This is a genomic window from Legionella norrlandica, assembly GCF_000770585.1.
In the GTDB taxonomy this organism is placed as follows: Bacteria; Pseudomonadota; Gammaproteobacteria; order Legionellales; family Legionellaceae; genus Legionella; species Legionella norrlandica.
On sequence record NZ_JNCF01000004.1, the window covers coordinates 1 to 57,671 of the forward strand.

Genomic DNA, 57,671 nt, shown 5'->3' on the forward strand with positions numbered 1-57,671 from the left:
AAAAAAGACCCCTTATGCGCTGCTCGGGTCTCTTAACCTATTAATTAATTTAAAATAACCCAGTTCGATATAAGCAAAGCCTCCGATTGTGTTTATGTCGAACGTTAATTAAGTAATAATTTTTCACAGATTGAAAAATACAGAGTTTCAAGTATGTCTAAATCTTTTAGCGAAACGCATTCATTCACTTGATGAATCGTGGCATTTACAGGTCCTAATTCTATGACTTCAACGCCGTAAGGTGCTATGAAGCGGCCATCAGAAGTACCTCCACTAGTTGAGAGCTCTGGATATTTCCCAGTATGCTCGAGCACCGCTTGTTTACAACTTTCCAATAAAGCTCCTTTATTAGTTAAGAAAGGTTCTCCATTTAATCGCCATTCTATGATTGGCGCTAGATTATGGTGTTTGAAAATATTGATCACCCTATTTTTTAATAGCTCTTCAGTCTGTTCAGTTGAATATCTAAAGTTTAAATGCAAGTTTAGTTCACCAGGAATAATATTGCCGGCATGACCACCAGAATGGATATATGTGATTTGCATTGAGGTGGGAGGAAAATAAACATTCCCTTTATCCCATTGAGTCGATGTTAATTCAGCTAAAATAGGGCTAATTTTATGAATGGGATTTTCCGCTAAATGAGGGTAGGCAACATGCCCTTGTCTCCCGTTTAAACTTATTCTGGCGCTTAGGGACCCACGTCTTCCGATTTTTATGACATCTCCAACCATTAGATTACTGGAAGGCTCACCTACCACACAATAATCAATGTGAATCCCTCGTTGCTCCAGTTTTTCCATCACATAGGGAGTGCCTAAATCAAACTCATCACCTTCTTCACCACTGGTGATAAGAAACCCTAGCCTACCTAAAAAAGAAGGGTAAGTTTTAATAAATCGTTCAGCCATATGCAACATACAAGCTAAGCTGCCTTTCATATCAGCAGTTCCGCGCCCATAGAGCATTCCATTCTTTTCTTCAAGAGTATAAGGATTAGTATCCCATTTTGTTAATTCTCCAACTGGGACCACATCCGTATGTCCGGCAAATACTAATAAAGGGCCAATTTTTCCGTAACTGGCAAAGAAATTGGATACTGGGCCATTATTCATTTTCCGACAAGTAAATCCTATTTGCTCCAAAAATTGAATCATATATTGCTGACACCCGGCATCTTCTGGACTAGTCGAAGGAAAACTAATGAGATCAGTTAAGATTTTTTTAATATTGGTCATATTAATTAGCTCTTAGTAATTCATTAATGCTTACTTTTTCACGAGTTTTCTCATCGACCTGCTTCACAATAACGGCACAATACAAACTATGGCTTCCATCATGGCTTGGCAAGCTGCCAGAGACCACAACTGAACCCGCCGGGACTCTTCCATAACTGGTTTCTCCAGTGAGGCGGTTATAGATTTTTGTACTTTGGCCAAGAAAAACCCCCATGGATATTACAGAGTTCTTTTCTACAATAACTCCTTCTACTATTTCAGAACGAGCGCCAATAAAACAATTATCCTCTATAATAGTTGGGTTTGCCTGAAGAGGTTCCAAAACGCCGCCGATGCCTGCTCCGCCAGACAAATGGACATTTTTACCTATTTGAGCACAAGATCCAACTGTTGCCCAGGTATCAACCATTACTCCGTCATCAATATAAGCTCCGATATTGACATAGGAAGGCATTAATATGGTATTTTTTGCAATATAGGCCCCACGACGGACAATAGCGTGAGGAACTATCCTTACTCCAGCTTGTTGGAATTGCTCATCATTGTAATTAGTATATTTTAGTGGGACCTTATCATAAAATTGGCAAAATCCTGAATTTATGATCTGATTAGGAAATAGTTTAAAAGATAACAACACCGCTTTTTTAATCCATTGGTGAACCACCCACTCGCCGTTTATTTTTTCAGCTACTCGGTATTGGCCATTATCGAGACCGGATAAAATCTCATTAACAGCAGTAATTAATTCGGTCGACGCAGTATTGATAGAGAGTGTTTGACGGTTTTCAAAAGCTTGTTCGATTAATATCTGAAGTGAATTCATTTTTTTATTCCTGTAAAGAAGCGATTAAATTATCTTTTACAGACCATTGTTCATTTAACCATTCTTTGAAAGCATTTTGTGCCTGAAGATCATGAGTAAAATTGGTCGATGTGAATTGTTGGGGGATAGGTAATTGTCGAATAATAATTTTTACTTTTTTAACTCGCTTACAAAGAAAATCCCAAAGAGAATGATTTTTTTCTCCATAAACAATAGTCACATCAATTAGGCTTTTGATTTGTTGTCCCATAGAATTAATGATAAAACTAATTCCCCCCGCTTTAGGTTTCAGTAAATAATTATAGGGGGATTGCTGCTTTTCTTTTTTTAACGTAGTAAAACGAGTTCCCTCTACAAAATTCATAATAGAGGCAGGAGTTCTTTTAAAAATTTCTACCGCTTTACGGGTTGATGCGAGATCTTTTCCTTGTTTATGTGGTTTTTTAGCTAAATATTCTTTACTGTAACGTTTCATAAAAGGACAGCCCATCGCCCACCAAGAAAAACCGAGCAAAGGAATCCATTTTAGTTGATCTTTAATAAAGAATTTTAAAACAGGAATTTTTCTATTAAATATACGTTGCAGAATAACAATATCCAACCAGCTTTGATGATTAGCAATAACAAGATACCAATCTTTTGGAGTTAAATTGCTTAACCCAGTGATTTCCCAATGTATTTTTTGTGCTTTATCAACATAGAAATTATTTATTCCACACCAAAATATGACAACCTTATCAATCATACGAGTGCAAAGAGACTGCCAATATTTATTGGGGAATAATTTTAATAATCCAATAAATAAGATAGGGATAAAACAAAGAGTAGTGGATAATATTAGAGCAAGAATAGCCACAATGCCATGAAGTTGCCCTCTTTTTTCTTTATTAATTTGCATGGAATACTTCTCCTATATACCTCTAGTGTCTGGGCAATTACCCATTTATTTTTGCATACACCTTGTGATTTGCCCGCAGGGCCTAGTTTGTTCCACATCACTGGATTCCGCGGACAGGCCGCGAGAAATAGATGAGTAGCGACTATCCCCTAACTTAATGCATACTCCAAATCAGCGCGCAAATCGTCAATGTACTCAATACCAACAGACAACCGTATAAACCCGTCTTCTATACCTAACGCTTTGCGTTGGTCAGCTGGTATGGAGGCATGAGTCATAATAGCAGGATGTTCAACTAAGCTTTCTACGCCGCCCAGACTCTCTGCCAAAGTAAATAATTCACAACGGGCTAAAAATCGCTTTGCCTCTTCTAGACCGCCTTTGAGAACCATTGATATCATACCACCAAAATCGTGCATTTGTTCTTTTGCTAGCAAATACTGAGGATGATTTGCTAATCCTGGGTAAATTACTTTCTGAATTTTAGGATGAGCGCTAAGCCAACTAGCCAAATGATTTGCATTTTCACAATGTCTTTCCATACGTAAAGAAAGCGTTTTTAAACTTCTTAGCACCAAGAAGCTGTCAAATGGGCCGGCAACAGCTCCACATGAGTTTTGCAAAAAGGCTATTTTGTCTGAAAGTATTGGGTTATCTCCTACCACAACGACACCACTGATAACGTCAGAATGTCCATTTAAATACTTGGTTGCTGAATGAATCACTATATCAAATCCTAGCTCAAGAGGGCGTTGAATCCATGGAGTTGCAAAGGTATTATCTGCCACACTAATTAGATTGTGTTTTTTGGCAATAGTCGCTATTTCTCTTAAATTGGCCAGTTTTAACATAGGATTAGAGGGGGTTTCTAGCCATATTAATTTGGTTTTAGGAGTGATGGCTGCTTCTAGATTCGCTAAATTCGACATATCCACAAAAGAAAATGATAAATTGGAGGTGCGCCTCTTTACCTTATCAAATAGACGGAACGTTCCTCCGTAGAGATCATCCATTGCAACCACATGATCCCCAGCATCTAATAAATCAATAATGGTATTAATAGCTGCCATACCTGAAGCAAATGCAAATCCTTTTTGGCCAGATTCAAGACTTGCAATGCATTCCTCATAAGCCTTTCTAGTTGGGTTTTGGGTTCTGGAATATTCATAGCCAAGGTGTTCCCCCGGGGCAATTTGTCTATAAGTGGAAGTAGCGTAAATGGGGGTCATAACCGCACCAGTGCTTTTACATGGTTCTTGACCTGCGTGAATTGCTCGTGTGTCGAAATGAGTTTTATGCATTTTTTATTCCTATAAAAAATATTTAAATTCAATAAGATACTAATATAAACCTGGAAAAATAGATCATAAATTATGCACATAGAACTTTTTTGCTAAAGTTCATAGTATAAGCGCCGATATTTTTAATAGGTCATTCTAGAGAGGGATGCATGCGTAGGCAAGAAATCAATTATGAAAAAGTTGCCAAGGCCGCAGAAAAAATAAAAAAAAGAGGCATAGAGCCGTCTGTAAATGAAATCCGTGATGAACTTGGGTTAGTAGGAAATCATCCTCAATTATCAATTTTGCTGGAGGAATGGTATCACAATCAACCTGAATTTAAACGTAAAAAGAATACTCCGTTGACTCAAAATATTAATTTAAACACGGATGAAATCCTTGAAAAAAATATAGAACTTGAAAAATCAATTTCTCTTCTTCGGGCAACACTGGAATCCACTGTGGATGGGATTATGATGGTTAATGGTCATGGAGCAGTAGTGGATTGGAATCAAAAATTTGTGGAAATGTGGCGAATTCCTTCTTATATGATGGAGTCAGGCAAAGAGAGTATCAGCTTCGAATACATACTCGAACAATTAGTAGATCCACAGTCCTTAATTGCCGATGTTCAATATCTTTATCAAAATCCTGAATGGCAAGGGGAGTTGCCTGAGCTTCATTTTAAGGATGGCCGGATATACGAACGATTTACTCAACCACAACGAGTTGGGTCACAAATTGTAGGGAGAGTATATAGCTTTCGCGATGTTACTCAAAAACGGATGGCTCTGGATGAGTTAAGGATACGTGAGCGAGCAATTGAAGCCAGTACGCATGGTGTAGTGATAATTGATGTAACCAAAAATGAGAATAAAGTAATTTATGTGAATAAAGCTTTTGAACTGATCACTGGCTATTTGGAACAACATGCTTTAGGTAAAAGCTTGATGACTTTGTTAGGCTCAAATTTAGAAGAGGTCAATAATAAGCGAATTGAACTTGCTATCCGAGAAAGTAAAGAAGAAACAATAGAGATGGAAAGTGTGAAACGCAATGGAGAGATGTTTTGGTGTGAAATAAGCGTTGCACCTGTTAAGGATTCTTTTGGCTATGTGAAGCATTACATCTGCATTTTGAATGACATCACGCAACGGCGTGATATGGAAAATCAATTATTGTTACAGGCAACCTATGATTCTCTAACCAACTTACCCAATCGTGTCCTATTAATAGATAGGGTTGAACAAGCTATCCTGCAAGCCAAAAAAAACAAGGCCATTTTAGCTTTTTTATTTTTAGATTTGGATCGATTTAAACTGACTAATGATACGTTAGGTCATAGCATGGGTGATAAACTATTGCAGGCGATTGCCAATCGATTATTAATTGTTACAGAAGATTTTGATACCGTTGCCAGGTTAGGGGGAGATGAATTTGTTATATTGCTGACTGATATAAACAGTATGCTGGAGGCAGAAACCATAGCACAAAATATTTTGAAAGCTATAGAAAAACCTATTCAAATCGATCAACATAGTTTAAAAATTACTGGTAGTTTGGGTATCAGCTTTTATCCTCGAGATGGCGATGATTATGAGTCGTTGATGAAGAGTGCGGATTTATCTATGTACCATGCAAAAGATACGGGAAGAAATGCTTACCGAGTTTATGAACCTGAGATGAACAGACGAGTTATTAGCCATATGCAACTAGATAATGCATTACGCGATGCCATAAAAAATGATGAATTATTTTTGGTGTATCAACCATTAATTGATTTAAAGCGTTCCGAAGTAGTGGGGTTTGAAGCTCTTATGCGGTGGCACAGCAAGATATTAGGGTTAGTCAGCCCTGCGGATTTTATCCCTATGGCTGAAGAAAATGGCATGATTCTAGAAATGGGTGAGTGGGTGATGAAGGAAGCGTGTTCACAGTTGAAACAGTGGCATAAAGCCGGTTTTAAAAACCTAAGTATGGCAGTGAATATTTCTGGAAGACAATTTAGACAAAATAACTTGCCTGAGGTTGTTGAGCGAGTATTAAAAACTACAGGTTTGCCCTCTCAGTATTTGGAACTTGAATTAACCGAAAGCTTGTTGATCGAGGACATTGAACATGTTGTGGATACTATGTATGCCTTAAAGGATATGGGGACAAGGCTTGTTATCGATGATTTTGGTACAGGATACTCCAGTTTGTCATATCTAAAACAATTTCCTGTAGATAAGCTCAAGATTGACCGCTCATTTATTAGCGAAATGGCATCCAATCAGAATGATGCCGCCATTACGAAAGCTATTATTAATTTGGGACATAGCTTAAATCTTCAGGTTCTTGCTGAGGGAGTTGAAAATGAACTCCAAAGAGATTTTATTATTTCTCATGGATGCGACTACGCCCAAGGATATTTTTATAAAGCCCCAGATACCGCGGAAAATATATTAGAATTTTTAAAAAATTCATCTGAATCAAAAATAAAATAATAGACTTCTTTCGAAACTCGTTGCCATGAGGGAATTGCATTTGTCAATGCGGTGCTCGAAACTCACGTATGGTGTATACCGTGGTTTGTACTCCGTTTCTACTCACACTCCCCTCAGATCAGCGAGTTTTGAAAGAAGTCTCATTAAATTATTCTAGTTTTGTTCAAAATAGGTACGATTTTTGCAGTGATTTTGCATTAGGCACTCAATAAAACGAGTAATTTTTATTCGGCATAATTTTTTTCATGCTGTTTTCGTGAAAGACAATTAATTGGGCAATATAAAAATTAAACGTAGGTCCAAAAATAAATAGTTGTATTCGTTTGATTTATAAAGGAGTAATCGATTGATAAAGCAGAGATTTTGCATAAATTGTAGATTTTGAATTAATGCAAGGAGTAAATGTTTTGAGGAGCAGAGTTTATATGAAGTAAATGAGCACAGGAGAAATGCTTGCAACAAAGCATACAAAACCTACAGGCTATGTAAGATCTTTAGCGCAGAAGAGAATGGGTTGGGAGGGTACATGAAACAGATTACCATAATTGGAGCTGGGCTAGCTGGAACTTTATGCGCATTGTATCTGGCTAGGCGAGGCTACAAAGTCGAATTGTTTGAATCAAGGCCAGACATTCGCAATAGCCCGATTGATTATGGTCGTTCCATTAATCTGGCTTTATCATGCAGAGGAATTACAGGCTTAAAAGCTATGGACCTAATGGACGAAGTTAATAAAATTATGGTCCCAATGAGAGCAAGAGCTATTCACGAGGCGAATGGTGAAGTGCATTATCAACCCTTTGGTCGACACAAGAATGAATACATTAACGCAATTTCTCGTGCTGACTTGAATTCTTTGCTGTTAAATAAAGCAGAATCATCGCCAAACATTAAATTATATTTTGATATGAAGTTAATCCACCTCGATATCCATAACAAAAGGATTAAATTTGAAACAAAAAATGGTGATTTAGTTGATATTTCCTATCATAGACTCATTGGGGCTGATGGAGCTCCTTCGCAGGTAAGAGATACATTGAAAAAAGAAGGGATTGTACAGGCAAGTAGAGATTTTTTATCACACAGCTATAAGGAGCTTTCAATTAGTAAAAAACATACAGTTGGTATGGCTAGGGAACATTTGCATTTATGGCCACGTGATTCATTTATGTTATTAGGCAATCCCAATCCTGATGACTCGATTACAGGCTCTTTATTTTTGGCCAATGAAGGCGAAGACAGTTTTGCGGAATTGAATAATGAAGATAAGTTACTTTCATTTTTTAAAAAGCAATTCTCAGATGCATATAAAGCTATGCCTAATTTGGTACAAGAATTTTTTGGTAATCCTATAGGGCATTTGAGCACTATAAAATGCTCCCCTTGGTACTATAAGGATGAATGTTTATTAATTGGTGATGCAGCTCATGGGATAATCCCTTTCTTTGGTCAAGGAATGAACAGTGCATTTGAAGATTGCCGTATTCTTTATGAATTATTAGATGAGTACGATGACGACTGGTCCAAGGTTATGTCTGTTTTCTACAGTCAAAGAAAGGTGAATACTGATGCCATAGCAGAAATGTCTATGGACAATTATCATGAAATTCACTCAGACATCCGAGATCCTAAATTTAACTTGCGAAAGCAGGTTGAGAGGGAGCTTATGTTGCGGTATCCGGAACATTATGTTTCCAAGCATGTTCTGGTGATGTTCACTAATACTCCCTATTCCCAGGCAATGGCTATAGGAGAATTGCAATCTAAGCTTTTAGAACAAATTTGTTTACCTATAACTGACATTAAGGAGTTAAATTGGCAAGAAGTAAAAAGACTATTACATGATTATGACAAAAAATTGGCGAAAATTGTTTGATTCAATATAGGCCATTAATTTTAAAAGGAATTAATTGTCAAAATTTTGTCGTTTTGTATGGATTCAGGGACTATTTTTTGTCGCTATCTGAGAATTTAGGGCGCAAATAACAAAAAATCCATGCAAAATTGGAACAAATAATATTCTTTTTGATTAAAAAATTGGCATAAGTCCTGCAAGTATAAATTTGTCAAAACAAAATTATATGGAGCCAGTTATGAAAACTATTCAAGCCTATATCGATTCAAAACAAAGTGAGTTTATGAATCATCCTTTCTTCAGCATATTAGAAGAACTAAATAGCATGGAAGAAATCAGTTATTTTGTTCCAGAATTAACCTTTTGGGCAATGACTTTTCAAGATATATTAAGAATTAATGAAGAAAAAGTAACAGATCCTTATTTAAAGAAGGTGGCACGGCATCATAGGTTAGAAGATGCAGGACATGATAAATGGTTTTTAAGTGATAAAAAATATATGGGTGAAAAATGCAATAATAAAGCATGTGGTCGCGATGACGTTGCCTGGCTATACAGCAAAGACTCTCAATTAGTACGTGATGCGGCCTATTCCATTATGTCGGAAATCTATAAGATAGATGATGAAAACTTAAATATTGTCTTACTCTTAACCTTAGAGTCATCAGGGCATGTATTTTTTGAGAAAGTCGTAAAACAAGTAAAAAAGACAGGTGAAGATAAAAATCTTCAATACTTCTCAAGTTCTCATCTGGAAGTCGAATTAGCCCATGCCTTATTCGAAGAAGAGATGGAAAGAAAAATTTATGCACGAAGATTGCCAATCAACACTCGTAGAGAAGCACTAAGAATGGTAGATCGTTGCTATGATGCGTTTAGCAAAATGTTCGATGGATTAATTCTTGCTTGTACTAAACGATTAGAATCTGCAAAAGAAAGGACTCAACATGACACTAAATCAGTGGGACTCAAAGAAAATCAAGCAGCATAAAAAGGAAACAGGACAAGCGTTGCTCAGTGATGAGCAATCGCTTGTTTTATTTAGTCAAGACTTTGGTAAACTAATTCACTCTCAACCTGCCGCAGTATTTATTCCACAAAGTATAAATTCTTTACAATCATTAATTACTTTCGCAAAGGAAAAACAATTGCCAATTACTATTCGTGGTAATGGTTTGAGCCAGGGCGGTCAATCACTACCTGTTCCTGGTGGTTTAACAATTTGTATGCATTCTTTCAATAACATTTTGGATATGAATGACAATGTTATTTGGGTTGAGGCAAATGCCAGTTGGAAAAGCCTGCTTGAGAAATCTTTATTACAAAATAAAGCACCCTTTGTTCTACCGTATAATTGTAATTTGTCAATTGGAGGTGTTCTGTCTGCAGGAGGAATAGGGGCTTCTTCTTTTAAATACGGAGTGATCAATACTTATGTTTTTGCTTTGGAAGTGATCGATGGGTTGGGTAATAAACAAATTGTTGAACAAAATTCACCGCTATTTCAAGCTTGTCTTTCCGGGCAAGGTCGATATGGAGTGATTACTAAGGCAGCGATCCAACTACGACCAGTAAAACCTAGGGTTAAAACTTTTTTATTAGTTTATATTGATCAAAATCAATGGTTTGAGGATATTTATAAGATACAAAGCAAAGTAGATTACATGGAACTGTTTTGCTCCCCAGCAATGCAAGGAACCAAACTGAAAGATGGGAAACGCATTCCTGTTGCGTATTGGTTGTATGGATTACACCTTTCAGTAGAATATGATAAGAAAGCAGAAAATGTCTTGGAGCGAATAAAGCCATGGAAAGTCATAAATACACAGGAAGAAAGCATTTTATCTTATTTTTTAAGACATGATTCTCGTTTCGAGATGATGAAACTAATGGGGCAGTGGGATTTGTTGCATCCTTGGTATGAATGTTTTGTCTCGACTTCATTTTTAAAAGGAATACTATCTGATTTATTAGAAGAGCTGCCACTTCACTATGCTAGTCTGGTTCATATCGTTCCAATCGCCAAGCGAAAAGCGGGATTTATGATGTTGCCGGATAGTGATTCAATTTGTGAGTTTATGATTTTAAACCCGGGAGTACCCTATTCTTTGAAAGAGAGTTGTTTAAATGCAATTGTAAGGCTTGATCAGCATTTAATACAAAATGGAGGCAAGCGGTATTTATCAGGGTTCATGGGCAAAGAGATACCGGAAGATTATTGGGTAAAACATTTTGGCGAAAAATATAATTCCTGGGTGAGTTTAAAAAAACAATATGATCCTGTGGGTATTTTTTCATCTATGCTACATCCGTTATAAGTAATGATAACTCAGAATTGTTTTGTAGGGGATGGCCTCGAATTGATGTATGATAAACAAAATCATAAAGAATAATTGTTATCCCCATGAAGGGGCGGATCTGCTTTAGATACTCTATTGCCATTTTGTGAATGGCTCCCGCTTTCATGAGAAAGACAAATTTGTTTACATTAATCCAGGGTCTTACCTGTTTTGTGGTAGTATGATAGATATCCTACTCAAAGCCAAAGAATAGGCTTTGTATGAAGTCAATAAATTGCCTGGATAAACTAAATGGGATTTAGAATTTATGAAACTTGATATTCATTTTTTATTTTCAGCTCACTATGCGAAATGGATTATCATTGGTCTAATATCTCTTTTGAGCATTTTAATTATTTTTGAATGGGCAACACTGTTTTATCCAATAACTTCTGCTCCACTTACGCAAACCTTAGATTCAAAGCCTGTAGCCTCAATAAAACAAGGGCATGTTAATTATATTTTAAACGCTTCTTTGTTTGGTGTTTATGTTCCTGCTGATTTGAATGAGGATAATGTAAAAGAATCTCTGTTGAATGTTACTTTGGTAGGTATTCTTTTTGCAGATAAAATGGAAGAATCCCAAGTTATTATTCGTTCTGCCAGTGGGGAAGAAAAAACCTATAATATTGGAGATAAGATTCCGGGGGGCGCAATAATTAAACGTATCATGCCAAGTGGAGTATTAGTTGAAAGAAACGGTACCTTGGAGAGTTTAAGTCTTCCCAAAAATGATTTAACCTTTGAACCTATAGCTAAGCCTTTGAAAGAGGAATAAATGGCATGCGAAGCATTTTGAAGTATCCTAGGTATAATTTATTAATTCTAATAATTTTTATTCCTATGATGGCTGGGTGTGTTACTAATACTTTGAATTTACGTCAAGGCATCCAATGTTTTAAGGCCGAGGATTATAGAAGTGCGTTTATTCGCTTGAAACCAGAAGCCGAAAAAGGAAATCCTGATGCCCAATATGCCGTGGGTTTTATGTATTACTATGGTAAGGGGGTAGTAGAAGACAGAAAAAAAGCTCGTTTCTGGATACGATGTGCTGCCAAGGCAGGTCAACCGGATGCGATAGTGGCCTTACAAATTCTTGAGCGTCTTGATAGAGAAGACAGAAGATTGTTCCAAAGCAGGAATTTACAAAATTTCCCTGTCGACAACAATGGTTTATAGTTTGATAGCACATGAGAAGATAATAGACAAAAACGGTTATGGTGAACCGTGCGTCTTGATAATCAATGAGACCAGATAGGAAAAATAGACAAGCAGGAGGACTCCCCCCAGCCATGATGAGCTCTTTTTTTGGTAATGGCTTAAAAATAATAGAAAGGTAATAAGAATCATGGCTGGCATATCCCGCCATAACACCACGCTACTAATTTTGGTCGGGTTAAGCAAGCCCGGGAAAGCTAAAATTAGCAATAGATTATAAATATTGGAACCCAATATCGTACCAATCGCTAGCGTTTCTTCACCTTTAATGGCCGCAACAAGCGCTGTAGAGAGCTCCGGTAAAGAAGTGCCTATTGCAATAATAGTTAAACCAATAGTCAGTTCACTGAGACCAGCCCATAGGGCGATTTCTGATGCATTGTATACTATGTATTTTGAACTAATGGGAATAATCAATAAACCTAGTCCAATACTAAACAAGTTTGCTGGGGTAGACCGGTAAGACAGTACAGCAGATCTAAACTGATTAACTAACAAATCCTTTTTGTGGGATTGATTCACCAAATAAATTAAATAACAGATTACTGCAATGCATCCTAACAAAAAAAAACAGCCGTCAATTTTACCTAAATAGCCATCGAGTATTAGACTGTAAACAAATAGCATAATAATTACTAATATAGGATAGGCTTCTTTTAGTTTATTGTGAGCAAGGGATGTTGGTTTTATAAAAATTGTGATTCCCAAAATTAAACCAATATTGGCTATGCTTGACCCAATGGCATTTCCAACGGCAAGATCAGTTTTATCTTTCAATGCCGAGATAATGGAAACAAATAACTCGGGGGCACTAGTACCCATTGCAACAATAGTTATGCCAATAATAAGTGGTGATAATTGTAAACGAAGTGCAAGCCTTGAGGCTCCAGTAACCAAATGATTCGCAGCCCAAAGAAGAGCAATAAAACTGATAATCAAATTCAGTATAAAATTCATCCCAACGTATCCAGTGTTTTTAAGTGATGATAATACGAGAAACGATTAGAGGATATATTTTTATCCTAGAAAAAGCAGTTAAAACCTAGTGTGAAAGCTAATGACACTGAATCCACTGGACTTTTTTCTAGGTTTATTGATATTGAGTGGTCCAGTTATATAACTTAGAAAGTATTAATGTCGTCGGTTTGGCAAGGCCTAATGAAGATAATTTTTCTTTCCTAAACCATGTTCCCTGGGCTTCCGAAACGATATTAGATTTCTTATCAAATTCTATGGTGGTAGGATGCTTCGTTGATGCGCTGCCCGAATCTTCATGTGACTTCCTATACACAGTGGATCCGAACTCTTTTTTTTCTGGTACTTCGTTCACCACAGTAAGTTTAGAAGAGAGGCTATTAGTATTTGTTTTTCGTATTTTTATACTTAAAGCCGTGATTTCCAAATGAAAATGACTAAAGCTATGCTTGAATTTAGTAATTAATTCAGGCTTTTCTCCTTTTAGCTTATAATGAAGCTCAATGTATTGAGAGGGACAAGCTTCACTATCTAGTGCAGGGAAACACCATAAGCCACCCCATAATCCTGTTGGTGGTCTTTTTTCTAGGTAAATTTGACCTTCTTCATTATGTAATACTAATAATTGTTGTGAGAATATCGGGCGTTGTTTTTTTATTTTTTTAGTCGGATATAAAAGCTGCTCATTTTTTTGAAAGGCAAGACAATGCTTTTGGAGTGGACAATGCAAACAATCTGGATTTTTGTTTGTGCAGCGAGTAGCGCCTAAATCCATAATGGCTTGAGTATAATCAGCACATCGTTCTTCAGGCATACAAGAGTAAGCAAGATCCCACAATTTCTTTTTTACTTGAGCTTGCTCAGGCCAACCGTCGACTAAAAAATAGCGAGATAAAACCCTCTTAACATTTCCATCCAAAATAGCAGTTGGTTTGTTAAAGGCTTGCGAGAGTATCGCTGCTGCAGTTGATGCGCCTATGCCAGGAAGTTGAACCAATGCGTCTAGATCTTCTGGAAATAGCCCATGGTATTGTTCATTAATTATTTGGGCGGTTTTATGAAGGTTTCTTGCTCGACTGTAATAACCCAAACCTGACCATAGGGAAAGCACCTCATCTTCTTCTGCTCTTGCAACCAAAGCGATTTCGGGGAAATGTTCTATAAAGCGGTTAAAGTAAGGAATAACTGTCTGAACTTGTGTTTGTTGTAACATGATTTCTGAAACCCAAACTCGATAAGGAGTTCTGGGAGACTGCCAAGGTAAGTCTTTGCGTCCATGCAAATCATACCAATCAAGTAATAATTGACTAAATTGGTGATTTAAAGGAGAACTACTCAAGGCATCAACTCATTAATTGGTTTTTCAATAATTTTTAAAGGTTTCGTCAATGCTGATTTGATAGCTAACGAATTTAATAGCGAACTGGCTTTAAAATCTGGTAAAACCAAAGGTTGATCTATTGTTCCCGAGATTATAAATGGGAAATATCCTCCTAAAGCTTGTTGAATTGTTTGAAGGGTATTATCAGTGTTGTTATCGTTTAATGTGGCTTTGATATTGGAGTTCAACTGCTGATTTAATATATTAATCCGTCCTTCTCCATTGGCCTGGAGTTTATCAGTTTGAAGAAGAAATCCATCACTGCTGATTATGCCATTTTGTAGTTGATATTTAAAATTTGCCAATTTAAAAGCGGTATTACCTTGCGTGGTTTTATCTTGTTCCCAGTCTGATTGCACAAGTTTTTTTAAATTAGTTGGAGCTGTACTGACAAGTGAATTGAATTTTATTTTTAGATTATTAATTAATTGATCCAGGTTAATATTGTATACTTCGCCATTTTTAAGCGTGATCGTTCCTTTGCTAGCGATATGTTCTATGTTTGGCGTTTTTAAAGGTATTGAGGCATGGATTGAATAATCTAAATTTCCGCTAATGGCTTGATGTCCTAATAAGGCAAGAATTAATTGTTTTCCATCTAAATTAGTTGCGGTTTGATTAAGTAATAATTGTTGAGAAGGGACTACATATTCCATATCACCTATAGATTCTCCATTATAGAGTGATAAGGTAAGAGGTTTAAATGAGATGTTTCCTTTATGAGTTTTAAGAGTACTATTAATTTTTTTGATAGCAAATCGGTTTAATAAAATATTCTGTATCTGTAGTTGACCCTCTATAAATGATTTATTGATCCCATTATTTAGCTCATTAATAAAAGCAGGGGAGAGACTAAGTCTACCTTTAAAGTTAATATTTCCTTTTGCTATAGATAAGGGAGCTGCATCAGTTAACTTTGCCTTAATTTGTACTGCAAATGGTGTATTTTTTAAATTAAATTGTTCTGCTCCAATCTGAACATTTTTGAAGACTGTAGAATGCCCATGATGATTAAAAGAAATCTGTCCATGACTTAATAATAATTTTTGGATAGCAAATGGCTCATGGGTATCTCCTTCAGAGCCCTGTTGATTTGTTTTTTTATTAAAGTATTTTGATTTTTCAAGATTTTCTTGATTGATTTGCAGTTTTAAACCATCAATATTAATTTCGCTAAATACAAAATTTCCCCTTAATAGCGGAGTGATTTTTAAATTTAACAATAAAGTGTCTATAGTTAGGGAGTAGTTGTCATTTAGTTTTTCATCGCCTATATATATTTTGTTGAACTTGAGTCCAGGCCTTGGAAATAATTGCCAGGAAATAGAGCCGTCGATATGGCTTTGTTTATGGGTAATTGCTGTTATTTTGTTGCTGACTAATTGCTTGATGGTTTCGGGTTTAATATTTTTTGCCAAAACCCATAAGGTAATTGATGTGAAGATCATTAAGGCTACAAAAACCAGTAGAATTTTTCCTAGCAATTTCATGGGATAGAACCAATATTTAAAAGCAAAAGCATATAGATAAAGGAGCTTCTGTCAAGAAAAGATTTCAGCCTAGAAAATCAGTTAAAACCTCCTGCGTACTTAATGATGCTAGAGATTTGTTATTTCGCATTGTCTTTATGCTTATTAAAATGGTGGGTTCCGGTCCTTAAAAACCTGGCATGGGCACGTATTAGTTCAGTGCTTTTTCGTCCTGTATGAAGAAAAATTTTATTTAGCTCTTGAAACTATTGTATAGTCTAATTAGACTGAGGAAATTGAGGTTTTTTTTGAACTTTTTAAATTAACAATTACCAGCTTTTGTTGCTGTATTTAATCTTGGTGATTAATTTAAAAGTCAGAGATACTTTGCGGTCTTTAAGTTAAAACGAACTTCATGCTGGTTTGCAAAGATCCTCTGATTTAGTCAAAAATGATAATCTAAGCTTTTTAGTTAAGATGTGACGTGGATTTAATTAGATCTCTTTGGCTGTAAGGTTTTGAAAGAGGTCCATTCGAGATGTACTCAGGACGAGTTAATTAATCAAGGAGAACGTCATGCATCAAAGACAGTCCGAGATAGTAGTATTAAAGCCAACTAATCTATTCCTAGCTTTTCTAGCATCGCAATTACCAGAAGCGAATTTACCTAGCTTAAAAATCTTGCATACTGATAATACGGCTTATGTTATCCCTAAGCAAAGCTCTGATGAGGCTACTCTTGATGAAATCGAGAAGCATTTCCCCGCAATGTTTAGACATGAAATTTGTCGTTGGTTGGGGAGTTCTGCTTATAACAAAATGGAAACGAGTTTTCTCGATTTTCTCTGCTGTTTTAAATTTGAGCTGCATTCTCATATTATTTTGATGGAGCCTTCTATGAAAGAGGGACATCAAATGCTAAATATTAAACCTCGAGCTGCTCTTTTAGAATGGATGAGATCTGCTGTGGAAGATCAAGAAGAGTTATCCGATGTTATGAGCCGAGTGAGCTTATCTCAAATAACAGAAAATTCTACGGTTATAGTCAAAAATTTTTTAACTTTAAAGGAAATAAAACCTTTTGTAAAACAATATTATAAATCAATATTTGAAACTGCCATGAGTCGGATGAGTGGCCAATCAACACAATGGCCCCAAGTGAATTCATTTCAGTTATTTAACCAGTATTTTGCCGTTGAAATACACACTCAACTAATACATTTGCACTATTAAGGAGTTGACTATGGAACCAGTAGCTATAGCCCTCATTTGTGCGGCGGCATTTGGAGCAGTAGTGGCCCTATCTGCGTTTATCAGACAATTATTATTAAGCAGGGATAAAAATCTAAATGATGAGGCACAAAGAAGAGCAATAACTCAGGAGGCTGGAGAACTAGAAAAAATGAGAGAACAAATGCAAAGCAATAAGCGATTTGATTCTCATTATAAAGTACTTGGAGCTAACAAAGATGCCATTATCTATTTAGATAGTAAAATTGAAGATATTCTGCGCAAGAAAGCACAATTAGTGGAGCGTTATGCACAAGTTTCTTTAAAAGAATCGGGAGCTATAGTAGAGGGTGGTATTTCAGCGGATCGCAAAGAAACATGTGACAAACTGAAGAAAGAGATCGATGAAGAAATAAAATTTTATGACAGTGAATTACTTCATCTTCAACAAAGGCGAACTTCTTTATGGGATACCCATACCGATTTACAAGAGTACTTATTAGGTCAGGAGAAGTCTCGCAATGAGAGCCTGGATAATATCTACAAACAGCATACTGCGCTTTTAGAAAAAATATATATTCGCCATACTGATGATAGTGAAAATATCGCCAAACAAAGTATTGATGCTGGAACCGCTTCATTTAAGGCGATTATCCTGGCACCCATTCAATTTTTGATGCAATATTTTAACATTTCATCAGGTATCAATTTAGATCAGTCTAAAACAGAAAATGATGCAAGAGATGATGTTGATAAAACTGAAAGTGAAATTAACGATTCTGAAAATAGTGATGATGAGATTTATAGTGATACTGAATCTAATTCGGATGATGAATCTAATCGTTCAGAGAATGAAGATTCAGAAGGAACTGATTCAGAAAATGATTCAAGATTAATGTTTGCATAAAAATTATTCTTTTGAGTTAATTGATGACATTTATGAAAATATATATTACAATATGGTTGCCTGCGAAAAGGTATTATCGCGGGTAATCGTTAAATCTTTATTTATAAATTTATAACTTGGGTTCACAATTTAAGGATAAGCTGGTGGTCTATATAAAACGTGATAAGGATGGTCTAATTTGTGCTGTATACAACCAAAAATCTTCAGACGTAACAGAACAAATTGACATTAATGATGCAGAATTTGTAGAGTTTTTGCAGCGTTGTGAAGACGACAAAAGCTTAAAATTTCTACAATCTGATCTGAAATTGATTCGTGTTCTTGAAGATTTGATTGAGATTTTGATAGAGAAAAATATCATTACTATTACAGATTTTCCACAATCAGTAATTGATAAGTTATTAGCACGACAAGCATTTCGTAAAAAATTTGCGAACCGTGCAGGTATGGAGTTAGATGGAGATGATGAAGCAACGTAGTTATTGTTTATTCCCTTAATTTTGTGTTTTTTTTTCACAAAACCCGTTTTTAGCTTAAATTTGGATGCACTTCTTCCTGATGAGCGAAATACAGTAGAAGTTTTTCAAAAAGCCTCACCCAAAGTAGTTTATGTTCATAGATTAGCAACTGCTACCATTCAAAAACGTTATTCTTTACAGAAAGCTCACATCCCGAATGGTGCCGGTTCTGGTATTATATGGGATAACAAAGGCCATGTCGTAACCAACTTTCATGTCATTAATGGAGCTGATGATTTAGCAATAACATTAGGTAATATGACTGTACCAGCTAAGGTAATTGGTTCAGAGCCTCGTAAAGACATTGCTGTCCTTGAAATAAAGTCTCCTAAAGCTTTGGAGTATTTAAAATCATTCCAACCATTTGAAATTGTTCATCTTAGCAATCTGATCGTTGGCCAAAAAGCAATTGCAATCGGAAATCCTTTCGGGTTAGATCATAGTTTATCAAAAGGAGTTATTTCTGCTTTGGGAAGGCAAGTGCCTGGCGTTGGGGGGGTTACGATCCATGATATGATTCAAACGGATACTCCTATTAATCCAGGAAACTCGGGTGGTCCTCTATTAAATAGCGCAGGCCAATTGATAGGCATGAATACCATGATTTATTCTCGTTCTGGATCTTCTGCTGGTATTGGTTTTGCTGTTCCTGCGGAGGATATTGAGAAAATAGCCTCTCAAATCATTAAGCATGGACGAGTTGTTTTATCAGGTATAGGGATTCAACGTGTTGAACCTAATCTTGCTCAAAGGCTTGGGGTTAAAAAGGGAATTTTAATAGCAGATGTGCTACCTGGAACTCCAGCGGAAAGATTAAAATTACGTGGTACACATAGAGATCAGTGGGGTCGCATTAGACTGGGGGATGTTATCGTAGCTTTAAATGCACACCCGGTTCCTAATTATGATGCTTTATATAATTTACTCACTGAAATTAAAGTCGGAGAGGAGATTACTCTTTCAGTAAAAAGAGGTAATAAGTTGATGGATGTCAAAATGAAAACTATTGATATCGCCGCACTTTAATGACCTCTACTCTATTCTAGCCTTTGCCTGGATTAGGACCTCACTTAATCCGGGCTGCAGTCCAGAGTAGGTTGGAGCACTTATGACTCAGCTTACTCTAATAATCAATATAAATAAAGAAGTTCCATTTAGTTTACAAGCTTAATACTATATCATGTAACACAATAACAATAATGAGGCCATAAGGATGTTACTGAATAGAACTAATTCCCTTTTAGTATTGGTAGATGTGCAAGAAAAACTAATTCCTGCAATATTTAATCGAGAAGCCTTTATAGCTCGCTGTGAATGGTTGTTGAAATTAGCTCAAAGGCTGGAAGTTCCTGTCTTAGCTAGTGAGCAATATCCTAAAGGCTTAGGATCAACTGTTTCTCCTTTATGCACCTATATTAGTAAAGAAAAATGTGTCGAAAAAGTACATTTTTCATGTATGCAAGAGTCTAAATACATTAATCTTCTGAAGGAATATAATAAAAATCAACTAGTCCTCATAGGAATTGAAGCCCATGTATGCGTGCTTCAAACTGCTTTAGAAATGACAGATCGTGGTTTTGATGTTTACGTGGTGGTTGATGCAGTCAGTAGTCGATCAGAACTGGATTTAAAATACGGCTTAAAACGAATGAAGCAAGATGGAGTTCATTTGATAACTGCTGAAATGGTATTATTCGAGTGGTTACGGCAAGCAGGTACTCCAGAATTTAAAGCCATCAGCAAAGAATTCTTACAATAGACTTATTAACTGTTCTTGCTAATACATATCATAAAAATTTTTTGGAGATAAAATGAATTTCGATAATCAAATAGCATTAATAACAGGCGGTGCCTCAGGGATGGGTAAAGCCTGTGTTCAGTATCTGCAGCAACACGGGATGAAAGTTGTAGTTTGGGATAAGCAAGAGGACACAACAAGTGAGGCTGAATTATCTCTCAAATGTGATGTAACCAGCGATAAATCCGTTGAAGAGGCGATGAAGCAAACGATTTCTCAATTAGGAATACCAAGAGTTTGTGTCAATTGCGCAGGAATTGCACCCGCTAAACGAATAGTTGGTAAAGAAGGACCAATGCCTCTGGACGCATTTAGACAAGTAATAGACGTCAATTTAATAGGTACCTTCAATGTCATGCGAATAGCAGCGCATGCAATGTCCAATCTAGAATTGGAAAGCAAATCACAAGAACGTGGTGTCATAATAAATACTGCTTCCATTGCAGCCTTCGAGGGACAAATAGGACAAGCAGCTTATAGTGCTTCCAAAGGCGGTATAGTATCTATGACGTTACCGGCCGCTCGTGAATTAGCTCAACTTGCAATTCGGGTAAATACTATAGCCCCAGGATTAATAGGAACCCCATTACTTTTAAACATGCCCCAAGAAGTTCAAGACAGTTTAATTGCAACAGTGACTTTTCCCAAGCGCTTAGGAAAACCAGAGGAATTTGCTGCATTAGTAGGTCATATTATTGAAAATGGGATGATTAATGGGGAGGTTATTCGTCTAGACGCCGCTCTCCGTATGCGCTGATCGTCCTCATTTGGTGCGCATTAATAGAAAAACAATCATATACTCACCTATACATTCCTGATGGCGAATTACTTCGTTGATGCGGTGCTTGAATCCCCAGGTACTAACGTGTACAGTACAGTTCTGTGCCCCGTTTCTCCTCGCACTCCTCTTATGGAGAGCGAGTTCCATGAAGTCTAATTATTTGAGATCATACCCATAAAAAGCTTTCTCGAAATATTAAACTACTTTTTTGCCCAAAGATTTAAGCCATTTCTACCTGATTTAACATTTTATAAGCTATCTTGTCGCTATGAATTTGATAATGGCCTGATGCGATTTCAGCTTTAAAGTATAGAATGCGTGCTTCATTAATTTCAGACAAACTCTGAAGAGATGCTTTTAGAGCTTCCAGCTGTTTGGAAGTACTGCTTAAAGTGGCGTTATCGAACGCAGCAATAAGATTTTTAGCTTCTCTTTGTTCGGTATTTAGGTGACAATCGGAGTTCGTGTTTCTTACACTGATTGAATTATTAATTCGGCTAACCATAAGGGTTTCCTCAATCGCATTTATCATACTTATCGGCTCCTTTTGCAAATTCTTTAGCAATTATCGGTTAATTTTTAACCTTATATGAAATAAACTTGACATTTCAAATGCCCTAACTAAAAACTTTGCTTTTTTCCATACTTTAGAAAATAAGCTGGTGCTTGCAAAAAATAAGAAAAAGCTTAGTATGCTCTTTTTCACCACATGAACTTCCTGTATTTATTGGTGTTTCGGTACTAGTCACTTTGACTAACTAGGAAATCATGACTAAGACCGGTTTTGTTTTTGAAATGCGTGATAGATGCATACCTTAAGCAAATATTACGCCAACTCTTAGGAGTAAGCCATGAGAGCTAGTTTTAGTATTTATATATTGATTTTGTTCGCATTGATTGCTCCAGTATATTCTGGAAGCCATCATCCACAAGAATTTCTAAAATCTATTGTTGGCACTAAAGAGGAAGGAGAAAAAATTTATGATCATTTTTGTAGTAATTGCCACGCATTAAAACCCTTAATTTCTTTAGGGGCCCCAAAAATTGGAAGTGAAATGGATTGGGAACCAAGATTGAAACAAGGATTAGATATTCTTTTTAATCACACCGACGAGGTTTTAATGCAATGCCTCCCAGAGGGGGATGTTTTGAGTGCACTGATAGGCAACTGATTTTGGCCATCCTTGCTATGGTTCCCAAACAGGCGCAGAAGAGCTTATTAAACAACCTAAAAGACAATAAAAAATACAATTAGTAAAAAAAATCAATAAAAAGATCTAAACTTATTCAAAATACTCCCGATATAGTTAAAAAATAAAGAGGGAGATAGAAAGTGAAAAAGCAAATACTGTTAGTTCCAGTTTGTGCCTTGGCTGCCTCTTGTGCATCCATGGATAGATCAACAGCCATCGTGGATGATGCCGGATATACTCATTACACTATGAGTATGGAATCTGATAGGAAAGGCCAAAATTATTTTCCCGAGAAAAGGCAGGCAACAGGGAAAAAAGTTTTTATTTTCGATCCTAAAGCAACAGCATGGGCAGCTTATGATGCGCAAGGTAATAGGGTAAAGACAGGGAGCGCCTCGGGAGGAAAGGATTTTTGCGAGGATGTCGGCAGACCTTGTCGTACTGTGACCGGTTCCTTTAGAGTTTACTCCAAAAAAGGTGAAGAGTGTACCTCTAGTATCTATCCAATAGAAACTGGCGGCGGAGCAAAAATGCCTTACTGTATGCATTTCCATGGTGGCTACTCGATACATGCTGCTTATGAAGTACCAAATTACAATGCAAGCCACGGTTGTATTCGAGTTTTGCCGAGTGCTGCGAAATGGTTGAATCAAAATTTTATTGACGTAGGGACCTCTGTAATTGTTAAACCTTACTAATATGTAAGATAAATTTCTCCACAACTTACCCGCTAATAGTTAATAGCGGGTTTTTTTTAAAGTTCTTGACCTTGAGAAGCAAAGATTAGATCATAATTAATTATGCTTTCCTACTTTTCTTACGGTTTTTATCCTTTTAAAATCAAATGCTTGTTTATCCAAAATGAGAGGATTTATCATTGCGGACACATTCATGTATTTAATCCCAGGAAAAGTCGTACATCGTATTACTTTGCATTACTTGTGCTTTCATTAACTGATATGCCATGATTAATTGAACTAATCAATAAATACATCCAAAATGTATATATCAGTAAAGACAAAATTCTTGCTTTGTCTAATTGTTGCCACAGCCTGGCTAATAGTTTGCTTTTATTTGTCAATACCTTGGTTAAAAGACTTGGCGGTATATATTACAATTATACCAGCAGGCGTCATTGTGTTCTCAATAGCGCTTATACCGGGTTTTATGTATATGTTTCTGGTGGTAAGTTACATAATAGACGCCCGACGAATAAAACCCATCACTACAAACTACCCGGATGTTACCATTTTAATTGCAGCTTACAACGAAGAACAATCAATCCTTTTCACTTTGAATTCATTAAAAAATCAAACTTATCCTGGAAAAATTGATATCATATTGATTGATGACGGTTCCAAAGATAAAACAGTTGAAAGAGCAAGATCATTGGGACTAACAAATTTAACCATTATTAATGCTAATCATGGAGGGAAGGCAGCTGCACTCAATATAGGCCTAGAAAAGACTAAAACAGACTATGTCATTACTATTGATGCGGATACCTATCTGGTTCCTACTGCAGTAAAGGAATTGGTTATCAAACTGCTGTCTGGACCAAAAGGAACAATCGCATGTGCAGGATCTGTGTACGTCAAAAATTCACGACAAACATTAATGACCAAAATTCAAGAATGGGATTATTTCCATGCTATTGCTGCAATTAAAAGGTCACAAAGTCTTTTTCAGGGTACTTTGGTAGCTCAAGGGGCTTTTTCGATTTATGAAAAAAAAGCGTTGCAAGAAGTTAACGGTTGGCCAGAAGTCGTAGGGGAGGATATCGTAGTAACTTGGGCTTTACTTAATAAAGGCTACCGAATAGATTTTGCTGAAAGAGCGATTGCCTTTACTAATGTACCAGCTACCTATACCCAGTTCTTTTTTCAGCGAAGTCGCTGGGCAAGTGGATTATTTGAAGCTTTTTGGCATTACCCAGGTATTTTATTAAGACCCCAATTATCCACCTTTTATGTCTATTGGAATTTATGTTTCATTGTATTTGATACCATTTTTTTCTTTGTATTTATGCCTGGTCTTATTGCGGCGTTATTTGGCTACTACTTTATTGCAGGTCCTATGACTCTTGCGGTTATCCCTTTGGGTCTTATTAACAATATGATCTTTTATTTTGGTCAAAGAGAACAATTTAAGATATGTAGTTTAAAAGTAAGGAAGAACGTTGTCGGTCTTATTCTTTATATATTATTTTACCAATTCATAATGAACCCTGCTGTTATCCATGGTTATTTATCAGGATTATTCCGTACCAAAAAGACCTGGGGTACTAAATAATAATTACAATAAGAGATTCAGACTAATCTCCCCATACTGGTAGGAATAATCCGGTGAATTAATAAATGCTGATGCCTGATGTATATTGGCATAATAGGCAGTGAAAAACAAACACTTGGTTATAGGTCCATTAATTCCTAATCCCCATTGATAAGTTGGACTGGATGTAGTTGTGGAATCAGGATCAGGAGTAATATATTGGCGTCCTACCCCCCCATCCAAATAATAGTGCCATGTAGCTCCTAATCTTCTTCCCAATTTTAACAGGATTTTCTTTTCCATGTATTCATGCGGACTAAAATAATTGGGTGATCTGAATTTATTGGAAAATTCTCTCAAAGCGCCCACTACTGTTACCCCCAAATCGGGAATAATTAATATCGAAGAGGATAAGAAATAACCATCTCTGGAATTGGTATCACTCATATTGAGTTTCGAGTAGGCTCCATTAAATTTTACGTAAGGCAGAGGGTTTAGATTGAGGGATGCACTGTATAAATTATCAGTAATTTGATGGTTAAATGCAGGGAAAGTTTCAATGACTTCTTTTTGGGTAAGTAACTGTACTGAGACATAATCGTTTGGGGTATATGTCCCATCCAATCCCCATAAAAAGGGGTTCCAATGATTACGTTGTGAGGGAGTCATATTAATATACTCAATAGGTTCCATGCGTCCTTTAAAAATTAAGTGACGGGTTGGGCGCAAAATTTGGCCTATATAAAAACCCTTTGCATCCAGTTTAAAAGACTCATGTTGCTTATATCTTATATAATCAGGACCTAAAAACGTTTGAGCTTGTTGACTCCAATAATGAGTATACTCCAGTGTAGTTCTTCTTTTGTTGAAAGTCTCAGAATCCTCAGATACAAAGACAGATGGCATTACAACGTTTGGCCAGGTTGCCAAATTGGTTTGCCATCTTAAATCTAGCAAGTCTTTTCCAAGCCCTGAATTTAAATTTATCTTTGATGTAATAGGGTAATATTTTTCTAATATATCTTTTGTTACATCTGCCCAATTTGCCCATAAAGTAGCTTGAGATGCAGCAATTACGGCTTGAGGAGTAGTAAAATTAAATCCATTTGGAATCATTTGATAGGCGAGTCGTGGGCGGTCATAATAAGCTAGGCTTTTTACTAAACCAGCCAGAGCCAATTCATAATCTGTAGGAGACAATTTATATTGTAGTAACAATCGATATGATTTTTGTGCCCGCACATACCATGCCAACCAGAATTGCATTTTAGCGATACCAAATAATGCCTTTACCTGTTCCGATGCGTTACTGGCTACTGAAAATGCTTGTTTGTAAAAATATAGCGCCCTATCTGGCTTATTCAAAATAGTCATGCTTTCTGCTGCAATCATATCAACCTGGTAATTATCGCCTGAGCCAATATACCCCTTGATCAAACTATAAGCACTTGCTCCATCATTTGTACTGATAAATTGTCTTGCTTGTTGAAGTAGTTGCTCGAATTTAAGCTGAGCAATTTGACTTGTTAATTTTATTTTAATGTCTTCTAATTGTTTTTTCTCACTTTGATTTAAAGAAAATTTCTTTAAACTGAACAACGTTTGATTTGCAGATTTTATATCATTTAACCACACTTGCATTTTTACCATTCCTAACAAAGCCGCTCTTTTGTCAGAATTCTTATCACTAAAGGCAAGCGCCTGCTTAAAATATTCAAGCGATTTTTTGGGATTTTCCATAATAGCCATACTTTGAGCGGCAAGAATATAGAGATGAGGATTTTTCTCTTTATTTAAATGACGCTTAATCGATTCAAGCGCACTTTTACCATTATTCTTATTAATGTAATCCCGAGCTTTTTGCATAGCATCGCTTAATTCAAAATGATAGATTGTATTTAAACCCGTCTCTGCAATGGCCTTATCTTCATTCGATAATTGCATATTAAGTAAAGTCCGATAATTATCGGTAGCTTCAGGATATTTTTTCAGCCATATATTGGTGCGGGCAATTCTGAATAATGCTATCCGTTCAATAACTACATTATTTTCTTTTTTTGCATTTTCATAAGCTATCTTGTAGTGAGTCAATGCTTCAGACGGGTTTTCCTGAGTGGATGCTGTATCTCCTAAAGCAATTTCACTGTTGCTATTATCTTCTGCAGGTTGCAAATTTTTCAGTGCTGTTTTCAACCCGGCATTTGCAATAGCTCTGTCCTCTTCTGACAATTGCATGGCAAGCAAGTGTTGATAAGAATTGACAGCTTCCTGGTATCTTTTTAGCCACATATTAGTCCGAGCAATTTTAAATAATGCTACTCGTTCGATAACCATATTATTTTCTTTTTTTGCATTTTCATAAGCTGCGTTGTAGTGAGTGAATGCTTCAGATGGATTTTCTTGAGCAGCAGCGGCATCACCTAGTGCAATTTCAGTGTTGTCCTTCCCTTCTTCTGTTGGTAAATTTCCTTGTGCTGTTTTTAATCCAGCGTTTGCAATAGCTCTATCCTCTTCTGATAATTGTATAGAAAGCAAGCGTTGATAAGAATTGGCAGCTTCCTGGTATCTTTTTAGCCACATATTAGTCCGGGCAATTTTAAATAATGCTACTCGTTCGATAACCACATTATTTTCATTTTTTGCATTCCTATATGCCATTTCATAATAATTTAACGCTTTAGAAGGATTCTCTAATTCTGAATAAGCATCTCCTAAAGAAATCTCCACATTGTAGTTATCATCAATTTGATTCAGCTTTTCTAGGATAGGTATTGCTTCCATCAGCCTATTTTGTTCAATTAACACCTTAGCTTTAGAGAATTCCTGCCAATAATTACTTTCCGCTCCTGAGTAAGCTAAGTTTATCCATATCTCAAGAAGAGAAATTATTAACCAATTTCTTTTCACGGTATTCTCAAATCCTTTTATCACAAAACTATAAATTATAGTGTCACGTCCCACAGGATTCAATCGGCATTTCCTTGTTATTCGCGTCGAAAATAAATTAAAAAAAGATTAAAAATTATACATATAGGATCAAATTTCGAGATGAATACTAACGTTGCATAGCCCGTTTATTGGCAAGAATAGAAGAGCTCAAAGCTCTCATCCAAGTGAAGGATTAAGCAAGTTACTACGCACCAACCCCTTTGCTTTGATTGTTCTTCTAAAACTTAGTTATCTTGAGTATAATCCCTATCGTACTTTTTATGAGTGGATCTGAATAATGATTCTGTGTATAGATGTAGGAAATTCTCACATATATGGTGGAGTATTTGATGGCGATGAGATTAAACTTAGATTTCGTCATACTTCACAAGTCAGTACCTCAGATGAGTTAGGTATCTTTTTAAAAAGCGTTTTGCGAGAAAATAATTGTTCTCCGGAAACAATTAGGAAAATTGCTATTTGTTCCGTAGTCCCACAGCTAGATTATTCCTTACGGTCAGCCTGTGTGAAATACTTTTCCACAGATCCTTTCTTATTGCAGGCAGGAGTTAAAACTGGTTTGAATATCAAATACAGGAATCCTATTGAAGTTGGGGCCGATCGAATTGCTAATGCTATAGCGGCTATTCATAGCTATCCTAATCAAAATATTATTGTGATTGATTTCGGGACTGCTACTACATTTTGTGCTATTTCCAAACAGAGAGCGTATTTAGGGGGAGCAATATTGCCTGGTGTGAGGCTATCTGTCGATGCCTTATCAAGAAATACTGCAAAATTACCCGCTGTAGAAATTGTGAGAACTGATAATGTGGTCGGTCGTTCTACTATAGAAAGTATTCAATCTGGAGTTTACTATGGTGTTCTCGGGGCTTGCAGAGAATTAATTCAAAGAATACGCAATGAAGTTTTTGAGGGGGATGAAACATTAATTTTAGCAACAGGTGGATTTGCATCTTTATTTGATAAACAAGATCTCTATGATTATCTTGTACCCGATTTGGTTCTACAAGGTATCCGCTTGGCCGCTTTAATGAATAGCTGAAACCTTCCTATTTTGCTAAAGCGTAATTATCATAAATTTTCTAATATCTCCTATCGATCCTGCCTTTAATTTAAAAGCCTGTGGCGTTGGTAAAGCCAAAGTTTTTTGTTCATATTATTTCCTTATAGAGTTCTTTTAAATCATCTTTAAGTTTTCCCCAAGTAACTTATAAAAAAATTATCAAAAAAGTACGTTTTCAGCTTGACGCATGTAGAAATGTGTTCCTATAGTGTAGAAAAGTGGGGTAAAATAATAAAAAAGTGGAGAATTGTGGAGAATGATTCTCCTTTATTTGGGAAAAACCATGTTTCGTGGAATTAATGCCATCACCATAGACACTAAAGGACGCTTAGCTATCCCAACGCGTTACAGAAGTGCTTTGGGTGCAGAAGAGAAAATTCCTTTAGTGGTAACTATTGATACTGAAGAAACATGCTTACTCCTCTATACAGCAGCACAATGGCAAATTATTGAAGACAATTTGCAGAAACTACCTAGTTTCAATGCTGCAGCAAGAAGAATCCAACGTCTGTTAATTGGCCATGCAACTGATGTAGAAATGGATGCTAATGGGCGGGTACTTTTGCCGACAGTGTTAAGAAATTATGCAAAGTTAGAAAAAGATGTCGTGATGATAGGACAAGGAAATAAATTTGAGGTTTGGAATAAAGAATTATGGGAATCCAAGCGCGAGCAATGGCTGACCGAAGAGTCTACCGGGACTGATGGATTACCTGAAGAAATGAAGACGTTCTCTTTATAGCGGAATAAGAAATGGCAAAGCATCAATCAGTCTTATTACATGAATCAATTAAAGGACTGGCTATAAAGCCGGATGGCACTTATTTTGATGGCACTTTTGGTCGTGGCGGTCATAGCCGAGAAATATTAAAGCATTTAAATGATAAAGGTCGGTTGTTTGCAATAGATAAAGATCTCGACGCTGTTCAGTATGCAAAAGATCATTTTGGTCTGGATAAACGATTTCATATATTTCATGGCTCATTTGCAAAAATCAAAGAATTTGCGTCACAAGCAGGTGTACTTGGTTTAGTAGATGGAATTTTACTTGATCTTGGGGTGTCTTCGCCTCAGCTAGATAACCCTGAAAGAGGATTCAGTTTTATGCTACAAGGGCCTCTCGATATGAGAATGGACTTAACCCAATCAATAAACGCTGCCAATTTTATAAATAAAGCGGAGACTAATGAGTTGGCTTATGTGTTTAGAACCTATGGTGAGGAACGTTTTGCAGGCAGGATAGCTAAGGCAATCGTGGATGCTAGAAAGATAAAGCCAATAACAACAACTTTTCAATTAGCAGAAATTATTAAAGAAGCAAATCCTAAATGGGAGAAGCATAAACACCCAGCAACAAGAGTATTTCAGGCAATTCGAATCCATGTAAACCAAGAGCTAACTGATCTAAGTAATTGTTTAGATCAGTGTTTGGATGTATTAGGACCGGGAGGACGTTTGGCTGTTATAAGCTTTCATTCTCTTGAAGATCGGATAGTCAAACAATTTATGCGCGATAAGGAACAAGGGAATAGGCCTCCTGTTGAAGTGCCAATCAGGCATGAAGCCATGAAGACCAATTTTAGGAAAGTAGGTAAAGCAATAAAACCGCAGAGTGAAGAAGTGGAGCAAAATGTTAGATCTCGAAGTGCTGTACTTAGGATAGGGGAGAAATTAGCATGAACGCTGCAGCGAAAGTCATTAACCAAAGTAATATATTTAATGGTCAATTGGCAGATATGCAAATGTCAAAATCACTATATATGTTGGTAGTACTATTAGTAGCTGTACTAGTGAGCGCTTTTATGGTTATTTATAGCACTAACTCCTATAGATTAACTCTAAGTCAGATGCAACAAGAGGAGCAGCAAACTCATTTCTTGCAATTGCAATGGGGACAATTATTATTAGAACAAACGAGTTTAGCTACTCCTGCTCGAGTCGAGGAGTTAGCCATAGAAAAATTAGGAATGACTTTGCCTACTACTAAAAATACTTATTTATTACATCCTCGATAAACAAGTATTTTTAGAACTTTGAAAGAAGCCAAGTATTTTTTCATGCGTAGGCCTTGGAGGTAGGAGAAAATCGTCTCGAAAAGTATTAAGGCTTCATGTACACTTATGACTCATTAATTTTCTCAAATCTATTATGCTGTGCTTAGAAAAACTTTTATGAGTAGTCCTATATGAAAAAAACATACAACCATTTTGCCAGATTGGTCACTGTAGCCGTTTTTTTCTCTTTGATTTTAGCCATTTTAATATGGAGAATGGTTGATCTTACCGTTCTCCATAGACAATTTTTACAAGGTCAAGGTGATGCTCGAAGCATACGCGTTATAGATATACCTGCTTATCGAGGTATGATAACTGATAGAAATGGCACCCCCCTTGCTGTTAGTACGCCAGTCGAATCCGTTTGGGTTAACCCCAAGGAGTTTGCTCCAGATAAGGAGCAATTTATGCGTCTTGCTAAATACTTGAATCTGACCCCTAAAGAATTAAGCAGGAAAATTGTTTATGCCGAAAATCGGGAATTTGTTTATCTACAGAGACAAATACCACCAACATTATCTAAAAAGATAGAAGCTTTAAAAATTCCCGGTATCAATTTTCAAAAAGAATTCAAGCGCTACTACCCGGACTCTGATAGCATTTCTCAATTAATAGGGTTTACCAATGTTGATGATCAAGGTATTGAAGGCATTGAGCTCGCTTATCAAGACTGGCTCATGGGGGTTGTTGGCAAAAAGAGGGTAATTAAAGATCGATTAGGTAGAGTGGTGGATGATCTGGGGATTTTGAAAGAACCGCGTCCAGGACATGAATTAACTTTAAGTATCGATAGAAGATTACAATATTTGGCTTATAGTGAATTAGGTAAGACGGTTGAGGAATTTTCTGCCAAGTCAGGTTCCGTTGTTGTAGTTGATGCGGAAAATGGTGAAATTTTAGCTGTAGCCAATGTGCCTTCCTACAATCCTAATTCTCGTGGTCACTATGATAAAGAAACCTACCGGAATAGGGCGCTTACAGATACTTTTGAACCTGGCTCTGTAATCAAATCATTCAGTATTGCTAGTGCCTTGGAAACTGGTTTGTTTACTCCAGATACAATTATTGATACTAATCCGGGTTGGATGACAGTTCATGGTCGTACCGTAAGAGATATTCACAATTATGGCGTATTAGACGTTACCGGAATTTTGCAGCATTCCAGTAACGTAGGAGTTACAAAGATGGTGTTATCAAGTCCTCCTGAACAATTAATAGGCTTTTTACAAAAATGCGGTTTTGGGCAACGCTCTGACCTGGGGTATCCTGGAGAAAGTGAGGGTGGAATAGTAAAAGCTAAGGACGCTAATCCTTTTGTTTTAGCTACATTAGGGTTTGGCTATGGTTTGTCGGTTACGGCATTGCAGTTAGCAAAGGCCAATTTAATTTTTGCAAATAAAGGGCGCTTAATACCGGTTACTTTGATTCATAATGACACCCCAACCCCAGGGATTCAGGTTATACAACCTAAAACTGCCGAACAAGTATTATTGATGATGGAATCCGTGATGAATAAAGGTACTGGTAAAGCTGCAAGAATCCCAGGTTATAGAGTAGCTGGTAAAACTGGGACTGCACGCGTAGCTGGAAAAAATGGGTATAAAGATAGAAAATACACGGCCAGTTTTATTGGCATAGCACCGGTTTCCAAGCCCAAATTTGTTGTTGCCGTGATTATTCATGAACCTTCGCGTAAAGGGTATTATGCCGCTTCGGTTGCAGCACCTTTATTCGCAAAAGTGATGTCTGGTTCTTTACGATTATTCAATATTCCTACAGATGAACCAGTTGGTTAAAAAGACAGATTGGTCTTTAGCCCAACCAATCTGCGACACATCTTCAGGTTGGGCTAAAGACTAACGTACAGTTGATGAAGCTTTTGGTGAGAGGAAAGAAAATAGGAGTCTTATTCGGTGGAACTAACTCAATTATTAAAACCTTGGCTTAAACAAGACATTGTTAAGTGTGTTGTGAGTGATATAAAAAATGATAGTCGCTTAGTGAAAGAAGGGGATTTATTCATTGCTTACCCTGGTGCTGCTTCTGATGGTCGATTGTTTATAGAGAAAGCTGTTGCTGCAGGTGCTATAGCAGTAGTTTATGAGCCTGATGACTTTCCTTCCTCCTGCACTTTACCTTTGATACTCCCATGTATACCTATTCCGCAATTAGCAGAAAAACTAGGTGAAATAGCCCAGCGTTTCTTCAATAATCCCTCTGAATCTATGGGTTTAACTGGAGTGACAGGTACTAATGGGAAGACTACTATTGCTTATCAGTTGGCACAAGCCCATGATCGGTTAGGGCAGCGTTCTGCTTATATAGGGACTATAGGGCAAGGTGAAATTCATTCTTTAAAACCTTTAGATAATACCACTCCAGATGCTCTTTGTTTGCAAAGATTGATGCATGTGTATAAAGAGCAGGGTATTAAACAGGTTTGTATGGAGGTCTCTTCTCATGCTTTAAGTCAGCACAGGGTTGATTCTTTAAGATTTAATCAAGCTATATTTACTAATCTCACATTAGATCATTTGGACTATCATCACACTATGGAAGCCTATGGTGCTGCTAAGGCTAGATTATTTGAACGAGAAGAACTTGAATGGGCTATTATTAATCAGGATGATAATTTTCATGGCCATATTAGCCGTGTTTTAAAGTTAAACGTAAAAAAAATTACTTATGGCTTACAGCAGAACTGCGATGTTAAAGCAGTGAGATGGAATATGGATATCAAGGGTACAGAAATTGAAGTACAATCCCCATGGGGGAACCATCAGTTAGAGATCAAAGCTTTGGGTGCGTTCAATATCTATAATAGCTTGGCTGTGTATAGCAGTTTGCTTGCTAAGGGGTATTTGCCTGAAAAAGTAGCGAGTATTATGACTCAATTAAGAGCTGCTCCGGGACGTATGGAAATCGTAGCTCAATCTCCTTATGTTCTTGTTGATTATGCCCATACTCCAGATGCTTTAGAAAATGTTCTTACCACATTAAATCAATTAAAAAAAGGACGTTTGTGGGTGGTTTTTGGTTGTGGTGGTGATAGAGACAAAACCAAACGGCCAATTATGGGAAAAGCAGCCAGTTTATACGCCGATCATATTGTCATTACCAGCGATAATCCACGCAGCGAGGATCCTGAAATTATTGTTGAGGAAATTGCGCACGGTATTCCTTCCTCTGTTTTTGTCTCTAAATTGATAAATCGGGAGGAGGCAATTGCTTATGCTTTAAGCAATGCTGAGCGCGACGATATTATATTAATTGCAGGTAAAGGACATGAAGCTTATCAGCAGATAGGAAATGTAAAACATGTTTTTTCTGATCAAGAGGTGGTGAGACGTTTAATAAATAACTAAGCTATGAGAAATGTTTTTGTTACCGGCATTCTCATTGCCCCAAATATCCTAATAATGGATACTTCTTTATAAACTCTGTTTCAAAATAAGTTGCGAAATCGTGACGTTGTTTATGATTTTTACGAAGAGTCAAGAAAGTAGATCGAATATTTTCTGCTTGTTTCAGTTGTAGTGTTTCATTGATGGGGTTATAAATTGATAAAACTAATTCTTTCCAATCTTTGTGGTTATGTTGTATAGGTGGCTTTTCTGGGGTTGCGAATTGAGGGGATGGCAATCCAAGCACCCTGTGTAATTGGTCACTTACAATAGCCACTGCTGCAAATTTCGCCTCTAAGCTATGTCCAGCTATATGTGGTGTACATAGGGTTGCTTTTGAGACAACCCGCTTATCAATGTTTGGCTCATGATTGTAAACATCGGTGCAATAAACTATGGAAGAATTAATGTGCAGAAGTGCTTCTTCATTTACAATACCACCTCTTGAGGCATTAATGATGACGCAGCCTGGTTTTAATTTCTTTAGGAATTCCTCACTAATTAGATTAGTGCTAGGGTAAGGATGATTATTATGTAATTCTGCATGGATGCATAAAAGATCACAATCATAAAGATCTTCAAGAGAACAGCTTTGGAAAGCAGTATTTCTGCTGGCTTTAGGCGGGTCATAGAGACTCAACTGAAATTCGTTTGTTTTTAACCGTTCATACACTTTGGTTCCTACTTGCCCCAAGCCAATGATCCCAGCCATCTTGCCTTTTATAAGCTGCCGCTCTTCTAAATAGGCAATACAGGCCACGACATAATCAGCAACGGAAGTGGCATTGCAACCCTTAGCATCGATAATCTCTATGTTTTGTGATTTCAAAAAATCAAAGTCAAGATGATCGGTTCCACTCGTTGCAGTTGCTATGAATTTTATAGAGTGTTTTTTTAATAAAGTACTATTAACTTTTACAGTCGAACGGCAAAGAATAATATCCTTATTTGCAAGTAACTCAGGAATTTCATCAGGATTATGATACAGAGTCAATGTGAATGGCTTTGGGAAGGCGGCATCTAATCCTGGCAATAAAGCGTCGGCAAGGATATTCATAAATTAAAAATCACACTTAAAATAGATAGGGAACCATAGATGAGGGGAGTAAGAACGTATCCTAGTACATTGGTGAAAATTAAGATAATCAATATTAAGAAACCAAAAGGTTCTATTTTCGAATAAGCAATAGCCTGTCTTGCTGGCAAAAGATTCATTACAACTCTGCTTCCGTCGAGTGGTGGAAGAGGGATTAAGTTTAAAAAGGCAAGAATGAGATTAATCATCATTCCTGCTCGAGCTGTGACAAGCAAGAATAGAGCAGCCATTGAGCTGTGAGGATTCAAGGAAAGTGCTATTTTAAAGCATCCAGCCCATAAAAAGGCCATAATGAGGTTGGCTAATGGCCCTGCCAAAGTCACTAATATCATATCCCGACGCGGTTTACGGAGTTGACTTTGGTTAACTGGAACTGGTTTCGCATAACCAATGACAAAATTAAAATTGGTTATGGCACCAATTAAAAGAGGTAGTACAATTGTTCCAATTGGGTCAATATGCTTTATGGGATTTATTGTTAATCGACCAAACATTTTTGCAGTATTGTCACCACAACGATAAGCAACATAACCATGGGCCAGTTCGTGAAAAGTAATGGCAAACAATACTGGTAAAGCCCAAATACATATTTGTTGGATTAATGTAAATTCTGGCATTAATAATTTTATCGTATTTCAAATAGTTCCTGATTGTAACGAATTATTCTTACTAATAACAAGATTTGATAAATAAATAACATATTTAAGGGTATATTGATAAGTCATCTCTACTCGCTGCATATCGTGGACGAGCCATAGTATACAATTTTAATGAGATTAATGTGCGTCAAAAGCATTTGGTCTTGGCTAAATCAGCAGCATCTTATATGATTCAAACCAATGTAAAAAAGCTCGATGGATCTTAAAAATGACACAATTTGAAGAAACCTCTAATGTAATGAAAAAAATTTGGGTAATAATCGCTTATATTATCCTTATTATGCTTTCATATTATTTTGTGGACAGAACCTTAGCTATTTATTTTCATAGTTTGAATCTTAGAACGAACGTTGCTGTGCTAAATTATTTAACAGCGTTAGGGCAATGGAAATTTTATGTTGCACTATTTTTTATCTTGGCATTATATTTTCATTACCTTCAACGAAATGAAAAATACGCAGTGAGATTTTGGTATTTGTTTGGCTGTGTTCTCATTTCTAATTTATTTGCTTCTGTATTAAAAATAGGACTGGGTCGAGCTCGACCGAATTATTGTTCGACAGCAATAGTTATGGATTTTACTGGTTTCAATTGAAGGATAATTATTGGTCATTCCCCTCAGGCCATTCCATTACGGTTAGTGCTCTGGCTTCGGCTTTAGGGTTTATCTTTCCAAGGTATTTCTTCCTATTTATTGGGCTAGCATTGCTTGTCGTTATCACTAGAGTTATTTTATACCATCACTATCTAAGTGATGTTATGGCAGGATTCTACATTAGCCTGTTGATAGTTGGTTTATTGACACAATACTTAAAAACAAAGCATTATGTAGATAAAATACATTAAACTGAAATTCGGTTCGAAGAAAATAGACTGACTTTGGACTTATAATTTAGGACTCTGGATTCATTCATAAGTCAAATTTATTAAGGGAGTAATTATGGCTATAGAAACGGAATTAAAGAATTTTGTGAAGCTATATGCTGAATTTGATGTAACCAGTGATTGCTATAAATCTCAATTGGATGATCCTACCTTACTAAGGTTGGAAAGAGATTTTACAAGATTTATCAATCAGCAATTATTGTTAGATGGACCAGAGAAAGAGAAAATTATTAAAAACTATAGAAGAATATCCATTCTTTTTCATACCGATCGCATCACCCAATTTTTACCTGAAGTGACTTGGTTAGAAAGGAGTTTATCTCGAGGTAACAATGATGGTGCTTGTTTTAAAATATTAAGTGACTGCTATGAAAAATTAATTTCGCCTGAGAACTTTAAAGATACGGGTTTAGAAGATATAAAAAATAAGGACGAACTTAAGAAGTGGTTGGAAAATTTAAAGTCTAAGGCAAGTACTTTTTCAAGTCAAAGTTTTTTCGATAGTTTAATTAATTTATTGGAGCAATCCAGTGGTTTCTTTGATGAAGTTGGGCACATAAAGCCAAAAGGGCTTAGAGTGTTACTGCGGTTTATTCCAATGGTTTTTGCCAGTTACGGAACTTTTATTTTTGCGGAAGAATTATTAGCTATCTATGCACTCTATTTTATTTTATTAAAAGGCGGACAGTATCTCGAGGGTACCAGTTCAAGTCAATTAAAAAAGGTTGGCTCCACATTACAAGAAATTAGTATAATTACTGCCACTGCATCAACTACATTGCTGGTTCGGTTGTTGGAAATGACTTTTTGGGCATCCCGCCAATTTCTTGATGTGAGTCTGCAACTTGGTTCTACCATTTTCAAACCAATCTTGCCGGTCTCCGTGACTGGAGCAAAGTCAGAATCTGAAACTATAGCTAATTTATGTAAAGAATTAATTTTGGCTAGTCAAAACACCAGCACAGGAATTCAATTTAAAACACCTGAGCTAAAAGTGCTTTCTGCTCCTCTTGAATCTTATCTTGCTCTAAATGTACAGCAGTTTTTGGGTGATTGGAGATTAGGTAGACCGAAACGTTTAAAAGTAGAAGCCTTTTTATTCAATATGAGAGTATTAGATTCTCTTCCCAATTCTCTGGAAGAAAAATTGATAGAGGCTCAAAAAGAGCTAGATAAAATAAAAGAAGACACCAAGATTTGCACGAGTAAAACTGCAGAAGCAGTAGCACAAACTCAGCAAATCCTCTCTATGCTGCAAGAGCCGGATTCTATGCCATTGGTTGTTTACGAAGGACCATATTAATTTTTTCCCCCCAGAAAATCCCTGGATTTTATGAAGGTTTTTCTGGGATAATGGTTTAATTAAAAACAACCCCTTGAATTTGTACCCGTATCTCTGGCAAGATGCAGACTGATTTGATATTCCAGTGAGGAACCATGAAAATACTCGTGGCTGTAAAACGTGTGATAGACCCCTATGTTAAAATCCGGGTGAAATCGGATAATTCAGGGGTTGAAACTCAGAACATCAAAATGGCAATGAATCCTTTTGATGAAATAGCTATTGAAGAAGCGTTACGTTTGCGCGAAAAAAATTGGGCAACAGAAGTAGTTGCTGTGAGCATAGGTCCTGATAGTTCGCAAGAAACACTCAGGCATGCTTTAGCTTTAGGTGCAGATAGAGCTATTTTAGTACGAACAGAAAAAACGTTCGAAAGCCTTAATATAGCAAAGATTTTAAATAAAATAGTAGAGAAGGAAAAACCCAATTTGATTTTGATGGGCAAACAGTCGATTGATGGTGATAACAATCAGACTCCACAAATGTTAGCTGCTCTTTTAAATTGGCCTCAAGCTACTTACGCTTCAAAAATAATTGTTAATCAAGAGCAACTTGAAGTAGTCAGGGAAATTGATGGCGGCTTGGAAACCATCAAGGTACAGTTACCAGCAGTAATTAGTACAGATCTTCGTTTAAACGAACCCAGATATGCCAGTTTGCCCAATATCATGAAAGCGAAACGCAAACCCCTTGACATCCTTGAGTTGGATTCGCTTGGACTGCCTCTGAAACCACATATTGAAATAGTAAAGGTTAATGCACCAGCAACAAGAAGCGGGGGGGTAATACTTGATTCTGTGGCTGCATTGTTGGACAAATTACAACATGAAGCCAAAGTGCTTTAAAGGAGAAGAGATGAGCACTTTAGTTTTGGTTGAACATAATAATCAGGAGTTGCATAGCGCAACACGTAATATTTTATCCGCCGCTTTAGAACTAGGCAATAAAATTACTTTACTTGTTGTAGGTTACCAATGTCGAGTAGTAGCAGAAGAAGCCGCAAAGATGGAAGGAGTACATGCCGTTTTGCATGTTGATAATCCTTGTTATGAACATCAATTGGCAGAATCCGTTAGTGATTTGATTGTGTCTTTTGCAAATTCATTTAGTGCTATTCTAGCGGCCTCCAGTACCTTGGGGAAAAATATACTGCCGCGTGTTGCTGCGCAATTGGATGTAGCTCAGCTTTCTGATGTGACTAAGATAATTGATTCTAATACGTTTGAACATCCCATTTATGCGGGGAATGCGATAGAAACAGTGCGTCTTTTAGACCCAATAAAAGTGATGACCATCAGAACAACGGCATTTGACCCCATAACATCAGTTCAGGAAGCTTGTTGTATAGAAAATGTTAATAAGGAGTTTCAAGCCAAAGGAAGCCAATTTATACGCCATGAATTGAGTAAATCAGAGAGGCCTGATTTAAGCACTGCTAAAATTGTTGTTTCTGGAGGCAGAGGGCTGCAAAGCGCAGAAAAATTCAAATTAATCGAAGAGTTGGCTGATGCTTTGGGTGCTGCGGTAGGTGCATCCAGAGCTGCTGTAGACGCAGGTTTTGTGCCTAATGACTACCAGGTTGGCCAAACTGGTAAAGTGGTTGCTCCCGCGCTTTATATAGCAGTTGGTATTTCTGGAGCTGTCCAGCATTTGGCTGGCATGAAAGATTCTAAAGTGATTGTAGCAATTAATAAGGATGCGGATGCACCCATTTTTCAAATCGTGAATTATGGTTTAGTAGGTGATTTGTTTGAATTAGTTCCACAATTAATAGAGCAATTAAAGAGTAGATCTCTTGTATAATTTGAGTATTTTGTTTTAATGTCGCATAAATGTGTGAGGAACTAAAAATTTACAAGAAGCAAATACGCACTGCAGCAATAAAATGAAAGAGGCAGGTTATACAAGAAATTTAATAAATAAGAGGTAGAAAAATGCTAGTAGGGGTACCAAAAGAGATAAAATCACAAGAAAACAGAGTTGGACTTGTTCCTTCAAGTGTTAGAGAAATTGTGAGGGCAGGAAGCTCTGTTTTAGTAGAAAAAGGAGCAGGACTGGGCATTGGTATCTCGGATGATGACTATAGAAACGCAGGTGCTGAAATTGTTGATACAGCTGATGAAGTATTTGCTCAGGCCGAGCTAATAGTCAAGGTGAAAGAACCTCAGCCTATTGAATGCAAACGTTTGCGTGAAGGCCAAACTTTGTTTACTTATTTGCATTTAGCACCTGATCCTCAGCAAACCCGCTTGCTTAAAGAGTCTGGTGTAACCGCAATAGCTTATGAAACAGTGACTCAGGATGGAGGCGGTTTACCTTTGCTTACTCCTATGTCTCAGGTGGCTGGTCGTATGTCCATTCAAGCTGGGGCTCATTGTTTAGAGATGGCCCAAGGGGGTAGTGGTATATTATTAGGTGGTGTTCCAGGTGTAGCAGCTGCCACAGTTGTAGTGATTGGTGGGGGAGTAGTCGGTACAAACGCTGTTCGCATGGCTATGGGTATGGAAGCACGTGTTATTGTACTTGATCGCTCCTTGCAGCGTTTAAATGAACTGGATTTTCAATTTGGTTCAAAATTGAATACGGTATATTCCACCGCGGATGCTATAGAGAGATATGTTTCTTGTGCTGATTTGGTTATTGGTGCTGTATTAGTGCCTGGTGCCGCATCGCCTAAATTAGTTACCCGATCCATGTTAAGTTCGATGCGTCCTGGTTCTGTTTTAGTCGACGTTGCTATTGATCAGGGTGGATGTTTTGAAACAAGCCGTGCTACAACTCATCAAGAGCCTACTTATGTAGTGGATAATGTGGTGCATTATTGTGTAGCAAACATGCCTGGTGCTGTGCCCAGAACATCCACATTTGCTTTAAACAATGCGACATTACCTTTCGTTTTAGATATTGTAACTAAGGGAGTTAAACTAGCCTTATTAAATGATCCGCACCTATTGAATGGTTTAAATGTTCATCAGGGCAAGATCACTTATGAAGCTGTGGCACGAGATTTAGGATACGAATATACCTCAGCAACAGCCGCTTTATCAGGTAAATAATTCTTCATACTACTCTCCATATTAGACAGCATAATATGGGGAGTTTTTTCGTAATTTCACGCTTTGTATCGCAGGAATGACAGATTTTTACCCGGGTTGAATATAATAGCTCCAAGACGGTTGCTATTACAATTTAATCATGTGCATAACAGTGACCTTATGCGGTTGAACGAAAAACTGGCTGATAAATGCTCATATACTGATGAACGCTGCGATTCCTCATTCAGTTTTTCATTCAACCTGGGTACAAATCTGGCATTCCACCAAGATTCAAGTTATACAACCTAAGCAGTGATGTTTTTTTATATCCGATCATGCTATATCGTCAGATTTTTTAAAATAAGCTTTCTTCAACAGGTGCAAGCTGCTCTTCCTGTTGATTATTATTTGCATTATATACTGGACTTTGATCCTCTTCTGCAGGAACTTCATTTTCCCGGAAATATTCAATAATACCATTTTCCTGATTCGGTTTAGCCAGAAGCCCACTGACCGGATCTATACGTACGGCTACAACATTAGCAGGTTGTTTTAAATCAACCTCAGGTTTATTTTTTAATGCTACCTTCATAAAATCTATCCATAGGGGAAGAGCAAGATTGGCAGCGTATTCATGTAATGATTTGGGATTATCAAAACCAATCCATGTAGTTACTACAAGCTCAGAGTTAAAGCCCGCAAACCATGCATCGACCTGGTCATTCGTAGTTCCTGTTTTACCTGCAATATCTTGACGGTTTAATACACGCGCAGCACGCCCGGTGCCATGCTGTATTACATCTCGCAATGCAGTGTTCATTAAAAAGGCAATATCTTCTGAAATCACTCTTGGCGCCAGAGTTGATGCATCAACTTTGTCTTTATCGCATGGGTCGCATACTACGGTTGGTTTTGCTTGTAATAGAATTTTACCCTCCGCATCGGTTATATGATCAATAAGGTAAGGTTCTACTTTATAGCCACCATTAGCGAAGACTGCATAAGCAGTTGTCAGATCCATAGGACTTATTGATAGGCTTCCTAAAGCTAGCGATAAAGCTTTAGGTAATGATTTTTTATTAAAACCGAAACGAGTTAGGAAATCAATTGTATAATCAATGCCTATATCATCAAGAATTCTGATAGATACCAAATTTTTTGATTGGACTAATGCTTGTTTTAAGCGCGTAGGACCATTGAATTTAAGATTAACATTATGTGGGCGCCATAAATTAGGTTGGCTGGGGTCGTCCACAACAATAGGAGCGTCATTAATTAATGTCGCTAGATTATAACCGTTGTTTAAAGCAGCAGCATAAACGAAAGGTTTAAAGCTGGAACCTGGTTGCCTGCTGGATTGGGTAGCCCGGTTGAATTTGCTTTTTGAGAAGTTAAAGCCCCCAATTAATACTTCAATTCCTCCGTTTTGAGGATTCATGGCGACCATAGCCGATTCCACTTCAGGAATTTGGGCAAGTTGCCAATGTTTTTCTGCTGAGTGAACATAAATGATGTCACCTACTGCCACCACTTGCTGTGCTTTAGTTGGTGATTTTCCTACCCATCCTTTTTTAAGGGCCGGTCTAGCCCAGGATAAGCCTTCCCAGGGAATGAGAATGATTTGGTCATTTTGTAGAGCAGCTGTTGCTTCTTTTTCCCCTACTTCAGTAACAACCGCAGGAACAAGACTGCTAAGCTCTGGATATTGTCGCAGATATTGTTGCCTAATCTTTGGAGATTGACTGTCTTTTTCACCTATATTCGCTATTGGCCCTCTGTAACCATGACGATGATCGTACGCGATCAGATTTTTCTCTACGACCTCATTAGCAGTATTTTGTAGTTTCCCATCAATCGTAGTATATACCTTATATCCTTTGGTATAAGCTTCAGGACCAAAGTTATCATATAGAGACTGGCGAATCATTTCCGCAACATAGGGCGCTTTGACCTCAATGTTGGTTCCATGATATTTGGCAGTAATAGGTTGATTTATTGCATTTTGATATTGTTCTTCGTTTATATAATGCTCTTCCAGCAAGCGCTCTAATACGTGATCGCGGCGTTTTTTTGCTGCCAGAGGGTTAGCAATAGGATTTTGGGTGGATGGTGCTTGTGGAAGCCCTGCTATCATAGCTAGCTCAGCCAGATTGAGTTCTTTCAGTGGCTTTCCAAAATAAACCATGGCTGCCGCACCAACTCCGTAAGCCCGATTACCCAGATAAACTCTATTTAAATAAAGCTCCAGGATCTTTTCCTTACTCAATTCTCTGTCAATTTTGATGGCGAGCATAATTTCGTTGAATTTCCGTAAAAAGGTTTTTTTACGGCTTAAGAAAAAATTACGAGCTACTTGCATAGTGATAGTACTGCCGCCTTGGGATTTAGTTCCGGTTTTAAGCATACTGACAGCTGCTCGTCCTAATCCCATGATATCTACGCCAGGGTGTTCAAAAAAACGTTGATCTTCTGTTGCTATTAGCGCATGAATCAGAGTAGGCGGAATTTCATCATAAGTGACTGGAATACGCTTTTTTTCACCATATTCTTGAATCAGTAAACCTTCTTTACTAAAAATTTGTAGGGGTACTTGCAATTGCACCGTTTTTAATGAGTCGACATTAGGTAGTTGGCTTTCGAGGTAAAGATAAAGAAGGCTGCCAGCAACCAGTAAAAGAAAAAACAGGCTCATCAGCGCCCAAAGACCTTTACGCCAGAAGTATGCCATTTTTTTCATAGAATTTCGTTTTCGTTAAATGGGAATAGTGCGACATTATACAGTGAATCTATACAACATTGCGAGTTTTGTAGGACAAAAAGTGCAGAGCAAAAAGCCGGGTTTTAGATAGGACTGTTAACATTTTTATACTTTGGCCGAAAGTCTTGATTTTCTAGCCCCAGTTCTCCTGCTCAAAAATCAAGATTTTTCGACTCAAGATAGTCAAATATCAACAGACACTGTTACTTTGCGCCTCGGGAGGCTTCACTAGAGTAGTGAAATAGTTTACAGGTATACATCATGCATCTATATGAAGGCGCGAAGTGATGTTATTCAACACTACTATTACTCATAGAAGGAGATTTATTAGATTCATTCGTCAATGAATCATCGCTAATATCCAAAGTTAGCTTTTGTGGAGCATTTAGCTTTGAATGAAATAGACCATATGCTAAAGAAAAACCCGGGTTAAAAACTGGGTGCGGGCGGATTGGCTCTTTTACTTTCTGATCAAGTTCTTTGATTTGTCTGTCCTGATCTTCAATCTTCGCTTGTAGTTCCAGGATTTTTTTATTAGTGTCTTGTAATTGTTCAGATTTAGTATCAACTACTTTTTGTTGTTGTTGGTTAATTTGGATTAACCTTTGGTTGGCTTCTAAAAATTCTGGAACTACAAGAGAGTTTTGATGTTCCATGCACAAAGAGGAGGCAATTTCTTTAATTTCTTCATCAGAGGAACATTCCTCAGGCACTTTGGAATTGATATGGATATTTAAAGCCTCTAAAACTTCTTCTTTGATCAGATTTCCAGAATTACAAAATTCACCACCTACGTATCCATCATTTTTCAAACCGGAAAGCGAAATAATGGTTTCGTAGTCTTCTGATGCTTTCGTATAGGTTACTCCATGAGTTTTACTTTTTGGGGTAATCATGAGAAGTTTGAGATCGATTAAAAGCTGGGCTATTTGTTTTTTGTATTCTTCCAGTTGGGATGGCTCGAATGATTTTTTTCTATCCTGCATTGATTTTAGAAAGCTAATTTCATGTAAAATGAAATGCAAAAATGGACTCCTGTCAGAGTATCCTTTGGTGCATTTTTTTATTAAATCTTCAAGACGTGCTTTGAATTCAACATCTTGATCCTGAATAATTTCCTTAGAAAGAATGATCGCTTTTCTTCTTAGGGAAATAGGATTGTTTTCCGTGATTAATTTGTTTAATACTTTAGGTTGGCTGTCATGATAGCGAATGATTACAGAGGCCAACGTATAAAGTAATTCTTCTAACTTAGTCATAAATAAAGCTCCTTTTAAAGCTAAAATCTAAATGTGGAAATCCCTTACAACTTGGTATTTCACTATATTGAATGTTTTGCTGGAGTGCAAGTGCTTATTAACTAGAGCATTATTTTGAAAAATAATACAAGTAGAAAGCTTGTTTAACAGTTTATTCCATTTAAGTCTTTTTACACCAGTAAAATGATTCCAATTTATAATAGCTTACGCTAACATTAATTATTAGATCTCTTGAATCTTTCTCGTGATACGTGAGGGTTACAAAGAGATACAGGGAGGCCATACAAGTGCTCAAATTGCTTAAACCTAAGCATCATTCAATTCTTGGTATCGACATTAGTTCATCGGCTGTGAAAATATTGGAAATTTCAGAGTCCGGAGAGCAACTTTGTGTTGTTGGATATGGCCGTGAGGAGTTGCCGTCCACAGCTCTTGAAGGGAATATAATCAAAGACGTTGATGTAGTCGCAAATTGTATCAAAAAATTGATTGACCGATCGAAATTTACTTCTAAAAAAGTAGCATTAGCTGTACCTGATTCCGCTGTAATTAGCAAAGTCGTCCAAATTAATGAAGGTCTGACGGAACAGGAAATGGAAGAGCTTGTTGTTATTGAAGCTGATAAATATATACCTTACCCAATAGATGAAATAAATCTTGATTTTGAGGTACTGGGACATTCTGCCAAGAATTCCGCTTTGCTTGATGTTTTAATAATTGCTTCACGGGCAGAAAATGTGAATAGTCGTGTTGAGGCCGCTCATAAAGCAGGGTTGGAGCCTATGATTATTGACGTAGAATCGTATGCGGTTGAACGTTCAGCCCAACTACTGGCAGGCGAGCTGCCTGCAGGCGGACAAGATAAAATTGTAGCTATAATAGATATAGGTGCTAATTATACCCATTTATTTGTATTGCATGGAATGCGTTTAATATTTTCAAGGGAAGAAAAATTTGGAAGTATGCAGCTGATTGAAGCTATTGCAGAGCACTATAAAATGAACAGAGAGGAGGCTATCGTTGCTAAAAATGAGGGCAAATTACCTGAGGATTATGAAATTGCTGTATTAGAGCCTTTTAAGGAAATGATTCTTTTGCAGATCAAACGTACATTGCAATTTTTTTATTCTACCAGTCAACATGGTTTTGTAGACCATATTTTATTAGCAGGTGGAATGGCTAAACAAGCCGGATTGGCTGCCCTGATTCAAGAACAATTAGGTGTCACTACTACCGTGGCAAATCCTTTGTCTCATATGTCCTTTGGTAAACTAGTTAATTTGGATGCAATTAATAGAGACGCCCCTACTTTGATGGTGGCTTGTGGATTGGCTCTAAGACATATAAATTAAAAAATGACTGAAATTAATTTACTACCATGGCGTGAACAAAAACGCGAGCAAGAAAAGAAGTTGTTTACAACCCTGTTATTGATAGGGATTGCTGCTTCTGCAGCCATCGTATTTTTAATTAATTCTTACGCATCTCATCTAATCAGCAATCAAACGGAACGCAACCAATCTTTACAGAAAGAAATCACTTCTTTGGATGAGCAAATTAAAGAGATCCGGGCATTAAAGCAAATTAGAGAAGGTTTAGTTTCGAGAATGTCTATTGTGCGGAATCTGCAGTCAACAAGAACATTAATGGTTCATTTGTTTGACGAACTTATTAAAATCACCCCCCCCGGGATTTATATTACAAAATTACAAAGAGAGCATGATGTAGTGACCTTATGGGGATATTCCGAATCTAATACAAGTATTTCGATCTTGATGAGAAATATAGAAGCTAATGTATGGATTCAGAACCCAGTTCTGACTGAAATAAAGACAAATGTTGAAAAGAAACAGCCTCCAAATAACGAATTTAAATTAAGTTTTGTACTTAAACCAAAATATTAGGCCGATAAATTATGGATAAAGTCAATTTAAGTGAATTAACTTTAGAGAATGTTGGGCAATGGCCATTGCCGGTGAAAGTTGGATTTATTGTCGGCATAAGCGTATTAATAATAGGATTGGGTTATTGGCTTATTGTTAAACCAAATTTAGAGCAATATGATACGTTACAAGCTCAAGAAGTGACATTGAAAATGGAATTTGAAACAAAACAGCGCCAAGCTGCCAACCTTCAAGCATATCGTAATCAATTACAATTGATGAATGAGCGTTTTGGTACGATGCTAAAACAGCTCCCTGCAAAAAATGAAATGCCCGGCCTTTTGGAAGAAATATCAAAGACAGGGATTGCTTCAGGCTTGAGATTCGAATTATTTGCTCCTCAGCCTGAAGTAGTGCATGATTTTTATATTGAATTACCCATAAAAATTACAGTAGTGGGATCTTACATGCAATTAGCAAGATTCTTAAGTCGTGTGGCTGAAATGAACAGAATAGTCACTTTGCATGAGTTTAGTGTTGAGGGGGTATCCTCTGAGAATGGAAAAACAATCTCTCAGGATGAATTGGTAATGAATATCATAGCTAAAATATATAGATACCGGGCGCAATGACAATTAAAAATAAAGCTATTCTATTGACTGGGCTGTTGCCTCTATTGCTGAGTGCTTGCTCTGGGGATAATAGCGATCTTGTTAAGTACATCAACGATGTGAAATCAAGGCCTGGAAGGCCTATTGAGCCTATTCCTAAGTTTGCCCCCCTACCTATCTTTAGGTTTCCAGAAAATGATAATAGACGTAATCCATTTAAACCTATTGATCAAAAAAAGAGGAGTGATCTGTATGCTCCGGATAAAACAAGACCTAAACAGCCTTTGGAGGCTTTTCCTTTAGATGCTTTAAAATTTGTAGGTACTTTAGAGAAAGATAATGAGATTTGGGCCCTGATAAAACAGCCTGATGGACAGATTACTCGAGTGAAGGTTGGGGACTACATGGGGCAAAATTATGGCCGTATTATTTTAATTAAAAATGAACTGATTAAACTGGAAGAGACTGTGCAAAATTCAGGAGTGTGGGAAAAACAGATTACCACAATTAATTTGGATACTGGCAAAAAGCAGGAGTGATGTGTGCGAAAAATTATCGCTATTTTGATATTGATTAGTGTCAGTTTTAGTGTGGCCTATTCTAAAAGTAATTCTTTGATTTCAGTAAAAATACTGCCTTTGCCTGAAAATAGGGTAAGAATTGATTTTCAATTTGCTAAACCTTTAAAGCAGCTTCCTGCAAGTTTTATTACCCAGAAGCCCCCTCGTCTAGTATTAGATTTTATTAGTACAGACATGCAACTTCCTCATGAACAGAAAACAAAGACCATTGAGTTGGGTTCATTACGTAGTTATAACATTGTTGCAGTAGGGGACAGAGTAAGAGCCATATTGGAATTGGATCGCTCAGTATCTTATTCAGGCAGTACGGCGGGTTCGGTTTATAGTCTTGTCCTGACTGGTAAAAGTAATGATTTATTCGAAAATACCAAAGAAGTATTTATAACTAATCAAGTTGTGAACGCGAAACACGAAATTAAAAGAATTGATTTTCGCGGTATAGAGAAACAAGGGGGTAGGGTTTTAATCGATGTTTCTGATACAGGTATTCCAATTGATGTAACACAAGTTGGTAAGGAAATAATAGTTAATTTTATAAATACAAGAATTCCACTGAACTTGATGAAGCGTTATGACGTTTCCGATTTTCATAGTCCAGTACAAATCATCACTATGCAACAGGAAGGCACAAAGGTTCGAATGACCATCCTTAGCAAAGGCGATTATGGGCATTTTGTTTATCAGGTCAATAAACAATTTATGGTCGATGTATTCCCTTTAACTGCCGAAGAAATTCGCCAGGCGAAATTGAAAAAACAGGTATTTACTGGTAAACGAATTTCTTTAAATTTCCAGAATATTAGTATTCGAGCAGTACTTCAATTACTGGCGGATTTTACTGGAATTAATATGGTAGTTAGCGATAAGGTACAAGGAGATATAACCCTTAGATTAAATGATATACCCTGGGACCAAGCGCTGGATATTATTTTAACGACCCAAGGCCTGGATAAGCGTAGAAAGGGTAATGTCATGCTGATAGACACCAAAGCTTCTATGGATAAAATGGAGGAAGAGCAACTCAAAAGTCAACAGACAATAGAAAAGTTGGAACCGATACGCTCTGATTTGATTCAAATTAATTATGCAAAAGCAGTTGATATTGCTGTTTTGGTTAAGGATAAACAAAACTCCTTGCTATCCGAGAGAGGTAAGATAAGTGTAGATGCAAGAACCAATACGATTTGGATTCAAGACACAGGTACCAAAATTGAGGAAGTGAGGGAGCTGATAAAGCAATTGGATGTGCCTGTTAAACAAGTTCTTATCGAGGCGCGTATTGTTGAAGTGACGAAGGATTTTGCTCAGGAACTTGGGATAAGATGGGGTATATCTAAACCAACTCATTTAAGTGGTACTTTGGAAGGTGCTAACCAGTTAGCCCAAGGAACACTACCCGCTAATGTAACTCCGTTGAGTGATCGATTAAACTTGGATTTGGCGGCTGCAGTTTCTCCTCTAACAGGCGCTCCGCCAGCTTCGGTGGGTATTGCGTTAGCTAAGCTTGGTGATAATATTTTATTGGATCTGGAATTATCGGCATTGGAAAGCGAAGGGCGTGCTGAATTAATTTCCAGTCCAAGACTAATCACAACGAATCAACAAGCAGCAGTTATTGAGTCAGGTGAGGAGATTCCATACCAGGAGGCTACTTCAAGTGGTGCTACAGCGGTCGTATTTAAAAAAGCGGTATTGAGTTTGAAAGTGACACCACAAATTACACCTGATGGCAAAATTTTAATGGATTTACAGATAAATCAGGATACACCTTCTCCCCGAGAATTTCTTGGAGTCCCTGCGATAATTACAAAAGAGATCCAAACGAATGTATTAGTTAATAATGGTCAAACCATAGTTCTTGGAGGTATTTATAAGCAAGATAAGAGAAAAACAATCAACAGAATACCTTTTTTTGGCGAATTACCTGTAGTTGGAGCTGCATTTAGAAATAGTGAAATTACTTTGAGAAATGAAGAGTTGCTTATTTTTATTACTCCAAGAATAATAACCAATGCTCTATCGATTACTACTATTGAAGGCCGTGAAAAAGAAGTTTATAAATAAATGAGATATAACTATCATGTTATCTGATGATATATAACGAATTTTTAGTAGGTTGGTGCTGCGTAAATAGCGAGGTCCAACATGCTAATCTCTTGGTTTTTTCCAAATCAGGTTAATGCGTGTCAAACTGTATTTATATTAAAACTATTAACTAATGGTTGTGCTTGTGATACGGTGAGTGTGTTATAATAAATAAGTTAGGTTGCTATATTTTAAAAAGCCTTTAACCTTAATAAGCCATGGAATGTGCAAAGACGCAAGTTCAATGGGCAGCAAGAAATTGCGATAAGTAATTATTTTGTATGTAATTAATTATCATCCGTTGTAGAATATCGGAAGTTTTTAGATTGTAGTTGGATGTATTCCTAATTTATGTTATTTACTTTAAACCTTAGAGCTGTAGGTAATGCTTTATCTCGTAGCGGATTGTAAATATCATGAAATCATCTAAGACGTGTATCTAATTTGTTGTTATAATGGGCATGGTTAATTATGACAATTCAGTAGAAGAGGTATATAAGAAAAAATGAGCATAGTTAAAGTACGAAATATTTTTCTCATTGGTCCCATGGGTGCTGGAAAGAGTACTATAGGACGTGCTTTGGCAAAGGAGCTCAAACTGGAATTCTATGACTCAGATGAAGTAATTGAAGAGCGCGCTGGCGCTGATATATCATGGATTTTTGATATAGAAGGGGAGGAAGGATTTAGGCGTCGAGAACAAAAAGTTATCGATGAATTGACTCAAAAGAATAATATAGTATTGGCAACTGGTGGTGGTGTGGTCATTACTCCTGAGAATAGAAATGCTCTTGCAGCTCGTGGAACAGTAATTTATCTCAAGACATCTTTACAACAGCAATTTGAAAGAACAAAACGTGATACGAAACGACCTTTATTACAAACTGATGATCTTGAAGGACGACTGGAACTGCTAAGAGACGAGCGAGAACCTTTTTATGATGAATTAGCAGATGTCAGCTTTGAGACTGATAAATTAACCGTAAAAGCTGTAGCCAATAACATAATAAAATATTTGTATGGCGAAGTTTGAACTTTATGCCAAGGTTGATATTTCTCTATCAGGATATCAATATCCAATAATTATATGCCAAAATGGATTAATGGATTCTGATTTCATCAATCGCCTCGTCACTTCAGAACAAGTGTTTGTCGTTACCAACAGGACAATTGCGCCTTTGTATTTGAATTTGTTGCAATCTATTTTATCTACAAAGCAATGTGATGTCGTTGTATTAGAGGATGGTGAGAAGCATAAGAATCAACAAAGTTTGTTTAGCATTTACGATTCTTTAATTCAAAACCAACATCATCGAGATACTTGCATAGTAGCTTTAGGTGGAGGAGTGGTTGGTGATATTGCTGGATTTGCGGCTTCTACCTACCAACGAGGCGTGTCATTTATTCAAATACCTACGACGCTTTTGGCTCAAGTCGATGCTTCAGTAGGGGGTAAAACTGCTATCAATCATCCTTTAGGAAAAAATATGATTGGCAGTTTTTATCAGCCTATGGCTGTTATAATTGACTTAAGTACCTTACAAACATTGCCTGAACGAGAATTTCGCTCAGGTATTGCTGAGATGATAAAATACGCCTTGTTGGTGGGTGGGGCTTTTTTTAAGCAAATTCAACAGGTGCTTCAGCAAGGATTAACAGTAGATAGCCCAGAATTACCACAATTAATAGCAGAATGTTGTCAAATTAAAGCAAAAATTGTAGAACAGGATGAAAAAGAATTAGGACAACGCGCCTTACTTAATCTTGGGCATACTTTTGCCCATGCACTAGAAACATATACTAATTATCAAAGATGGTTACATGGTGAAGCGGTAGCTATAGGGCTTTATTGCGCTTCGCTATTATCGAAAAAAATGGGTCTACTTGATAAAATGATTGTGGATGAAGTAGAGCAGATGCTGATTGATGCAGGATTACCTTATAAAATTCCAAAATCAATAGATTTAAGTCAATTAAGAGACTTAATGAATTTGGATAAAAAAGTAAAAAACAATTGTTTGCGTTTTGTGGTGATGAAAAAACCAGGTGTTTGTTATCTTGATGACTCGGTTACAGAAGATTGTTTATATGACACGCTGATTAATGCTGTAGAAGGAGAATAAAAATGGCAGATGATAAGACTCATCCTGAGGAAGGAACTGTAAATCAACCCAGGACTTTACTAAAACCTAGATCTTGGTTTGCAAAAATTGATTTCATTAATCATTTGATTCTTTCTAACAATCTACTAATAACTGTTTTGTCAGAAAAAGAGGGTGGGAAAACTTGTTTTAGTTCTCTATTACAAAATAATCTGGATCAACAGATTACATCAGTATTAATTAAGGTGAAACCACCGCTGGATAGCCAAAATATTATCAACCAGCTTACTACTCAGTTACATCTTAACCATAGTAAAGACATTGATATTCATTCCATCGTAACCCAAATCAATGAACGAAAAACTCATGTTCTTTTGATCATTGATGATGCGCAATATTTGCCTGAACACTTCATCAAAGAAATCATGATCATGATAAAAAATCAGGGAAATTTGGGATTTTTTCATGTTTGTCTTATTTCTAATTATTCAATTATTGCTACACTACATGGTTTTGTGACGGACCAATTTAGTAATCTTATACACACCATAGAATTAGGAAAATTGACTGAAGGTGAAACCAGAACTTATGTTTTGCAACGAGTAATGAACTCTCATTTAATTAACAAACCACTTACTGACGTGCAATTCAAGCAATTTTATCAGTTGAGTAAAGGAAATTTGGCGAAAATCAATGCAAATTTGGGATCATTTATCTCCAATTGCTCAACTAAAAATGGAAACAATAAGTATGCTATTTTAAAAAGAACTGGTTTGGCAGCAAGTGTTGCTATTGCAGCAAGTCTATCCTACTTCTATTTTGATAGGGTATACGATGCCAATAAACTACCTGACTTGGCTGCTGTGACAACTCCACCTCCGATAAAAGACATTGTTAAAGAAATTGAGACTCCATCTATGAAGCAATTAGCGAGTTATATTGCTTCATGGGAAGATTCTTCTACAAGACAATTGGTTCATTATGGGTTACCTAAAAAACAAATTTTAGATGATTTCTTGGATGAAGAGGAAAATATTAATACAGTTGCCCTTGTGGATAAAGTAGTTGTTATTCCGAAGGTAAAACCTAATAATCAGTCTATGCAAGCATTATCTCAGAAATCACCAGTAGTGATTAGTGAGTCTAAATTGCCCTCGGTCCCAATTTTGGCACAGAAGAAACCAACTCATCAGAGAACTGTAGTTAAAAAAAATATAAATAATCATTTATATACCATACAGTTGGCTGCAAGCCATAAAATGGAAGATATCAACAAATTTAAGAAAAATAACAAACTGCTTGCGCAAAGCGTGATAAGACATTTTACAAATGCAAAGGGCAGTTGGTACATATTAACTTTTGGAGAATATGAGAGTAAGGTCCAGGCTCAGAGGAATATAAAAAAATTGCCAGCTGAGCTTGTCAAATTAAATCCTTGGATACGAACTGTGGAAGGTCTTTCCAGCATAGGTTAGGTCACAAATTGAAGGGCAAAAATTGTCTTTGCTCCCCCTAATTCTGGGAAAACAGGCTCAAATCTGCTAATCTTAACTTAGCCATCAGAATTTTAAGGAGAAAATGATGTATAAAAGGGTATTATTTGCTACGGACTTTGATGAGGTGGGTCTACGAGCAGCTGAGAAGGCAAAAAAAATAGCTGATGAAAATAATGCTGATTTAATCTTGGTGCATGTAGTTGAACCGATCCCAGCTTATGCTTACCCTGGTTTTGCAGGATTTGCTGAAGTAGAGATGTCTATTCGTGAGCAAGCTGAAAAAGAATTAAATGAATTGGCTGAAAAATTAGGCGTAGATGAGAGGCACCGTTTTATAGAGTTTGGTTCAACCAAAAATGAAATCTTAAGGGTAGCGAAAGAGCATAAAATTGATTTGATCGTTACTGGAAGCCATGGAAAGCACGGCCTTTCTTTATTATTAGGATCCACTGCCAATGCCATTTTGCATGGTGCAGAATGTGATGTTTTAATTGTAAGGCCTAAAGTAAATCATTAATTAAGAAGCTTTGATTAAACCCGTATTTTGTTTTAATTAAGTTTGGGGTTTTATAGGTTGAGTTATTTTGATCCACAGGCATCATTGAAAAGCGTATTCAATATCCCATATTGGATCGAATGACCAACCTATAGGCACATGGTTGCTGTCGGGGAAATGGAATTTTAAATAAAACCTGACATTCAATAAACTTCAGAAAACCAGTATACTATGTCTTTTTACAATTCGAATTGAATCGACTAATGAAATTGCTACGTGGTTCCAATCATTTTGCTTTATTTGATAAAGGTGCTGTTGCCACCATTGGTAATTTTGATGGTGTTCACATAGGGCATCAGCATTTGATTAAAGCGTTAAGGGTAAAAGCAGATAAGCTGCAGTTGCCTCTGGTTGTGATATTATTTGAGCCTCAGCCTAGAGAGTATTTTCATAAAAATAATGCTCCTCCCAGGCTCTCTAGTTTAAGGGAAAAGATAGACATATTACGCCAATGTCAGGTGGATTACGTGTATTGTATAAAATTTGATGAAAACTTGGCTCAATCCACGGCATCATTTTTTGCTCGTCATTACCTATTGGAAGGATTAAAAATACGATATCTCTTAGTTGGGCAAGATTTTCGTTTTGGTAAAGACCGAAAGGGTGATGTTGAATTACTTAAAACTTTGGGCGCTAATTATTCTTGTGAAGTGGATGTTTATCCTGATTTTTTCATTGGAAATGAGAAAGTGAGTTCCACCAAAATTAGAGAAGCATTGCAAAGAGGAGAATTGCCTCAGGCAGCCAAGTTTTTAGGTAGACCTTACAGTATGTGTGGACGGGTAATAAAAGGTGATGGAAGGGGGCGTCAATGGGGAATTCCAACTGCCAATTTGGGCATGCATCGTTTATCGGTACCATTACAAGGTGTTTACGTTGTCCAAGTGCATATCCATTCAAAAATGGTAACTGGAGTAGCGAATATTGGAACGCGACCTACTGTTGAGGGAACCCAAAATATTTTGGAAGTGCATTTGTTTGATTTTAATGAGTCTATTTATGGGGAACTATTGCAAGTAATTTTCTTGCACAAACTTCGGGATGAAGTTAAATTCACGTCTGTGGATGCGTTAATTACACAGATTAATCGTGATATTACAGAAGCAAAGGCATTTTTAAAGCAGGGGTATAGCCTTGCAAATGATCAATCAAATAATGTCATGAACAGGATCGGCGATGTAGTTTAATTTACCTATTAAGGTGATTTGGCGTCCAAGCTTTTTACTGCATATTAACAGTAATCGTTCAAGATGGGCCAAAAATATGGCATTTCGGCGATACAGGGCGAACAGTTACTATTAAAATGACACAGGAAAAAATTGAAAATTATCAAGAGAGATTAATGATTTGGCAGAGTAGGCACCTATGGCAGAATATAAAGATACTTTAAACCTTCCAAACACTTCATTCCCAATGAAAGCAAGTTTGTCCATTCGAGAGCCGGAAATGCTGGCAGAATGGCAAGCTAAAGGAATTTATCAAAAGATTCGCAAATCTCGATCTGGGAAGAAGCGTTTTATTTTACATGATGGTCCTCCTTATGCCAATGGCCATCTGCATTGCGGGCATGCGCTAAATAAAATTCTTAAAGATATTATTATTAAATCAAAGACATTTAGTGGCTTTGACGCGCCCTTCGTACCGGGGTGGGATTGCCATGGTTTGCCTATAGAATTGAATGTAGAAAAGAAAGTAGGTAAAGCAGGAATGAAGATTACTCCCAGCGAATTTCGCGCTAAATGTAGGGAGTATGCTGCAAGTCAAATAGATATACAAAGAGAGGAATTTCAACGGCTTGGGGTTATGGGAGACTGGTATAATCCTTATGTAACTATGGATTATCGTTATGAGGCAAATATAGTCAGAGCTCTGGGCTTAATGATTAAAAATGGCCATTTGCAGCAAGGGTTTAAACCAGTCCATTGGTGCATTGATTGCGGCTCTGCCTTAGCGGAAGCAGAAGTGGATTATGAAGATAAGATTTCTCCTTCTATTGATGTGGCTTTTGCAGCAATAAATCCATCAGATTTTATTGAATGTTTTGGAATTAACCCTGATGTAAAACCCTTAATTCTGCCTATCTGGACTACGACCCCTTGGACATTACCAGCGAATGAAGCAGTTTGTCTGCATCCGGAAATTGATTATTCATTAATTGATGCTGGCAATTCTTATTATGTTGTAGCTACCGATTTGGTTGAATCTGTGATGGCACGATACAAAATTAGCCATTATAAAATTTGTGGTTCCACTAAGGGACGAGTTTTTGAGCGCTTTAAATTACAACACCCATTTTACCATCGACATGTCCCAGTAGTTCTTGGTGAGCATGTGACTACAGAATCAGGTACTGGTTGCGTGCATACTGCGCCGGCGCATGGCCCTGATGACTATCTGGTAGGCCAAGCTTATCATTTGCCATTAATCAATCCAGTTTTGGCCAATGGATGCTTTGCAGAAGATGTTGAATTATTTGCGGGCCTTTCAGTATTAAAGGCTAATGACAGTATCTTGGGGGTATTATCAGAAAAAAACGTTCTTTTATCCAACGATAATCTCCGACACAGCTATCCCCATTGTTGGCGCCACAAATCCCCAATGATTTTTCTTGCTACCCCACAGTGGTTTATCTCGATGGATAAAGCCAATTTGAGGGAGGCTTTATTGAATCAAATTGAAGAAGTTAATTGGGTGCCGGACTGGGGGAAAGCTCGAATTGGCAATATGATTGAGAATAGACCTGATTGGTGCATATCAAGACAGAGGGCGTGGGGCACTCCTATGCCTTTGTTTGTTCACAAAACAACAAGAGAGCTTCATCCTAATACTTTGGAATTAATAGAAAAAGTTGCCTTGATGATTGAGAAATCAGGTATTGACGCTTGGTTTGAATTGGATAGTGTCGAATTACTTGGAGATGACGCTCAATATTACGATAAAATTATAGATACTATGGATGTATGGTTGGATTCTGGCACCTCACATTATAGTGTGTTATATCATAATAATAATTTAGGGTTTCCAGCAGATGTCTATTTTGAAGGCTCTGATCAGCACAGAGGATGGTTTAACTCCTCTTTAACAACTGCAGTCGCAATGTATGGGGTGGCTCCCTACAAAACTGTATTGACTCATGGATATACTGTTGATGCGGAAGGCAAAAAGCTATCAAAGTCCAAGGGGAATTATG

Annotated in this window: 48 protein-coding genes and 2 pseudogenes (1 of these 50 running past the window's edge); 37 read left to right on the top strand and 13 right to left on the bottom strand. The window is 37.0% G+C overall.

The window, feature by feature from the left end; genetic code table 11:
• Positions 1-104 precede the first annotated feature (104 nt).
• From dapE to OK13_RS01650, 4 genes are all read right to left on the bottom strand, one after another.
• Positions 105-1,238: a succinyl-diaminopimelate desuccinylase gene (gene dapE / locus OK13_RS01635; RefSeq protein WP_035887036.1), complete on the bottom strand. Its 1,134-nt coding sequence runs from the start codon at positions 1,236-1,238 to the stop codon at positions 105-107.
• 1 nt (position 1,239) lies between these two features.
• Positions 1,240-2,061: a 2,3,4,5-tetrahydropyridine-2,6-dicarboxylate N-succinyltransferase gene (dapD, locus tag OK13_RS01640; protein WP_035887038.1), complete on the bottom strand. Its 822-nt coding sequence runs from the start codon at positions 2,059-2,061 to the stop codon at positions 1,240-1,242.
• A gap of 4 nt (positions 2,062-2,065) precedes the next feature.
• Positions 2,066-2,959, bottom strand: coding sequence for an acyltransferase (locus OK13_RS01645; protein ID WP_035887039.1), 894 nt, complete (start codon positions 2,957-2,959; stop codon positions 2,066-2,068).
• 149 nt (positions 2,960-3,108) lie between these two features.
• A complete protein-coding gene (locus OK13_RS01650) occupies positions 3,109-4,260 on the bottom strand; it encodes a trans-sulfuration enzyme family protein (RefSeq protein ID WP_035887040.1) in 1,152 nt (383 codons plus the stop codon).
• Positions 4,261-4,409: 149 nt separating this feature from the next.
• Between OK13_RS01650 and OK13_RS01655 the strand changes: the two genes are divergently transcribed.
• From OK13_RS01655 to OK13_RS01680, 6 genes are all read left to right on the top strand, one after another.
• The gene (locus OK13_RS01655) at positions 4,410-6,725 is read left to right on the top strand and encodes a bifunctional diguanylate cyclase/phosphodiesterase (protein WP_035887042.1); all 2,316 of its coding nucleotides are present in this window, start codon (positions 4,410-4,412) and stop codon (positions 6,723-6,725) included.
• 526 nt (positions 6,726-7,251) lie between these two features.
• Positions 7,252-8,601 carry an FAD-dependent oxidoreductase gene (locus tag OK13_RS01660; RefSeq protein WP_035887046.1) on the top strand — a complete coding sequence of 450 codons (1,350 nt, stop codon included), beginning with the start codon at positions 7,252-7,254 and terminating at the stop codon, positions 8,599-8,601.
• A 217-nt stretch (positions 8,602-8,818) separates the two neighbouring features.
• Positions 8,819-9,571 (top strand): hypothetical protein, encoded by a 753-nt coding sequence (locus OK13_RS01665; protein ID WP_035887049.1) that lies wholly within the window; start codon positions 8,819-8,821, stop codon positions 9,569-9,571.
• Positions 9,528-10,898 (top strand): FAD-binding protein, encoded by a 1,371-nt coding sequence (locus tag OK13_RS01670; RefSeq protein WP_035887051.1) that lies wholly within the window; start codon positions 9,528-9,530, stop codon positions 10,896-10,898. Before OK13_RS01665 ends, OK13_RS01670 begins: the two co-directional genes overlap by 44 nt.
• 289 nt (positions 10,899-11,187) lie before the next feature.
• Positions 11,188-11,697, top strand: coding sequence for a type II secretion system protein N (locus tag OK13_RS01675; protein WP_035887055.1), 510 nt, complete (start codon positions 11,188-11,190; stop codon positions 11,695-11,697).
• A gap of 5 nt (positions 11,698-11,702) precedes the next feature.
• Positions 11,703-12,098, top strand: a complete 396-nt coding sequence (locus OK13_RS01680) for a tetratricopeptide repeat protein (protein ID WP_035887057.1) — start codon at positions 11,703-11,705, stop codon at positions 12,096-12,098.
• Positions 12,099-12,134: 36 nt separating this feature from the next.
• Here OK13_RS01680 and OK13_RS01685 read toward each other — a convergent pair whose 3' ends face one another.
• The 3 genes from OK13_RS01685 to OK13_RS01695 all read right to left on the bottom strand — a co-directional run bounded on the left by OK13_RS01685 (position 12,135) and on the right by OK13_RS01695 (position 15,983).
• Entirely contained in the window at positions 12,135-13,094 is a 960-nt protein-coding gene (locus OK13_RS01685; protein WP_035887059.1) for a calcium/sodium antiporter, read from the bottom strand.
• 133 nt (positions 13,095-13,227) lie between these two features.
• Positions 13,228-14,451, bottom strand: coding sequence for an A/G-specific adenine glycosylase (gene mutY, locus OK13_RS01690; RefSeq protein WP_035887061.1), 1,224 nt, complete (start codon positions 14,449-14,451; stop codon positions 13,228-13,230).
• Positions 14,448-15,983: an AsmA family protein gene (locus OK13_RS01695; RefSeq protein WP_035887063.1), complete on the bottom strand. Its 1,536-nt coding sequence runs from the start codon at positions 15,981-15,983 to the stop codon at positions 14,448-14,450. Before OK13_RS01695 ends, mutY begins: the two co-directional genes overlap by 4 nt.
• Before the next feature lie 555 nt (positions 15,984-16,538).
• Between OK13_RS01695 and OK13_RS01700 the strand changes: the two genes are divergently transcribed.
• The 6 genes from OK13_RS01700 (at position 16,539) to OK13_RS01725 (ending at position 21,172) form a co-directional block, all read left to right on the top strand.
• Positions 16,539-17,195, top strand: coding sequence for a hypothetical protein (locus tag OK13_RS01700; protein WP_035887064.1), 657 nt, complete (start codon positions 16,539-16,541; stop codon positions 17,193-17,195).
• 10 nt (positions 17,196-17,205) lie between these two features.
• Positions 17,206-18,099, top strand: a complete 894-nt coding sequence (locus tag OK13_RS01705) for a hypothetical protein (RefSeq protein ID WP_035887067.1) — start codon at positions 17,206-17,208, stop codon at positions 18,097-18,099.
• Between the two features lie 143 nt (positions 18,100-18,242).
• Positions 18,243-18,578, top strand: a complete 336-nt coding sequence (locus tag OK13_RS01710; protein WP_035887069.1) for a hypothetical protein — start codon at positions 18,243-18,245, stop codon at positions 18,576-18,578.
• Positions 18,579-18,587: 9 nt separating this feature from the next.
• A complete protein-coding gene (locus OK13_RS01715) occupies positions 18,588-19,643 on the top strand; it encodes a S1C family serine protease (protein ID WP_420911415.1) in 1,056 nt (351 codons plus the stop codon).
• 187 nt (positions 19,644-19,830) lie between these two features.
• The gene (locus tag OK13_RS01720) at positions 19,831-20,376 is read left to right on the top strand and encodes a hydrolase (RefSeq protein WP_035887072.1); all 546 of its coding nucleotides are present in this window, start codon (positions 19,831-19,833) and stop codon (positions 20,374-20,376) included.
• A 52-nt stretch (positions 20,377-20,428) separates the two neighbouring features.
• On the top strand, positions 20,429-21,172 hold the full coding sequence (locus OK13_RS01725; RefSeq protein WP_035887073.1) for an SDR family NAD(P)-dependent oxidoreductase: 744 nt from the start codon (positions 20,429-20,431) through the stop codon (positions 21,170-21,172).
• Positions 21,173-21,416: 244 nt separating this feature from the next.
• Here OK13_RS01725 and flgM read toward each other — a convergent pair whose 3' ends face one another.
• Positions 21,417-21,728, bottom strand: coding sequence for a flagellar biosynthesis anti-sigma factor FlgM (gene flgM, locus OK13_RS01730; protein WP_152571532.1), 312 nt, complete (start codon positions 21,726-21,728; stop codon positions 21,417-21,419).
• A 319-nt stretch (positions 21,729-22,047) separates the two neighbouring features.
• Between flgM and OK13_RS01735 the strand changes: the two are divergent.
• The 3 genes and pseudogenes from OK13_RS01735 to OK13_RS01745 all read left to right on the top strand — a co-directional run bounded on the left by OK13_RS01735 (position 22,048) and on the right by OK13_RS01745 (position 24,681).
• Positions 22,048-22,451, top strand: a pseudogene (locus OK13_RS01735) (c-type cytochrome).
• 78 nt (positions 22,452-22,529) lie between these two features.
• The gene (locus OK13_RS01740) at positions 22,530-23,087 is read left to right on the top strand and encodes a L,D-transpeptidase (RefSeq protein ID WP_035887074.1); all 558 of its coding nucleotides are present in this window, start codon (positions 22,530-22,532) and stop codon (positions 23,085-23,087) included.
• Positions 23,088-23,526: 439 nt separating this feature from the next.
• Positions 23,527-24,681 carry a glycosyltransferase family 2 protein gene (locus OK13_RS01745; protein WP_206538878.1) on the top strand — a complete coding sequence of 385 codons (1,155 nt, stop codon included), beginning with the start codon at positions 23,527-23,529 and terminating at the stop codon, positions 24,679-24,681.
• A 3-nt stretch (positions 24,682-24,684) separates the two neighbouring features.
• On the opposite strand, the gene OK13_RS01750 is transcribed toward OK13_RS01745, so the two are convergent.
• Positions 24,685-27,567: a tetratricopeptide repeat protein gene (locus OK13_RS01750; RefSeq protein WP_160264725.1), complete on the bottom strand. Its 2,883-nt coding sequence runs from the start codon at positions 27,565-27,567 to the stop codon at positions 24,685-24,687.
• A 319-nt stretch (positions 27,568-27,886) separates the two neighbouring features.
• Between OK13_RS01750 and OK13_RS01755 the strand changes: the two genes are divergently transcribed.
• The 6 genes from OK13_RS01755 (at position 27,887) to OK13_RS01780 (ending at position 34,094) form a co-directional block, all read left to right on the top strand.
• Complete coding sequence (locus tag OK13_RS01755) at positions 27,887-28,654, top strand: type III pantothenate kinase (RefSeq protein ID WP_035887080.1); 768 nt, start codon at positions 27,887-27,889, stop codon at positions 28,652-28,654.
• 304 nt (positions 28,655-28,958) lie between these two features.
• Positions 28,959-29,417 (top strand): division/cell wall cluster transcriptional repressor MraZ, encoded by a 459-nt coding sequence (mraZ, locus tag OK13_RS01760; RefSeq protein ID WP_035887152.1) that lies wholly within the window; start codon positions 28,959-28,961, stop codon positions 29,415-29,417.
• Positions 29,418-29,428: 11 nt separating this feature from the next.
• Positions 29,429-30,355, top strand: a complete 927-nt coding sequence (gene rsmH / locus OK13_RS01765; RefSeq protein ID WP_035887082.1) for a 16S rRNA (cytosine(1402)-N(4))-methyltransferase RsmH — start codon at positions 29,429-29,431, stop codon at positions 30,353-30,355.
• Complete coding sequence (gene ftsL / locus OK13_RS01770; protein WP_035887084.1) at positions 30,352-30,690, top strand: cell division protein FtsL; 339 nt, start codon at positions 30,352-30,354, stop codon at positions 30,688-30,690. The genes rsmH and ftsL overlap by 4 nt, the downstream gene beginning before the upstream one ends.
• 170 nt (positions 30,691-30,860) lie before the next feature.
• Positions 30,861-32,525 (top strand): peptidoglycan D,D-transpeptidase FtsI family protein, encoded by a 1,665-nt coding sequence (locus tag OK13_RS01775; RefSeq protein WP_035887088.1) that lies wholly within the window; start codon positions 30,861-30,863, stop codon positions 32,523-32,525.
• 117 nt (positions 32,526-32,642) lie between these two features.
• Entirely contained in the window at positions 32,643-34,094 is a 1,452-nt protein-coding gene (locus OK13_RS01780; RefSeq protein WP_035887090.1) for a UDP-N-acetylmuramoyl-L-alanyl-D-glutamate--2,6-diaminopimelate ligase, read from the top strand.
• Positions 34,095-34,125: 31 nt separating this feature from the next.
• Here OK13_RS01780 and OK13_RS01785 read toward each other — a convergent pair whose 3' ends face one another.
• Positions 34,126-35,190, bottom strand: coding sequence for a 4-phosphoerythronate dehydrogenase (locus tag OK13_RS01785; protein WP_035887092.1), 1,065 nt, complete (start codon positions 35,188-35,190; stop codon positions 34,126-34,128).
• Positions 35,187-35,846: a site-2 protease family protein gene (locus OK13_RS01790; RefSeq protein WP_035887094.1), complete on the bottom strand. Its 660-nt coding sequence runs from the start codon at positions 35,844-35,846 to the stop codon at positions 35,187-35,189. The genes OK13_RS01785 and OK13_RS01790 overlap by 4 nt, the downstream gene beginning before the upstream one ends.
• A 250-nt stretch (positions 35,847-36,096) precedes the next feature.
• Here OK13_RS01790 and OK13_RS01795 point away from each other — a divergent pair.
• The 5 genes and pseudogenes from OK13_RS01795 (at position 36,097) to ald (ending at position 41,171) form a co-directional block, all read left to right on the top strand.
• A pseudogene (locus OK13_RS01795) lies at positions 36,097-36,734 on the top strand (phosphatase PAP2 family protein).
• Positions 36,735-36,828: 94 nt separating this feature from the next.
• Positions 36,829-38,076 (top strand): hypothetical protein, encoded by a 1,248-nt coding sequence (locus tag OK13_RS01800; protein ID WP_035887095.1) that lies wholly within the window; start codon positions 36,829-36,831, stop codon positions 38,074-38,076.
• Between the two features lie 134 nt (positions 38,077-38,210).
• Entirely contained in the window at positions 38,211-38,960 is a 750-nt protein-coding gene (locus OK13_RS01805; protein WP_035887097.1) for an electron transfer flavoprotein subunit beta/FixA family protein, read from the top strand.
• A gap of 10 nt (positions 38,961-38,970) precedes the next feature.
• Complete coding sequence (locus tag OK13_RS01810) at positions 38,971-39,918, top strand: electron transfer flavoprotein subunit alpha/FixB family protein (RefSeq protein ID WP_035887099.1); 948 nt, start codon at positions 38,971-38,973, stop codon at positions 39,916-39,918.
• 131 nt (positions 39,919-40,049) lie between these two features.
• Entirely contained in the window at positions 40,050-41,171 is a 1,122-nt protein-coding gene (gene ald, locus OK13_RS01815; protein ID WP_035887101.1) for an alanine dehydrogenase, read from the top strand.
• A gap of 334 nt (positions 41,172-41,505) precedes the next feature.
• On the opposite strand, the gene OK13_RS01820 is transcribed toward ald, so the two are convergent.
• Both OK13_RS01820 and OK13_RS01825 read right to left on the bottom strand, forming a co-directional pair.
• Positions 41,506-43,887, bottom strand: a complete 2,382-nt coding sequence (locus OK13_RS01820) for a penicillin-binding protein 1A (protein WP_035887103.1) — start codon at positions 43,885-43,887, stop codon at positions 41,506-41,508.
• A 311-nt stretch (positions 43,888-44,198) separates the two neighbouring features.
• On the bottom strand, positions 44,199-45,167 hold the full coding sequence (locus OK13_RS01825; RefSeq protein WP_035887105.1) for a hypothetical protein: 969 nt from the start codon (positions 45,165-45,167) through the stop codon (positions 44,199-44,201).
• 287 nt (positions 45,168-45,454) lie between these two features.
• Between OK13_RS01825 and pilM the strand changes: the two genes are divergently transcribed.
• From pilM to ileS, 11 genes are all read left to right on the top strand, one after another.
• Positions 45,455-46,519, top strand: coding sequence for a type IV pilus assembly protein PilM (pilM, locus tag OK13_RS01830; RefSeq protein WP_035887106.1), 1,065 nt, complete (start codon positions 45,455-45,457; stop codon positions 46,517-46,519).
• Positions 46,520-46,522: 3 nt separating this feature from the next.
• The gene (locus OK13_RS01835; RefSeq protein ID WP_035887108.1) at positions 46,523-47,071 is read left to right on the top strand and encodes a PilN domain-containing protein; all 549 of its coding nucleotides are present in this window, start codon (positions 46,523-46,525) and stop codon (positions 47,069-47,071) included.
• 11 nt (positions 47,072-47,082) lie between these two features.
• The gene (locus OK13_RS01840; protein WP_035887110.1) at positions 47,083-47,682 is read left to right on the top strand and encodes a type IV pilus inner membrane component PilO; all 600 of its coding nucleotides are present in this window, start codon (positions 47,083-47,085) and stop codon (positions 47,680-47,682) included.
• Positions 47,679-48,200: a pilus assembly protein PilP gene (locus OK13_RS01845; protein WP_052117517.1), complete on the top strand. Its 522-nt coding sequence runs from the start codon at positions 47,679-47,681 to the stop codon at positions 48,198-48,200. Before OK13_RS01840 ends, OK13_RS01845 begins: the two co-directional genes overlap by 4 nt.
• 3 nt (positions 48,201-48,203) lie before the next feature.
• The gene (locus OK13_RS01850) at positions 48,204-50,306 is read left to right on the top strand and encodes a type IV pilus secretin PilQ (RefSeq protein ID WP_035887112.1); all 2,103 of its coding nucleotides are present in this window, start codon (positions 48,204-48,206) and stop codon (positions 50,304-50,306) included.
• 526 nt (positions 50,307-50,832) lie between these two features.
• Complete coding sequence (aroK, locus tag OK13_RS01855) at positions 50,833-51,360, top strand: shikimate kinase AroK (protein WP_035887114.1); 528 nt, start codon at positions 50,833-50,835, stop codon at positions 51,358-51,360.
• Positions 51,347-52,450 (top strand): 3-dehydroquinate synthase, encoded by a 1,104-nt coding sequence (aroB, locus tag OK13_RS01860; protein ID WP_035887115.1) that lies wholly within the window; start codon positions 51,347-51,349, stop codon positions 52,448-52,450. Before aroK ends, aroB begins: the two co-directional genes overlap by 14 nt.
• Before the next feature lie 2 nt (positions 52,451-52,452).
• Positions 52,453-53,904, top strand: a complete 1,452-nt coding sequence (locus tag OK13_RS01865; protein ID WP_035887116.1) for an SPOR domain-containing protein — start codon at positions 52,453-52,455, stop codon at positions 53,902-53,904.
• A gap of 106 nt (positions 53,905-54,010) precedes the next feature.
• Positions 54,011-54,442, top strand: a complete 432-nt coding sequence (locus tag OK13_RS01870) for a universal stress protein (RefSeq protein WP_035887117.1) — start codon at positions 54,011-54,013, stop codon at positions 54,440-54,442.
• Positions 54,443-54,684: 242 nt separating this feature from the next.
• Positions 54,685-55,668 (top strand): bifunctional riboflavin kinase/FAD synthetase, encoded by a 984-nt coding sequence (gene ribF / locus OK13_RS01875; RefSeq protein ID WP_035887118.1) that lies wholly within the window; start codon positions 54,685-54,687, stop codon positions 55,666-55,668.
• 178 nt (positions 55,669-55,846) lie between these two features.
• Positions 55,847-57,671: the 5' portion of an isoleucine--tRNA ligase gene (ileS, locus tag OK13_RS01880; RefSeq protein WP_035887119.1), read on the top strand. Its footprint extends 971 nt past the window's final position; only the first 1,825 of its 2,796 coding nucleotides appear in the window; it begins with the start codon at positions 55,847-55,849; the stop codon falls past the right edge of the window.

Bases quoted from the DNA above. Each gene is read 5' to 3' on its own strand.
- dapE (WP_035887036.1), bottom strand. From the start codon at position 1,238: ATGACCAATATTAAAAAAATCTTAACTGATCTCATTAGTTTTCCTTCG.
- dapD (WP_035887038.1), bottom strand. From the start codon at position 2,061: ATGAATTCACTTCAGATATTAATCGAACAAGCTTTTGAAAACCGTCAA.
- OK13_RS01645 (WP_035887039.1), bottom strand. From the start codon at position 2,959: ATGCAAATTAATAAAGAAAAAAGAGGGCAACTTCATGGCATTGTGGCT.
- OK13_RS01650 (WP_035887040.1), bottom strand. From the start codon at position 4,260: ATGCATAAAACTCATTTCGACACACGAGCAATTCACGCAGGTCAAGAA.
- OK13_RS01655 (WP_035887042.1), top strand. From the start codon at position 4,410: ATGCGTAGGCAAGAAATCAATTATGAAAAAGTTGCCAAGGCCGCAGAA.
- OK13_RS01660 (WP_035887046.1), top strand. From the start codon at position 7,252: ATGAAACAGATTACCATAATTGGAGCTGGGCTAGCTGGAACTTTATGC.
- OK13_RS01665 (WP_035887049.1), top strand. From the start codon at position 8,819: ATGAAAACTATTCAAGCCTATATCGATTCAAAACAAAGTGAGTTTATG.
- OK13_RS01670 (WP_035887051.1), top strand. From the start codon at position 9,528: ATGACACTAAATCAGTGGGACTCAAAGAAAATCAAGCAGCATAAAAAG.
- OK13_RS01675 (WP_035887055.1), top strand. From the start codon at position 11,188: ATGAAACTTGATATTCATTTTTTATTTTCAGCTCACTATGCGAAATGG.
- OK13_RS01680 (WP_035887057.1), top strand. From the start codon at position 11,703: ATGCGAAGCATTTTGAAGTATCCTAGGTATAATTTATTAATTCTAATA.
- OK13_RS01685 (WP_035887059.1), bottom strand. From the start codon at position 13,094: ATGAATTTTATACTGAATTTGATTATCAGTTTTATTGCTCTTCTTTGG.
- OK13_RS01695 (WP_035887063.1), bottom strand. From the start codon at position 15,983: ATGAAATTGCTAGGAAAAATTCTACTGGTTTTTGTAGCCTTAATGATC.
- OK13_RS01700 (WP_035887064.1), top strand. From the start codon at position 16,539: ATGCATCAAAGACAGTCCGAGATAGTAGTATTAAAGCCAACTAATCTA.
- OK13_RS01705 (WP_035887067.1), top strand. From the start codon at position 17,206: ATGGAACCAGTAGCTATAGCCCTCATTTGTGCGGCGGCATTTGGAGCA.
- OK13_RS01720 (WP_035887072.1), top strand. From the start codon at position 19,831: ATGTTACTGAATAGAACTAATTCCCTTTTAGTATTGGTAGATGTGCAA.
- OK13_RS01725 (WP_035887073.1), top strand. From the start codon at position 20,429: ATGAATTTCGATAATCAAATAGCATTAATAACAGGCGGTGCCTCAGGG.
- flgM (WP_152571532.1), bottom strand. From the start codon at position 21,728: ATGATAAATGCGATTGAGGAAACCCTTATGGTTAGCCGAATTAATAAT.
- OK13_RS01755 (WP_035887080.1), top strand. From the start codon at position 27,887: ATGATTCTGTGTATAGATGTAGGAAATTCTCACATATATGGTGGAGTA.
- mraZ (WP_035887152.1), top strand. From the start codon at position 28,959: ATGTTTCGTGGAATTAATGCCATCACCATAGACACTAAAGGACGCTTA.
- rsmH (WP_035887082.1), top strand. From the start codon at position 29,429: ATGGCAAAGCATCAATCAGTCTTATTACATGAATCAATTAAAGGACTG.
- ftsL (WP_035887084.1), top strand. From the start codon at position 30,352: ATGAACGCTGCAGCGAAAGTCATTAACCAAAGTAATATATTTAATGGT.
- OK13_RS01775 (WP_035887088.1), top strand. From the start codon at position 30,861: ATGAAAAAAACATACAACCATTTTGCCAGATTGGTCACTGTAGCCGTT.
- OK13_RS01785 (WP_035887092.1), bottom strand. From the start codon at position 35,190: ATGAATATCCTTGCCGACGCTTTATTGCCAGGATTAGATGCCGCCTTC.
- OK13_RS01790 (WP_035887094.1), bottom strand. From the start codon at position 35,846: ATGCCAGAATTTACATTAATCCAACAAATATGTATTTGGGCTTTACCA.
- OK13_RS01800 (WP_035887095.1), top strand. From the start codon at position 36,829: ATGGCTATAGAAACGGAATTAAAGAATTTTGTGAAGCTATATGCTGAA.
- OK13_RS01805 (WP_035887097.1), top strand. From the start codon at position 38,211: ATGAAAATACTCGTGGCTGTAAAACGTGTGATAGACCCCTATGTTAAA.
- OK13_RS01810 (WP_035887099.1), top strand. From the start codon at position 38,971: ATGAGCACTTTAGTTTTGGTTGAACATAATAATCAGGAGTTGCATAGC.
- ald (WP_035887101.1), top strand. From the start codon at position 40,050: ATGCTAGTAGGGGTACCAAAAGAGATAAAATCACAAGAAAACAGAGTT.
- OK13_RS01820 (WP_035887103.1), bottom strand. From the start codon at position 43,887: ATGAAAAAAATGGCATACTTCTGGCGTAAAGGTCTTTGGGCGCTGATG.
- OK13_RS01825 (WP_035887105.1), bottom strand. From the start codon at position 45,167: ATGACTAAGTTAGAAGAATTACTTTATACGTTGGCCTCTGTAATCATT.
- OK13_RS01835 (WP_035887108.1), top strand. From the start codon at position 46,523: ATGACTGAAATTAATTTACTACCATGGCGTGAACAAAAACGCGAGCAA.
- OK13_RS01840 (WP_035887110.1), top strand. From the start codon at position 47,083: ATGGATAAAGTCAATTTAAGTGAATTAACTTTAGAGAATGTTGGGCAA.
- OK13_RS01845 (WP_052117517.1), top strand. From the start codon at position 47,679: ATGACAATTAAAAATAAAGCTATTCTATTGACTGGGCTGTTGCCTCTA.
- aroK (WP_035887114.1), top strand. From the start codon at position 50,833: ATGAGCATAGTTAAAGTACGAAATATTTTTCTCATTGGTCCCATGGGT.
- aroB (WP_035887115.1), top strand. From the start codon at position 51,347: ATGGCGAAGTTTGAACTTTATGCCAAGGTTGATATTTCTCTATCAGGA.
- OK13_RS01865 (WP_035887116.1), top strand. From the start codon at position 52,453: ATGGCAGATGATAAGACTCATCCTGAGGAAGGAACTGTAAATCAACCC.
- OK13_RS01870 (WP_035887117.1), top strand. From the start codon at position 54,011: ATGTATAAAAGGGTATTATTTGCTACGGACTTTGATGAGGTGGGTCTA.
- ribF (WP_035887118.1), top strand. From the start codon at position 54,685: ATGAAATTGCTACGTGGTTCCAATCATTTTGCTTTATTTGATAAAGGT.